The sequence below is a fragment of the Pseudomonas azerbaijanoccidentalis genome (assembly GCF_019145495.1).
GTDB classification, from domain to species: domain Bacteria; phylum Pseudomonadota; class Gammaproteobacteria; order Pseudomonadales; family Pseudomonadaceae; genus Aquipseudomonas; species Aquipseudomonas azerbaijanoccidentalis.
Window position 1 is genome coordinate 972350 of the sequence record NZ_JAHSTU010000001.1, and the last position, 55578, is coordinate 1027927.

57 protein-coding genes and 2 pseudogenes (1 of these 59 running past the window's edge) are annotated in these 55578 nt (G+C 59.8%); 27 read left to right on the forward strand and 32 right to left on the reverse strand.

Annotated elements, in window-relative coordinates; genetic code table 11:
- Nucleotides 1-79: 79 nt before the first annotated feature.
- On the reverse strand, nt 80-961 hold the full coding sequence (gene cynR, locus KVG88_RS04015) for a transcriptional regulator CynR (protein ID WP_217870399.1): 882 nt from the start codon (nt 959-961) through the stop codon (nt 80-82).
- A gap of 123 nt (nt 962-1084) precedes the next feature.
- Here cynR and cynS point away from each other — a divergent pair, with 123 nt between their 5' ends.
- Nucleotides 1085-1552, forward strand: a complete 468-nt coding sequence (cynS, locus tag KVG88_RS04020; protein ID WP_150704580.1) for a cyanase — start codon at nt 1085-1087, stop codon at nt 1550-1552.
- A 143-nt stretch (nt 1553-1695) separates the two neighbouring features.
- On the forward strand, nt 1696-2355 hold the full coding sequence (locus KVG88_RS04025) for a carbonic anhydrase (RefSeq protein WP_150704579.1): 660 nt from the start codon (nt 1696-1698) through the stop codon (nt 2353-2355).
- A 19-nt stretch (nt 2356-2374) separates the two neighbouring features.
- On the opposite strand, the gene KVG88_RS04030 is transcribed toward KVG88_RS04025, so the two are convergent.
- Together KVG88_RS04030 and KVG88_RS04035 are read right to left on the reverse strand one after the other, a co-directional pair.
- Nucleotides 2375-2998 carry a DJ-1/PfpI family protein gene (locus KVG88_RS04030; RefSeq protein WP_217870400.1) on the reverse strand — a complete coding sequence of 208 codons (624 nt, stop codon included), beginning with the start codon at nt 2996-2998 and terminating at the stop codon, nt 2375-2377.
- A 155-nt stretch (nt 2999-3153) separates the two neighbouring features.
- Nucleotides 3154-4656, reverse strand: coding sequence for an aldehyde dehydrogenase family protein (locus KVG88_RS04035; protein ID WP_217870401.1), 1503 nt, complete (start codon nt 4654-4656; stop codon nt 3154-3156).
- Nucleotides 4657-5009: 353 nt separating this feature from the next.
- On the opposite strand from KVG88_RS04035, the gene KVG88_RS04040 reads away from it, so the two are divergent.
- Entirely contained in the window at nt 5010-5525 is a 516-nt protein-coding gene (locus tag KVG88_RS04040; RefSeq protein ID WP_217870402.1) for an HvfX family Cu-binding RiPP maturation protein, read from the forward strand.
- 69 nt (nt 5526-5594) lie between these two features.
- Here the strand turns inward: KVG88_RS04040 and KVG88_RS04045 are convergent, their stop codons facing one another.
- The 7 genes and pseudogenes from KVG88_RS04045 to KVG88_RS04075 all read right to left on the reverse strand — a co-directional run bounded on the left by KVG88_RS04045 (nt 5595) and on the right by KVG88_RS04075 (nt 12324).
- Nucleotides 5595-6674 carry a putative urea ABC transporter substrate-binding protein gene (locus tag KVG88_RS04045; protein WP_217870403.1) on the reverse strand — a complete coding sequence of 360 codons (1080 nt, stop codon included), beginning with the start codon at nt 6672-6674 and terminating at the stop codon, nt 5595-5597.
- Nucleotides 6675-6713: 39 nt separating this feature from the next.
- Nucleotides 6714-7661 carry a hypothetical protein gene (locus tag KVG88_RS04050; RefSeq protein ID WP_217870404.1) on the reverse strand — a complete coding sequence of 316 codons (948 nt, stop codon included), beginning with the start codon at nt 7659-7661 and terminating at the stop codon, nt 6714-6716.
- A gap of 1 nt (nt 7662) precedes the next feature.
- On the reverse strand, nt 7663-8712 hold the full coding sequence (locus tag KVG88_RS04055) for an isopenicillin N synthase family dioxygenase (RefSeq protein WP_437179928.1): 1050 nt from the start codon (nt 8710-8712) through the stop codon (nt 7663-7665).
- 259 nt (nt 8713-8971) lie between these two features.
- Complete coding sequence (locus tag KVG88_RS04060; protein ID WP_150704573.1) at nt 8972-10495, reverse strand: ArnT family glycosyltransferase; 1524 nt, start codon at nt 10493-10495, stop codon at nt 8972-8974.
- Between the two features lie 3 nt (nt 10496-10498).
- Nucleotides 10499-10777, reverse strand: a complete 279-nt coding sequence (locus tag KVG88_RS04065; RefSeq protein WP_217870405.1) for a lipid-A-disaccharide synthase N-terminal domain-containing protein — start codon at nt 10775-10777, stop codon at nt 10499-10501.
- Nucleotides 10774-11514: pseudogene (locus KVG88_RS04070) on the reverse strand (glycosyltransferase family 2 protein). Before KVG88_RS04070 ends, KVG88_RS04065 begins: the two are co-directional and overlap by 4 nt.
- A gap of 189 nt (nt 11515-11703) precedes the next feature.
- Complete coding sequence (locus KVG88_RS04075) at nt 11704-12324, reverse strand: cell wall hydrolase (RefSeq protein ID WP_150704570.1); 621 nt, start codon at nt 12322-12324, stop codon at nt 11704-11706.
- 142 nt (nt 12325-12466) lie between these two features.
- Between KVG88_RS04075 and KVG88_RS04080 the strand changes: the two genes are divergently transcribed.
- The 3 genes from KVG88_RS04080 (at nt 12467) to KVG88_RS04090 (ending at nt 15351) form a co-directional block, all read left to right on the forward strand.
- The gene (locus tag KVG88_RS04080) at nt 12467-13318 is read left to right on the forward strand and encodes a CAP domain-containing protein (RefSeq protein ID WP_150704569.1); all 852 of its coding nucleotides are present in this window, start codon (nt 12467-12469) and stop codon (nt 13316-13318) included.
- Nucleotides 13319-13447: 129 nt separating this feature from the next.
- On the forward strand, nt 13448-14446 hold the full coding sequence (gene moaA / locus KVG88_RS04085) for a GTP 3',8-cyclase MoaA (protein WP_217870406.1): 999 nt from the start codon (nt 13448-13450) through the stop codon (nt 14444-14446).
- A 5-nt stretch (nt 14447-14451) separates the two neighbouring features.
- The gene (locus KVG88_RS04090) at nt 14452-15351 is read left to right on the forward strand and encodes a bestrophin family protein (protein ID WP_217870407.1); all 900 of its coding nucleotides are present in this window, start codon (nt 14452-14454) and stop codon (nt 15349-15351) included.
- Between the two features lie 31 nt (nt 15352-15382).
- Here the strand turns inward: KVG88_RS04090 and KVG88_RS04095 are convergent, their stop codons facing one another.
- From KVG88_RS04095 to KVG88_RS04120, 6 genes are all read right to left on the reverse strand, one after another.
- Complete coding sequence (locus KVG88_RS04095; RefSeq protein ID WP_150704566.1) at nt 15383-15973, reverse strand: GGDEF domain-containing protein; 591 nt, start codon at nt 15971-15973, stop codon at nt 15383-15385.
- A 74-nt stretch (nt 15974-16047) separates the two neighbouring features.
- Complete coding sequence (locus KVG88_RS04100) at nt 16048-16629, reverse strand: hypothetical protein (protein WP_150704565.1); 582 nt, start codon at nt 16627-16629, stop codon at nt 16048-16050.
- A 1-nt stretch (nt 16630) separates the two neighbouring features.
- Nucleotides 16631-18799, reverse strand: coding sequence for a xanthine dehydrogenase family protein molybdopterin-binding subunit (locus KVG88_RS04105; protein WP_217870408.1), 2169 nt, complete (start codon nt 18797-18799; stop codon nt 16631-16633).
- A 7-nt stretch (nt 18800-18806) separates the two neighbouring features.
- Nucleotides 18807-19262 (reverse strand): (2Fe-2S)-binding protein, encoded by a 456-nt coding sequence (locus KVG88_RS04110; RefSeq protein WP_150704563.1) that lies wholly within the window; start codon nt 19260-19262, stop codon nt 18807-18809.
- A 392-nt stretch (nt 19263-19654) separates the two neighbouring features.
- Nucleotides 19655-20809, reverse strand: coding sequence for an NnrS family protein (locus KVG88_RS04115; protein ID WP_217870409.1), 1155 nt, complete (start codon nt 20807-20809; stop codon nt 19655-19657).
- A complete protein-coding gene (locus KVG88_RS04120; protein ID WP_150704561.1) occupies nt 20809-21057 on the reverse strand; it encodes a transmembrane sensor/regulator PpyR in 249 nt (82 codons plus the stop codon). Before KVG88_RS04120 ends, KVG88_RS04115 begins: the two co-directional genes overlap by 1 nt.
- 265 nt (nt 21058-21322) lie before the next feature.
- Here KVG88_RS04120 and KVG88_RS04125 point away from each other — a divergent pair, with 265 nt between their 5' ends.
- Together KVG88_RS04125 and KVG88_RS04130 are read left to right on the forward strand one after the other, a co-directional pair.
- Complete coding sequence (locus KVG88_RS04125) at nt 21323-21826, forward strand: VOC family protein (protein WP_150704560.1); 504 nt, start codon at nt 21323-21325, stop codon at nt 21824-21826.
- Between the two features lie 33 nt (nt 21827-21859).
- Nucleotides 21860-22693 carry an AraC family transcriptional regulator gene (locus KVG88_RS04130; RefSeq protein ID WP_217870410.1) on the forward strand — a complete coding sequence of 278 codons (834 nt, stop codon included), beginning with the start codon at nt 21860-21862 and terminating at the stop codon, nt 22691-22693.
- Here the strand turns inward: KVG88_RS04130 and KVG88_RS04135 are convergent, their stop codons facing one another.
- Complete coding sequence (locus KVG88_RS04135; RefSeq protein WP_150704558.1) at nt 22694-23281, reverse strand: LysE family translocator; 588 nt, start codon at nt 23279-23281, stop codon at nt 22694-22696.
- Nucleotides 23282-23372: 91 nt separating this feature from the next.
- Nucleotides 23373-24704, reverse strand: coding sequence for an aminotransferase-like domain-containing protein (locus KVG88_RS04140; protein WP_217870411.1), 1332 nt, complete (start codon nt 24702-24704; stop codon nt 23373-23375).
- A gap of 89 nt (nt 24705-24793) precedes the next feature.
- Here KVG88_RS04140 and KVG88_RS04145 point away from each other — a divergent pair, with 89 nt between their 5' ends.
- Entirely contained in the window at nt 24794-25690 is an 897-nt protein-coding gene (locus KVG88_RS04145; protein WP_217870412.1) for a DMT family transporter, read from the forward strand.
- 3 nt (nt 25691-25693) lie between these two features.
- Here the strand turns inward: KVG88_RS04145 and KVG88_RS04150 are convergent, their stop codons facing one another.
- Complete coding sequence (locus tag KVG88_RS04150; RefSeq protein WP_217870413.1) at nt 25694-26329, reverse strand: DUF502 domain-containing protein; 636 nt, start codon at nt 26327-26329, stop codon at nt 25694-25696.
- A 187-nt stretch (nt 26330-26516) separates the two neighbouring features.
- Here KVG88_RS04150 and KVG88_RS04155 point away from each other — a divergent pair, with 187 nt between their 5' ends.
- The 8 genes from KVG88_RS04155 to KVG88_RS04190 all read left to right on the forward strand — a co-directional run bounded on the left by KVG88_RS04155 (nt 26517) and on the right by KVG88_RS04190 (nt 34819).
- A complete protein-coding gene (locus KVG88_RS04155) occupies nt 26517-27137 on the forward strand; it encodes a LysE family translocator (RefSeq protein WP_217870414.1) in 621 nt (206 codons plus the stop codon).
- Between the two features lie 101 nt (nt 27138-27238).
- A complete protein-coding gene (locus tag KVG88_RS04160) occupies nt 27239-27733 on the forward strand; it encodes an arsenate reductase ArsC (RefSeq protein ID WP_225933845.1) in 495 nt (164 codons plus the stop codon).
- Entirely contained in the window at nt 27730-28419 is a 690-nt protein-coding gene (gene arsH / locus KVG88_RS04165) for an arsenical resistance protein ArsH (RefSeq protein WP_217870415.1), read from the forward strand. Before KVG88_RS04160 ends, arsH begins: the two co-directional genes overlap by 4 nt.
- Nucleotides 28420-28494: 75 nt before the next feature.
- Nucleotides 28495-29577 (forward strand): bifunctional transcriptional activator/DNA repair enzyme AdaA, encoded by a 1083-nt coding sequence (locus KVG88_RS04170; protein WP_217870416.1) that lies wholly within the window; start codon nt 28495-28497, stop codon nt 29575-29577.
- Between the two features lie 36 nt (nt 29578-29613).
- A complete protein-coding gene (locus KVG88_RS04175) occupies nt 29614-30231 on the forward strand; it encodes a DNA-3-methyladenine glycosylase family protein (protein WP_150704550.1) in 618 nt (205 codons plus the stop codon).
- A 111-nt stretch (nt 30232-30342) separates the two neighbouring features.
- On the forward strand, nt 30343-31689 hold the full coding sequence (chrA, locus tag KVG88_RS04180; RefSeq protein ID WP_225933846.1) for a chromate efflux transporter: 1347 nt from the start codon (nt 30343-30345) through the stop codon (nt 31687-31689).
- A gap of 320 nt (nt 31690-32009) precedes the next feature.
- On the forward strand, nt 32010-33374 hold the full coding sequence (locus KVG88_RS04185; RefSeq protein WP_217870417.1) for a glutamine synthetase family protein: 1365 nt from the start codon (nt 32010-32012) through the stop codon (nt 33372-33374).
- A gap of 158 nt (nt 33375-33532) precedes the next feature.
- On the forward strand, nt 33533-34819 hold the full coding sequence (locus tag KVG88_RS04190) for an NAD(P)/FAD-dependent oxidoreductase (protein ID WP_217870418.1): 1287 nt from the start codon (nt 33533-33535) through the stop codon (nt 34817-34819).
- Between the two features lie 23 nt (nt 34820-34842).
- On the opposite strand, the pseudogene KVG88_RS31255 reads toward KVG88_RS04190, so the two are convergent.
- Together KVG88_RS31255 and KVG88_RS31260 are read right to left on the reverse strand one after the other, a co-directional pair.
- Nucleotides 34843-34944: pseudogene (locus KVG88_RS31255) on the reverse strand (DeoR/GlpR family DNA-binding transcription regulator); the annotation flags it as partial.
- Nucleotides 34945-34999: 55 nt separating this feature from the next.
- Nucleotides 35000-35188 (reverse strand): hypothetical protein, encoded by a 189-nt coding sequence (locus KVG88_RS31260; RefSeq protein ID WP_367616827.1) that lies wholly within the window; start codon nt 35186-35188, stop codon nt 35000-35002.
- On the opposite strand from KVG88_RS31260, the gene KVG88_RS04200 reads away from it, so the two are divergent.
- Both KVG88_RS04200 and speF read left to right on the forward strand, forming a co-directional pair.
- Complete coding sequence (locus KVG88_RS04200; protein WP_217870420.1) at nt 35187-36074, forward strand: serine hydrolase domain-containing protein; 888 nt, start codon at nt 35187-35189, stop codon at nt 36072-36074. The genes KVG88_RS31260 and KVG88_RS04200 overlap by 2 nt on opposite strands.
- 135 nt (nt 36075-36209) lie before the next feature.
- The gene (speF, locus tag KVG88_RS04205; protein ID WP_150705516.1) at nt 36210-38393 is read left to right on the forward strand and encodes an ornithine decarboxylase SpeF; all 2184 of its coding nucleotides are present in this window, start codon (nt 36210-36212) and stop codon (nt 38391-38393) included.
- A 51-nt stretch (nt 38394-38444) separates the two neighbouring features.
- Here speF and KVG88_RS04210 read toward each other — a convergent pair whose 3' ends face one another.
- Entirely contained in the window at nt 38445-39113 is a 669-nt protein-coding gene (locus KVG88_RS04210) for an ATPase (protein WP_217870421.1), read from the reverse strand.
- 194 nt (nt 39114-39307) lie between these two features.
- Here KVG88_RS04210 and KVG88_RS31025 point away from each other — a divergent pair, with 194 nt between their 5' ends.
- Entirely contained in the window at nt 39308-40087 is a 780-nt protein-coding gene (locus tag KVG88_RS31025) for a hypothetical protein (RefSeq protein WP_225933847.1), read from the forward strand.
- 148 nt (nt 40088-40235) lie between these two features.
- Here KVG88_RS31025 and KVG88_RS31030 read toward each other — a convergent pair whose 3' ends face one another.
- Nucleotides 40236-40739, reverse strand: coding sequence for a hypothetical protein (locus tag KVG88_RS31030; RefSeq protein WP_225933848.1), 504 nt, complete (start codon nt 40737-40739; stop codon nt 40236-40238).
- A 119-nt stretch (nt 40740-40858) separates the two neighbouring features.
- Nucleotides 40859-41329: an anti-virulence regulator CigR family protein gene (locus KVG88_RS04225; RefSeq protein WP_217870423.1), complete on the reverse strand. Its 471-nt coding sequence runs from the start codon at nt 41327-41329 to the stop codon at nt 40859-40861.
- 129 nt (nt 41330-41458) lie between these two features.
- Here KVG88_RS04225 and KVG88_RS04230 point away from each other — a divergent pair, with 129 nt between their 5' ends.
- Nucleotides 41459-42367, forward strand: a complete 909-nt coding sequence (locus KVG88_RS04230; RefSeq protein ID WP_217870424.1) for an alpha/beta fold hydrolase — start codon at nt 41459-41461, stop codon at nt 42365-42367.
- Nucleotides 42368-42371: 4 nt separating this feature from the next.
- On the opposite strand, the gene KVG88_RS04235 is transcribed toward KVG88_RS04230, so the two are convergent.
- The 6 genes from KVG88_RS04235 to KVG88_RS04260 all read right to left on the reverse strand — a co-directional run bounded on the left by KVG88_RS04235 (nt 42372) and on the right by KVG88_RS04260 (nt 48741).
- Nucleotides 42372-43112, reverse strand: a complete 741-nt coding sequence (locus tag KVG88_RS04235; protein ID WP_217870425.1) for an ATPase — start codon at nt 43110-43112, stop codon at nt 42372-42374.
- Entirely contained in the window at nt 43109-43393 is a 285-nt protein-coding gene (locus KVG88_RS04240; RefSeq protein WP_217870426.1) for a hypothetical protein, read from the reverse strand. Before KVG88_RS04240 ends, KVG88_RS04235 begins: the two co-directional genes overlap by 4 nt.
- Nucleotides 43394-43504: 111 nt before the next feature.
- Entirely contained in the window at nt 43505-44053 is a 549-nt protein-coding gene (locus KVG88_RS04245) for a cupin domain-containing protein (RefSeq protein WP_150702563.1), read from the reverse strand.
- 273 nt (nt 44054-44326) lie between these two features.
- Complete coding sequence (locus KVG88_RS04250) at nt 44327-45625, reverse strand: NAD(P)/FAD-dependent oxidoreductase (protein ID WP_150702562.1); 1299 nt, start codon at nt 45623-45625, stop codon at nt 44327-44329.
- Nucleotides 45626-45677: 52 nt separating this feature from the next.
- Complete coding sequence (locus KVG88_RS04255) at nt 45678-47168, reverse strand: aldehyde dehydrogenase (RefSeq protein WP_217870427.1); 1491 nt, start codon at nt 47166-47168, stop codon at nt 45678-45680.
- Nucleotides 47169-47364: 196 nt separating this feature from the next.
- Nucleotides 47365-48741, reverse strand: coding sequence for a glutamine synthetase family protein (locus tag KVG88_RS04260; RefSeq protein WP_095058501.1), 1377 nt, complete (start codon nt 48739-48741; stop codon nt 47365-47367).
- Between the two features lie 283 nt (nt 48742-49024).
- Between KVG88_RS04260 and KVG88_RS04265 the strand changes: the two genes are divergently transcribed.
- From KVG88_RS04265 to KVG88_RS04285, 5 genes are all read left to right on the forward strand, one after another.
- Nucleotides 49025-49786: a gamma-glutamyl-gamma-aminobutyrate hydrolase family protein gene (locus KVG88_RS04265; RefSeq protein ID WP_217870428.1), complete on the forward strand. Its 762-nt coding sequence runs from the start codon at nt 49025-49027 to the stop codon at nt 49784-49786.
- Nucleotides 49787-50114: 328 nt separating this feature from the next.
- A complete protein-coding gene (gene potA / locus KVG88_RS04270) occupies nt 50115-51257 on the forward strand; it encodes a polyamine ABC transporter ATP-binding protein (RefSeq protein WP_034148930.1) in 1143 nt (380 codons plus the stop codon).
- Between the two features lie 29 nt (nt 51258-51286).
- The gene (locus KVG88_RS04275) at nt 51287-52168 is read left to right on the forward strand and encodes an ABC transporter permease subunit (RefSeq protein ID WP_437176921.1); all 882 of its coding nucleotides are present in this window, start codon (nt 51287-51289) and stop codon (nt 52166-52168) included.
- A complete protein-coding gene (locus tag KVG88_RS04280) occupies nt 52165-53049 on the forward strand; it encodes an ABC transporter permease subunit (protein ID WP_150702558.1) in 885 nt (294 codons plus the stop codon). Before KVG88_RS04275 ends, KVG88_RS04280 begins: the two co-directional genes overlap by 4 nt.
- Nucleotides 53050-53192: 143 nt before the next feature.
- The gene (locus KVG88_RS04285) at nt 53193-54290 is read left to right on the forward strand and encodes a polyamine ABC transporter substrate-binding protein (RefSeq protein ID WP_217870429.1); all 1098 of its coding nucleotides are present in this window, start codon (nt 53193-53195) and stop codon (nt 54288-54290) included.
- Nucleotides 54291-54509: 219 nt separating this feature from the next.
- Here KVG88_RS04285 and thpR read toward each other — a convergent pair whose 3' ends face one another.
- Nucleotides 54510-55049, reverse strand: coding sequence for an RNA 2',3'-cyclic phosphodiesterase (thpR, locus tag KVG88_RS04290; protein ID WP_217870430.1), 540 nt, complete (start codon nt 55047-55049; stop codon nt 54510-54512).
- A 110-nt stretch (nt 55050-55159) separates the two neighbouring features.
- Here thpR and KVG88_RS04295 point away from each other — a divergent pair, with 110 nt between their 5' ends.
- Nucleotides 55160-55354 (forward strand): hypothetical protein, encoded by a 195-nt coding sequence (locus KVG88_RS04295; protein WP_217870431.1) that lies wholly within the window; start codon nt 55160-55162, stop codon nt 55352-55354.
- A gap of 15 nt (nt 55355-55369) precedes the next feature.
- On the opposite strand, the gene KVG88_RS04300 is transcribed toward KVG88_RS04295, so the two are convergent.
- Nucleotides 55370-55578: the 3' portion of a DUF1428 domain-containing protein gene (locus tag KVG88_RS04300; RefSeq protein WP_150702554.1), read on the reverse strand. 145 nt of this gene lie beyond the right edge of the window; 209 of the gene's 354 nt are visible here — the last part of the coding sequence; the start codon falls outside the window, past its right edge; the stop codon is at nt 55370-55372.

The following is a 55578-nucleotide window of genomic DNA, read 5'->3' on the forward strand; positions in this document are numbered from 1 at the left end:
AGGGCCTGCTCCCAATAAGAGCAGGCCCTTTTTTATGTCAGTTAGATAACCACTGCAGGGGTGAGTGGGTTTGTGGTGCTTATGAAAGACCGGTCCCTAACACCAGATCCATAAACGCCAACGACGCCGCACTGTGGTAGTTGTTCTTGCGCCGAAGCAGCGCGGCTGCGCGTTGCGGCACCTGCCCCGCCCACAGGACTTTACGCAATGCACGGTCACCGCTGGCGATCGGCTCCGGGAGGATCGTCGCTACGGCGGTGTGGCGGATGACCTCCAGCAACGTATTGACCGAGTTCACCTCGATGGCCACCTTCGGCGTGATCTGCACCTGAGTGAAATACGCGTCAATACAGGTGCGGGTGAAGAACTCCGGGGTCAAGAGAGCAAACTGCAGTTGCGCCACCTGTTCAATGGTCAATGTGTCCTGGCTTTCGTACAACGGATGGGCGCGGCCAACCATCAACCCCAAGGACTCTGAAAACGCCTGAACCGATTCGATGTCGGCGTTTCTCACCTGATCGAACGCGATCGCGATGTCCAGCGAATCATCCATCAACCCGGTTTCGATGTCGTCCATCGACAGCTCGAATACCTCCAGGTGGATGTTCGGATACCGCGCCACGTAATCGCGCACCAACGGCCCCACCAGATACGCCATGAACGTCGGGGTCATGGCCAGGCGCAAAGTGCCCCGGGACAAATCCTTCACGTCATGCAGCGCCCGCTTGCCCGCCTCCAGCTCCACCAGCACCCGCCGAGCGCATTCGATGTAGGCCTGGCCCGCGTCGGTCGGCTTGACCGTGCGCGACGTGCGATCGAACAGGCTGACCCCAAGGGTCTCTTCCAGTTGCCGGATTTGTTGCGAAAGCGTCGGCTGGGACACGTGCAAGGCTTCGGCCGCCCGGGTGAAACCGCCGTGATCGGCGACGGCCAGCAAATAACGCAAATGGCGCAGCAGCATGGAAAACACCTTCTATAGGCTGAGCTTATGCGAAGCATTGTATATCGGTCTTGGACGCTATGGATGGATCAACAGAAGATGGCTTCACACCCAAGCAATCATCCCTGTGACAGGAGAACCACCATGCAACAGTCCCACGCCTACAACGATCCAAGCCTGGCCCTGACCACCGAAATTCTTGACGCCAAGGCGCGCAAAAACCTGTCTTGGCAAGACCTGACTGACGGCACCGGCCTGGGCCTTGCCTACGTCACCGCCGCCCTGCTCGGCCAACACCCGCTGCCGCAAAATGCAGCCGAAGTGATCGGTGAAAAACTCGATCTGAACGCCGACGCTGTCGCTCGCCTGCAAATCATCCCGCTGCGTGGCAGCCTTTCGGGTATCCCGACGGACCCAACCATCTACCGCTTCTACGAGATGATTCAGATCTACGGCACCACCTTGAAAGCCCTGGTTCATGAGCAGTTCGGCGACGGCATCATCAGCGCGATCAACTTCAAACTCGACATGAAGAAAGTCGAAGACCCGGAAGGCGGCTCGCGCGCCGTGATCACCCTCGACGGCAAGTTCCTGCCCCTGCGCCCGTTCTAATTCGACGCTACGGGTAGCAGCTGCCGAGCCCGCGAGGCTACGTTCGAGGACGCAGTCCTCGCCAATCCTTGCGACTGCTTCGCAGCCGGACGCAGCCTCGCGGGCTCGGCAGCTGCTACAGACTCAACTATGAGGAAGTCTCCATGAAATCGCTCATCGAAGGTTTTTTGAAGTTCCAGAAAGAAGCCTTTCCGCAACGCACCGACCTGTTCAAACACCTGGCCACCACGCAGCACCCGGGCACCTTGTTCATCACCTGCTCCGACAGCCGTGTAGTGCCCGAACTACTGACGCAACAAGAACCCGGCGAACTGTTCGTGATCCGCAACGCCGGCAACATCGTCCCTTCCTACAGCCCCCATCCGGGTGGTGTGTCGGCCACCGTCGAGTACGCCGTTGCCGTGCTCGGCGTCACCGATATCGTAATCTGCGGCCATTCGGATTGCGGCGCCATGACCGCTGTCGCCAAGTGCACGTGCATGGATCACCTGCCCGCCGTCAGCGGCTGGTTGCAACACGCCGAGTCGGCGAAGGTCATCAACGAATCACGACACCACGCCAACGAAGCAGCGAAAGTCAGCTCAATGGTGCGTGAGAATGTGATCGCGCAGCTGGCGAATATTCAGACTCACCCGAGCGTGCGGCTGGCTCAGGAAAAAGGCCTGTTGAATTTGCACGGCTGGGTGTACGACATCGAAACCGGTTCGATCGATGCACTGGATGGCAGCAGCCGCAATTTCGTATCACTGGTCGAGCACCCGACCACTTGCGCCGTGTTTGGCCAAGCGGTCGATGCCGCGTAAAGAAGGCTGGAGCGGCGGATCAAGGCACCTGAGGCGTCTCGAACCATTCGCGGGACGGGGTCGGGAAGCGCATTTTCTGACGGACCTGTGCAGCGTTGCGGATGCCGGTCAATTGCTCCAGCAACACAAACGCGACTTCGGTCGCGGTGCCGGGTCCGCTGGACGTAATCAGGCGACCGTCGACCACCACGGGGCGATCGACAAAAAAAGCACCGGTTTCCAGCAACTGGGTTTTGCGTTTGCCGCCTTCCTGATGGTACGTCGTCGCGCGCTTGCCTTGCAGGACACCGGCCACACCCAGGCAAATCGAAGACACGCAGACACTGGCCAGCGGTTTATCGGCCTCGGCAAAGTGACGGATGGCCGCCAGGAACGGTTCACTCAAGGCTTCTTCGTAAAACCCTGACGGCTCAAAACCGCCGGGAATCGCCAGTGCATCGAAGCTGTCCAGATCGAGTTCCTCCAGCAGATGCGCAGGATTGAGCGACAGGCCGAAGGTCGTAGTGATCGTTGGCCGAAGACCCGCATGAATCAACTCCACAGGCTGGTCACCGATCAGGTTGGCCCAACCGAGTACGTCGGTAAAAGCCGCCATTTCCAACGGTTCAACGCCGTTGGCCAACAACATCAGGACACGTTTCATTGGGCACATCCTCCATCGCAAGCATGATTGATACAGTGCAACGCATGCTGGGCTTTGTTGGCGGGCAAAAGAAGGCTCAGAAAACGCAATCGACTGTTTCTTTTCCTGAAACAGTTCGGCGACCACCCGTCATGGGCGGCCGCGCAAAGAAGGTCTTAGCGTTTGACGCCCAGATCAATCTGGGTCATGCGGCTGCGAATGGTGAACACGCCGTCGCCCGAGAGAATCGCACTGCGCGCAAACAGGCGCCCGCTCTCCCAGTTCGACAAACCCAGTTCCGGCTTGTTGAGTGCGTACTGGCCATCGACCCAACGGGTGATGCCGTTGCCAACAAAAGGCGCGTTGACGGCGTTGTAGAAGCGCTCTTGCGTCGCGGCATCGTCGCTGATCAGCGACACAGTGAACTGCGGGCTGTAGCGATTGAACAAGGCAATCGCGCTGTCCAGGTCGTCGACAATTTTCAGGCTGACTTCCGGGGTTTCTTCCCACTCCCACTCGCGACCCAGTTGATCCTCGGGCAGCGGTTCGGCCAGTGCTTCGGTCTGGTAGCCTTCGGCGCGGTAGACTTCGACGGTCGCGTTCTGCCAATCGGCAGGCAGGAACGACTCGCTGCCTTCGACGATGTGCAATTTGCAGCCCTGACCACGTGCCTTGCCAGCCTGTTGCAAGGCATCGAGAAACAGCGGCACCAGTTCGCCGGCACGGTCACGTTGGATCAGGCAGACATTCAGGGTGTTACAGACTTTGCGGTCGAGGGAATTGCGCACCACGCGGGCGAAACGGGTGGCATCGGCGTCGGTATCCGCGATCAGCCAGGCGCCACCGGTGCCGTGCAGGCTGACGGCGGTGCCGGCCTGTTGCGCGATGCTGCCCAGCTGGCTGACGGCGCGACCCGAACCACGGGCCACGGCCAGCGATAGGCGCCGGTCGGCGAACATCGCCCAACCGGCGGCATGGTTGACGCTTTCCACCAGCGACACAGCGCCACTCGGCAACCCGGCATCGGCGAGCGCCGGATTCAGCGCATGGGTAACAATGGCCTGGGCAGTGCCCAACGCATCGCTGCCAATACGCAGTACCGCCGTATTACCGGTGCGCAACACACCCGCGGCATCCGCGAAAACATTCGGCCGGCCTTCGAACACAAACGCAACGATGCCCAGCGGCGACACCACTTGCTCGACCTTCCAGCCGTCGTGCTCGACGCAGCTGATCACTTTGCCACGCGTAGCCGAGGCATCGCGCCAGGCGCGCAGGCCGGCAATCATGTCGCGGCGCATGCGTTCATCGGCCAGCAAACGCGTGGTCGAACGACCACGGGCCTTGGCCCGCTCGATATCGGCCTGGTTGGCCGCTTCGATCAAGGCCCAGCAATCCGCAGTTTCCAGGCGTTGGGCGAACAGATCGAAGAAGTGGCTGATCGCCTGATCCGACACCGCCGACATCGCGCCAAACGCTGCTTCTGCACGCTCGATGGCCACGGCGGCCGCTTGCTGGTCAGCCACCGGGATCAGCAGCAGTTCACCGCTGACCTGCTCCACCAGCAGGTGGTCTCCGGGTTGAAAGCGTGCCGCCAGTTCGGGGCTGACCACAGTGACACGGTTACCGGCAAAAGGGATCGGCGTGCCAGCGACTAGACGTTCGAGCGCAAGAGACATGAAGCAGTTACACCATGCAATGGGCGGGCAGAAAATGTATAGCAAAAGTCCCCGAGCGTCATCCGCCACTCCCCCGCCCCCTGTAGGAGTGAGCCCGCTCGCGATGAGGCCAGATCAGTCAAATCAATATTGGCTGTCAGATCGCAATCGCGAGCAGGCTCGCTCCCACAGGGTTATGCCGCGTCTTCAGATTGCTACGTATCACAGTGTGTACAGCCCCGCCCCTGACACAACCGGCCTTCAATTCCGGGCGCACGAGACACATCGCAGATACACCCGCCTGATGAAATTCACTGGTCGCTAAACGGGCACACCGTCGCCCGATACCCCTGACTTGAAGGAGACCACAGTCCATGAGCACTTCGATTTCATCGGCCGTCAAAGGCCTGCACCTGAACCTTGACCGCGCCGGCAACTGGCTCGCGCCTCTGACGCTGCGGGTGTTCCTGGCCTGGGAGTTTTTCGAGTCAGGCCTGGAGAAATTCAACGGCGAAAACTGGTTTGCCGACATTCAGGACCGCTTCCTTTTCCCGTTCAACCACCTGCCGGCCACGCTGAATTGGGAGCTGTCGATGTGGGCTGAATTGATCTGCGCCCTCGCCTTGCTGGTCGGTTTGGCCACACGATTTTCGGCCATCAGCCTGATCGTGGTCACCATTGTCGCGACCGCCGCCGTGCACTGGCCGGCCGACTGGTCGAGCTTGAGCGAACTGGCCCAGGGTTACTCGATCACCAACAAAGGCTACGGTAACTTCAAACTGCCGCTGATTTATCTTGCCGCGCTGGTTCCACTGGTGTTCACGGGGCCTGGCAAGTTCAGCCTTGATACGTTGTTGGCGCGGTTCTTCTGGCGTCGTAGCCACAGTTAAGAATCACCTGATCGACAAAAGGGGACTTGCATGAAGTCCCCTTTTTTTACCTTCTTGGCCGATGCCCAGTCAGAGCTGTCCGGCCACCGCCATGTTCACAAATCGCGTATCGAATCGCAGCTTGATGTTGTTCGTGTCACCCAGGGTCGAACCATCGGCGAACTGCATGCCCACTGCGTCAGCACTGGTAGCTGCCTGACCGAGCAAGCCCTTGGCGAAAGAGAACGTGCGAACCTTGTCCATGGTCTGGCGAATAGCGTCGGAATTGGCAAACTCAAAGGCTGTGGCGGGCGTGTAGAAGAGCATGGTCTGCGTGAGTTGATCTTCGTAACCCTTCAGGTCAGTACCCGAGCGCTCGGCCATTGAAGTGCGCGCGGCGAGCGCCTTTTCGTTGTCGCCGGACATCAATTGCAAGGTCTCGAACCATGCGCCCACCAGCGCCTTGCCCAACTCAGGATTGGCCGCCAGCGTCTCGGTGTTGACCGCCATCATGTCGATGATTTCCCCCGGAATCTCTTTGGACGTGAAGACTTGAGTCGCCGTGGGTGACTGCTTCATCACCATGCTCAACTGTGGGTTCCACAGCGCGGCTGCGGTAACGCCAGTGGTGGAGAAAGAAGCCACCGCATCAGCGTCGGAGGTGTTCATGATCTTGATGTCGCGCTGGCTTAGACCATGAATATCCAGAGCCCTGGACATCAGGTAGTCGGACACCGACAGCTCCACCAGATTGACTTGCTGCCCTTTTATATCGGCGAAGGTCTTGCCGTGCTTGAGGATGATGGCATCGTTGCCGTTGGAGTAATCCCCAAGGATCAAGCCGGTGGTATCCACGCCGTTCGCGCTCGGAATGGTCAACGCATCCATGTTGGTCATACCGCAGGCATCGAATGCGCCCGCGGCGTACTGGTTGATCGACTCGATGTAGTCATTGAGCTGAACCAGTTCGATTTTGATCCCGTACTTTTTTGCCCACTTGTCGATGATCCCGTGTTCGCTGGCATAGCCCCACGGCATCCAGCCGGAATAGATCGACCAGGCAACCTTGAACTCCTGCTTTTTCTCAGCGGCCGACGCGCCGAAAGCCAGACAGGCCAATGCCAGCAACACAGCAGTGAAACGGTAAAAAACGCACGAGAATGCCTTCATGGAAACCTCACGGGTTATGAATGGGGTGACGCGTTGGGTTCAAACGACTGGCCGGGTGTAACGGCTCAATGTCGGGGCTTCGCGCTCATACCATTGCGCAGCATCACCGTTGAACCCGGTGGCTTGCGCAAAATGGACAAGGGGTTCCAACGTATCGATGGCGAATATCCGCTCGCGGTCAATGCCATCGATCCGCAGCCGTTGGCTGACGTGGACGCCATCTTCCAGACGATCGAAACCATCCAGTGGCAGCAGCGGCTGGCTGACGCGTGCAGCGCAGGTCGAAAGGGTTACCGGGTAGCCATCGGCCAAAGAGCCCCGGGCGACCGAGGTTTCAAAGTTGAATGCGCGGTTCAGCCATTGCGGATCATCCCCCAGGCGCGCGATCATATCCCGCAGCATCGCGCCCTTCGGCTCACTCTGCAGCGGCTGCGCCCGCCCAAGCACCATCGCGGCATAATCACCGCAGACAATCAGGCCACCACCGCGGTGGCGCACGATGCCGCTCTCCAACTCCCGGTCCTCCAGCAGACGCAAACCGATCAATGCACCCGGCGCAGACGACTGCAGCCGCCAGTCTTCGACGTATGCACCACTGGGCGCGAACTCGATCATGCAGTTGCCGATGCGCTTCAACACACCGGGCTCGGGCCAACGGTTATGCACCTGAAAGGATGTATCGGTATGCCAACTGAGGGTGTTGCCTTCCCAGGCACACAAGGCTTCCCAACCTTCGTAATTGGCCAGTTGCTGCAACTCTTCAACACTACAGGCAGCCAGCGGCTTGGCCGGCACTTGATGTTGTTCGAGCGGCAGACGCAAATCGAGGGTGAAGTTGCGGCTTTGGAACCAGCAGACGTGGGTCTGGGTATCGGTCAGACCGTCGGCGAAGCTGATCGCCTGGCGCTTGTAGAAACCCAGCATCCAGTCTGGAACGCCGTGGGCAGGCTGTTGCGCGAAGCGGGCGACAAGTTCTGAGAGGTGCATGTCAAACCTCCATCGCGTGGGCGGCGCGACCGAAAGAAGACAGGCCCTTGGCGCCGTCCGGCAAGCTCAGTTCACCACTGGCCAGCCGCTGCTTGAGGTAGCGGAATGTCTGCAAGGTTTGCGCGTAGAGATGGTCGCCACAAACGAGCGGACCATAACGGCCAGGCGTTGCCGCGTCGACCAGCTGAGCGATAGGTTCAATGATCGTGTCGTAATCACAGGCACAGAACATCGGGAACGAAAAACGCTCCTCGGCGACTTTACGAACCCGGTGGGAAGTCGCTACGTACCGGCCATTACTCAGTACTTCCAGCATGTCGCCAATGTTGATGACAAATGCTCCGTCCACCAACGGCACGTCGATCCACTGCCCTGCCCCGTTGAGGACTTCCAGGCCCGGAGCCGTCGGCAACAGAATCGTGAAGCACTCATAATCCGTGTGCGCACCAATGCCGGGACGATCTGTCGGTGCCTGCGGCGAGAAGGGATAGTGAATCAACCGCAGCTGGCTCGGTGGCTGTTTGACGTATTGGCTGATGGCATTTTCCGGCAACCCCAATGCCAATGCGAAACCGCGAAAAAGCGTGAGGCTGAGGTTGAACACCGCGTCGTAGTAAGCCTTGACGTCCTGTTTGAACCCCGGCAACGCCGGCCAGCGATTGGCGCCCAGCATCGGCCGACGTCCCTGGGACGACGGGTAATCGAAACCGACATCGAACGCTTCTTTGTGGTCGATGCTGCCCTCGACGAACTGCTCCTCGCCCTCGGGCACGTAACCGCTGTGATTGCTCGAATGCCCGATGTAGTCCTGCATTTTCTGTTCGAGCGGCTGCGCAAAGTACTCCGCCGCTCGCTGCTTGAGACCATTGATAACCTGCGGATCGATGCCGTGCCCGGTCACGTAAAGAAAGCCCGCTTGCGAGGCGGCATCTCCCAGGGCGGCAGCAGCTTCGGCCCGATCAGCCGGGGTCGTCGAAAACAGCCCGCGAATGTCCACGAGGGGCAGCGTCTTGAAGGCTGAATGCGGGGTGATTCGAGGCATGGGCACCATTAGTAACCTCCTGATGATTAGTCAAAATGTCACCTGGTCGTCCAGATCCCACAAAGCCGTGAGGCCTCCGGGTCGTCCCGGATCTATCGCACCCGAAAAGGTGCGGGAGGGACTGAGCAATGTGCGTGCCACGTCAGTTGTGGCACGCAGGCTTTGCGTTTATCTCGTTGATTCTGAATAGGTATATGCGCAGTTTGCGGAATCGGAAGCATTCCTGCCGATATACGCAAGGCACCAGAATGGAACCTTGAAGCCCTGATTAATGCACAGCAAAGGACGCCCCGTTGAATCGATAGACCGTGGACGCCGGCCCCGGATGACACTGCCCGTTATCCGCCTCCACTCCGACAATCGACCACAAGGCTCTGGAGTTCTCCCCCAGTTCCCGCGCAGCCTCAGGCTTGAAGCAGCGACTCAGCACCTCATCCGGCACCAATGCGTAATCCTTGGGATGCTCTCGCAGCCATTGCGCCGCTCGCTCCACCGTCGAATCGAGCATGCCGAAATGCACGATCGGCTGGCGGGCAAACAGCCAGTGCCCCTCGCTCCAGTTGACCAGTACCAGGTCGGCGCCATGGGTCAGGGTGTTGGCCTGCGCCATGATCGTCTCATTGGGGTTGGTACCGTCCCTGATCGGTTCGACAAAGCCCCGGGCGAACCACAGCACAAACCAGGTCGCAACCAGCGCCGGGAACACTTTTCGAAAACGCGGACGCTGGCGGAACCAGCGTTGCAGCAGCCACGGTACCAACGGCGCGGCCACCAACACCAGCGCGGGCAGCGCCGGGTAAATGTACAGTTTGCGTTTGCCGCTGCTGATACAGAAAAACAGCACGACCAATGTCACCCAACCCAGCAACACCAGCACCCGACCGTCGCGCTTTTGCAACTGACGACGCCACGCGGGCACCAGCCATGGCAGCACCAACACCAGCGGCAGCCAATATTGCGGAATGACGTTGGTGAAGAAATACCAGAATGGCTCACGGTGGTGCCACGCGGCGGCGTAGCGGCCTGCGGTCTGGCGCAGGAGGATTTCCCGCGCATAGGCAATTTCTTCAGTGCTGCCGTTGAGCACAATGGACACGGCCAAAGGCAGTAACCAGATGGCAATAGCGGCCAGCATCAGCACACATCCAAGCAGCCATTTGCGTGCCTCACCCGGCATCGCCACCACGCCAGGCCAGCCTTGGCGAACGGCATACGCGTAGGGAATCAGCATCAGCGCCGGCAGAAATCCCACGCCTTTGGTGATCACGCCGATGCCCATCGCCGCGCATCCCACATAGAACCAGCGCCAGGCCGGCCCGAGCAGCAGATGCCGCGCCAACCCGTACAGGCCGAGGGTGGTGAATAGAATCAGGAAGCTGTCGATCTGCCCGGTGCGCAGGATGCTGTAGGTCTGATAAGTCGCCAGGTACAGCAACGCGGCGATGCGCCCGATGCGTTGGCTCCACAAGCGACGGCCAAGGTCGTAGACCATTGCCGTCACCGTTACCGCCGAAAACAGCCCCGGAATATACAGCGCGATGTTCGGTTTGCCGGTCAGCCAGACGAAGAACGCCACCGTCCACATGAAGATCGGCGGTTTGTCACCGTAGATTTCCCCGGCCCGGTGAGGGATCAGCCACGAGCCGTTGTGCAACATTTCCAGCGCCACGCCGAGGAAACGTTCTTCATCCACGTTCTGCGCCTGACGCAGCCCCAGACCCGCGCCGATCAACAACAGGGCAAAGAGCATCAGGCCCAGGCACTCGACCCGGGGTGGCAGCGTTCTGCGCATGACTTATTCCTTGAGGTCTTTGCTTCTTTTGATCAATTGCAAATTGCGCAGGTAGACGATAGAGCCGAACGCTTGACCGACGATGAACACCGGGTCCTGGCGATAGATCGCATACGCGAACAACAACGTGCTGCCGACGATGCTCAGGTACCAGAAGCTAGTCGGGATCACGCTGCGTTTTTTGTATTCGCTGTACAGCCACTGCAAGACAAAGCGACCGGTGAAGGCAATTTGGCCGGCAAAACCGACCATCAGCCACAGGGCTTCACGGGTCAGCATCATCCTTCGATCTCCTGCGCATGGGTGTTGAGGCGCGTGCGCCGGATCAGCCACCACACCCCCACCAGATCGAGAATGCCAACCAGGGCACGGTCAAGGTTGCCGTACTTGGAAACGCCGGTAGTGCGCGGACGGTGGTTGACCGGGTGAACGATCATGCGTCCGTTGTGCCGCTGGATCAGGGCTGGAATGTAGCGGTGCATGTGGTCGAAATACGGCAGGCGCAGAAAGGCTGCGCGCTCGACCAGTTTCAAGCCGCAACCGGTGTCCGGCGTGGCGTCCTTGAGCAAACGGCTGCGCAGGCCATTGGCGAAACGCGACGCCCAGCGTTTGCTGGCGGTGTCGCGACGGTTGACCCGGTGCCCGGCGACCAATTGCACGTCGACCCTGCCCGGTTAGCCGCGTACCAGTGCCAGCATTCCAGGGATGTCCGCCGGGTCGTTCTGCCCGTCGCCATCGAGGGTGGCCAACCATTGACCGCGCGCTTCGCGGGCCGCGTGGTAGAGCGACGTGCTCTGCCCCAGCGAACGCTCATGGTGCAGGATGCGCAAGGCGTCCAAGCCGTTGTGCTTGATCTGCCGCAGTTCGTGCAGGGTGGCATCGGTACTGCCATCGTCGACGACGATGATCTCGTAGGCCTCGTTGGCCAGCGCCACGCGAATTTCCTCCAGCAATGGCTTGAGGTTGGTCGCTTCGTTTTTTGCTGGAATCAGCACGGATACAAAAATGTCCTGGCTCATGGAGTCCCACAGCCCCGTGCGGACGCACCGGTCGGTGCGGTGTTGCTGCTCGATAACCACGCCTGTTCCATGTTCTGTTCCACTCATGACGTTTCTAACGCGTTGTTTGGTCAGAACGCTTGTAGAACAGAAATGTTTCAGTTTCGGTGGTCCAGATGCATTGCGAACGGTGTTCCCCCTTGAAAGCGACTACTTCGCATCCCCGCCTTGAGGCTTGTAAAACTTGAACAAACCGATGTTCGCCGTGTTGGTGTACTCCTTCGCCCAATTCGGTTTAACCGTGCGGTCATGGAAATACAACGCGCCTTTGGTGCGATCCGGCAGTTGCTTGTTCAGCGCCTTGCGCGCGATTTCCTTGGCCAGCGCGTAAGGCACTTCCTCCTGAACCGAGTCGGCGCGCCCGTCACACCACCAGGAAAACTGGCAGCTTTTGGTTTCCGAACCCTGCTTGACCACACCGCATACCGTATCGGGAAAACCTCCATGACCGAGGCGGTTCATGACCACGTTGGCCACTGCTTCCATATCGGCAGCGTCCTTGCCTTTGGCCTCCCAGTAGATCGACCGGGCGAGACAGGTAATGGCGTCGTCCAGCGGCGCCTTGCCCGCCGGGTCCACGGCCTGCACTTCGGGCTGGGTGATAGCTTCAGACTTAGGGACCGGTGCCGGACTGCTGTTGTCGGCAGCCTTCTGCTCAAGTACCTCGGCCTTGTCTTCGGCGACTTTTTGGGTTTGCTGTTGATCGGCGGCGAGTGCCGGACCGGCGAGCACTATCAGGGCGAGGCAGGTTGCTATCCAGTGATGGCGCATGGTTGGGCACTACTCAGTTGGCAGTTCGCTTGAGTGTAGTAGTGAAATGATTGCACTTGTGCCACAACTTTCGGGAAAATCCGTTGCCTGTGACAAGGTAACTTCGCGCATCATGGGCGCAGTCAGCTCAAGGGAGATTTCCATGCGTTTGCTACCATCCGCTATGCGCTTTGCCGGTGTGTCATTGGGCCTGCTGTTGGCCGCCAGCGCCGTGGCGAGCGAAGAGTCGCAGTTGATCGAGTCGATCAACGTCTATCGCAGCCAGTTGCAACGTTGCGCCGGCCAGGTTTCATCGGAGCTGCCACCCTTGGCAGCCGATCCGCGTTTGGCGCTGTCTGGCGCCAGCATCGGCAACCTGCAACAAGCCATGGCCGGCGCCGGTTACCCCATGAAGAACGTGCAGGCGATCAGCCTCTCCGGGCCGCGCGACGCGGCATCGGCGATGAAAGCGATTCAGGAAAGTTTTTGCCAGATCGTGCTCGACCCGCAATTTGTCGATGTCGGGGTGAGCCGACAGGACCGTGAGTGGCGCATTGTCGTGGCACGGCCCCTGTTGAGCGCACGCCTGGGCGACTGGCAAGCCGAAGGCCAGAAACTGCTGACCGAGCTGAACGCCGCACGCACCAAGCCACGCCAGTGCGGCACTCAATCATTCAACGCCACCACGCCACTGGCCTGGAACGCCACGCTGGGCAGCGCCGCCGAAGCCCATTCGCGCTCGATGGCCAACAACAACTTCTTCGACCACAAGGACCGCGACGGTCGCACACCGGGTGACCGCGCCGAGCTGGCGGGCTATAACTTTCAGCAAATCGGCGAAAACATCGCTGCCGGGCAAGACACTGTGCGCAAGGTCGTCGATGGCTGGCTGGCCAGCCCAGGCCACTGCGCCAACCTGATGAACCCGCAATTCAATGAGCTGGGCGCGGCGTATGCCAATGATCCGAAGAGTGATGCGGGCATCTACTGGACGGCGATGTTTGGTGCGCAGTAGACCCCATCATAGATCCGCTCGATCAAGCGGTTACTGATACTGATTGGACGTCCCTGCCGGATGCTCTTAGTCTGCGCACAAAGCCGTTAATCGCGGAGTACGCCACACGAGACGCCACGCGAGGATGTCATGTCAGAACGAGTCTTGATCGATGGGTTCTCCCGCCGCGTGGACTACCTGCGGATGTCGGTCACCGACCGCTGCGATTTCCGTTGCGTGTATTGCATGGCCGAGGACATGCAGTTTCTGCCGCGCCAACGGGTGCTGACCCTGGAAGAAATTTATCAACTGGCCGAAAGCTTCGTCGCGCTGGGCACCCGCAAAATCCGCCTGACCGGGGGCGAGCCCCTTATTCGTCCGGGCGTGGTGCAACTGTGCGAAAAGATCGCTGCCCTGCCCGGCTTGCGCGAGCTGTGCATGACCACCAATGGTTCGCAGTTGGCCAAACTGGCACAGCCCTTGTTCGACGCCGGGGTCAACCGCCTCAACATCAGCCTCGACTGCCTCGACCCGCAGCGCTTTCGCGAACTGACCCGCACCGGTGACCTGGCGCAGGTGATCAAGGGCATCGACGCCGCCAACCAGGCCGGTTTTCGCAACACCAAACTCAACTGCGTGGTGATGAAGGGCCGCAATGATCACGAGATCAATGATCTGGTGAGCTTCGCCATTGACCGCAACCTCGACATTTCCTTCATTGAAGAGATGCCACTGGGCACCATCGATGAACACAGCCGCGCCGAATCGTTTTATTCCAGCGCCCAGGTCCGTGAAAAGATCGCCGAACGCTACACTCTGATTGACTCCGCCGAGTCGACCCAAGGGCCGTCGCGTTACTGGCGGCTGGCCGAAGCGCCGCAGATTCGCCTGGGGTTCATTTCGCCCCACAGCCATAACTTCTGCGGCACCTGCAATCGGGTGCGGTTGACGGTCGAAGGTCGATTGCTGCTGTGCCTGGGCAATGAAAATTCGGTTGACCTGAAGGCCGTATTGCGTAGCCATCCCGGGCAGCCAGAACGCCTGGAGAAAGCCATCATCGAGGCGATGAAACTCAAACCCTATCGACACAACTTCGAAGTGAACGATGATGTGCAGGTGGTTCGCTTCATGAACATGACTGGCGGCTGAACCTCATGATTGTGAGACCCAAGCCAAACCTGATCGGCGTGCTGACTTCGCTCAAGGGTTCCATCGCCAAACGCATCGCCCGGCGCAGCCTGATGGTGACGCTGCTCGCCTCGGCCATCGTGCTCATCGAAACCCTGCACCCCATGTATTTTTCCAAGGTCAGTGCCACGCCCTTCACCCTGTTGGGTTTGTCGTTGTCGATTTTCATGAGCTTTCGCAACAACGCCTGTTATGACCGCTGGTATGAAGCGCGCAAAGCGTGGGGCGATGTGATCGTGGCAACCCGCTCGATGATCCGCGAAACCCTGGTGATCAAAGACACGGCGCAGCGACACCCGATTTTGAGCAACCTCTGCGGCTTCGCCCATGCCCTCAACGCGCGCCTGCGCCAGGAAAACGAACTGGCCGCCAGTGGCGACTGGCTGCAACCGATGCCCAGGAACGACACCACGGACATCAGCGGACAGATACTGATGCAGGTCGGCCAACAGTGCTCGGCACTCAACGAATCCGGGGCGATCAACGACTGGCGCTACACGCTCATGGCCAATCATTTGACCAGCCTGACCCATGCCCAGGCCGTGTGTGAACGGATCAAGAACACCCCGCTGCCATTCCCCTACACCCTGCTGTTACACCGGACCATTTACCTGTTCTGCATCCTGCTGCCGTTCGCCATGGCCGAACCGCTGGGCTGGCTGACACCGATTTTCACGGCGATTGTCAGCTACACCTTTTTCGGCCTGGACGCGATTGCCGATGAACTGGAAGACCCGTTCGGCCGCGACGAAAACGACCTCCCCACCGACGCTATCGTGCGCAACATCGAACGCGATGTACTGGCTGCGATGGGCACGACAGAATTGCCGCCTCAACTGGAACCGGTGGAGTTCGTGCTGAGCTGATAGCCATCGTGCTGGCGATGGGGCAGTCAATTCAGCACACTCCGCGGCCCAAGACCTTTTCCGCCTCGGCCAAAAGCTCCTCGAACGAGCCATGCACCGTGGGATCGTATTCAATCTGCCCAATGCTGAACCTGATGTCATAGCCCCGGTGCAGCGTGGCATTGCGCTCATCGAGCATTTCTTCAAACCGCGCCTTGATCGCCGTGAGATCCACGCTGCCGGAACCTGTGAGCAAGGCCACAAAAGTCGCACCTTCCAGTCGCCCGATCACATCACTTTCGCGGAAGCCGATGCGCAGCACATCCGCGAAGGTTTTCAGGGCATCGTCGCCCTCGGCACGCCCGAACAGGTAGTTGATGCGTTTGAAATCATCGAGGTTGAAGAACAGCAGCGTCGCTGGCCGTTCCAGTTGCGCGCAGGCCTCCAGGGCCATTTGGGCCAACGCCAAGAAGCCGTGGCGATTGGACAACAACGTCAACTCATCCATGCTTGCCATCTGCACGCCCGTCAGCGCCTGCTCAGCCTGGCGGGCCAGGTCGCGCAACAGTTCGCGCTCCTGTGCGGGCGTGCGCAAAGGGTCTGCGCAGACGCTTTTCTTGTGCGGCTTGCCTGAAATCAGCATCACATACTCCATTGGTGGGTATGTTCTTTAGAGCCCTCCAAAGCGGGTTTGACTCCCTGTTTACGGGCCGTTGGTCAGCTTCCCGTTACCGGGCACGGCCCACCGGCATCCGCCCAGAGCTTGAATTGCGTGACAAAAACATCGTGCGCCACCGGTACCGGCGCGCGATTACCGCCCGGATTCCAGCCCCACAACACCAGTTTGTCTTCGCTGACGTGCTTGATCAGCGCGGCGAAATCACGGTCACCATTGCTCCCGCGGTCCTTGATCATGGCGCACAGTTTGTCGGGAGGCAGGCCGATCCAGGCCATTTTGTGTGCTGCCGGCGGCAGGCTCCAATGCGGCGCTCCCGGTGGAGCCTTGGGACCGTAACTGGCCGGCGGATTGGCTTCGGCGTGGCAACTGGCGCAGGGCAAACCGGCCGCCCCTTTGCCGTCCATCCCCCGCACCACGTTCATCGCGTGGGGTGTACCGGCATCGAATTGCAACGGCGAGTCACCGGGAATATGGCAATTCTGGCACCGGGGGCTCTGGAACACCTGTCGCACGGTGTCGAACGCCTTCAGGGCCTCCTTGTCTTCGGCAAACAGCTCCGTTGTGTAGATAAACAGGCAGAACAGGGTCAGCGAACCCAACACCCAATGATGACGTCTCATTTCACACCCCCGACAATTGCAACGGCAGCTCCCGCAGGCGCTGGCCGGTCAAGGCGAACACCGCGTTGGCCACCGCCGGGGCCGTGGGCGGTACACCGGCTTCGCCGATGCCACCGGGTTTATCGCTGCTGGGCACGATGTGCACTTCGACCACCGGCATCTCGTTGAGGCGCAGCACTTGATAGTCGTGATAGTTGGATTGCACCACCTGGCCGTCCTTGAACGTCAGGTGACTGTGCAAGGTAAAGCCCAACCCGAAGGCGATGCATGACTCCATTTGCGCGGCGATGCTCTGCGGGTTGACCGCGATCCCGCAATCCACCGCACACACCACGCGATGCACGCGAATCGCGAGGTTGTCCTGGGACACCTCCGCCACCTGCGCCACATAACTGCCGAATGATTCGTGCACCGCCACGCCCAAGGCATGGCCGTCCGCCAGTGGCGCTTTCCAGTTGGCTTTTTCCACGGCCAGGTTCAAGACGCCCAAGTGCCGCGGATGCTCTTTGAGCAGCGTTCGTCGGTACTCCACCGGGTCTTTCCCCGCTGCGCTGGCCAACTCGTCAATCAACGACTCCATGACGAACGCCGTGTGGCTGTGCCCCACTGAACGCAACCACAACACGCTGATGCCGGTTTGCGGCGAGTGCAGGTCAACTTGATGATTGGCCATTCCCTCCAGATAAGGACTGTCCGCCACACCTTCGACGGACGTTTTATCGATGCCGTCCTTGACCATGGTCGCTTCGAGCGACGTGCCGGCCATGATCGACTGCCCGACCATTACGTGTTTCCACGCCACCGGCAGGCCATCGGCGCCCAGACCAACCTGCGCCTGATGCAAGAACGCCGAGCGGTAATAACCGCCACGGATGTCATCCTCCCGCGCCCACACGGTTTTGACCGGTCCGCCCGCCGCTTTGGCGACGTACACCGCTTCGGCAACAAAGTCCGATGTCGGGTTGGCCCGCCGACCGAAACCGCCACCGAGGAATTCGGTATGGATTTCCACCTGCTCGGGCTTGAGCCCGGTGATTTTCCCGGCAATCAACTGGTCCAGGGTCTGGAACTGCGTGCCGGTCCAGATCTCGCATTTGTCCTGGGTGATGTTCACGGTGCAGTTGAGCGGCTCCATCGGCGCATGGGCCAGGTAAGGCACGCTGTACTCGACATCGAGTTTCTTCACAGCCTTGGCCAATGCGGCACTGGTGTCCCCTGCCTTGCTGGCCGGCAGGCCCGGGGTGGCGGCGAGTTTGCGGAAACTCTCCAGCAGTTTCTGACTGTCGAGCCCGGCGTTGGGCCCCAGGTCCCACTCGACGTGCAGCGCATCACGGCCCAGTTTCGCCGCCCAGTAATGATCAGCGATCACTGCCACACCGGTTGGCACCTGCAGCACTTTGTGCACACCGGGGATGGCCAGCGCCTCAGCACCTTCGAAGGATTTGACCTTACCGCCGAAGACCGGCGAACGGGCGACCATGGCGGTCATCAAACCGTCGAACTGCACGTCCATGCCGAACTTCGCCCGACCGGTGATCTTCTCCGGTGTGTCCAGGCGCTTGGTGGGCTTGCCGATGATCGTCCAGTCCTTGGCTTCCTTGAGTTTGATTGACGCAGGGTCCGGCACCGGCAGCTTGCCGGCGTCATCGGCCAACTCGCCGTACGTGGCGCGCTGGGCACCGGCAATTACCACGCCGGACTCGGTACGAACCTGCGAAGGCGCCACGTTAAAACGTTTGGCTGCTGCCTCTATCAACATCAACCGCGCCGCCGCGCCGGCCTGGCGATAGCGGTCGAACTCCATCCAGGTCGAGGTCGAACCACCGGTGATCTGCATCCCGCCAAACCCGGCCATGCCGTAATCGGCGGCCGAGGCCGGTGAATGCTCGACTTTGATTTTCGACCAGTCGGCATCCAGCTCTTCGGCGATCAACATGGTCAGGCCGGTCCAGATGCCCTGGCCCATTTCCGAATGACCGAGCAACACTGTGACGGTGTTGTCATTGCCAATACGCAGGAACGCATTGGGCGCGAACACGTTGCCCTGATTCTCCGCTGCCGCGGCAAACCGATGGGCACCGGGGATGACAAACGCCACCACCAACCCACCGCCCAACACGGCAGTGCCTTTGAGGAAACCGCGACGCGATAACGGATTGAGACTGTTCATGACCACCTCAACCCAACTCGGCGGCGCGTTTGACCGCGGCGCGAATTCTCGGATAGGTGCCGCAGCGGCAGATATTGCCCGACAGCGCTTGATCAATGTCGGTATCCGTCGGCTTCGGGATCTTCGCCAGCAACGCCGCGGCCGACATGATCTGTCCGGACTGGCAGTAACCGCACTGCACCACATCAAGTTCGGCCCAGGCTTGTTGCACCGGGTGCGAACCGTCGAGGGACAGGCCCTCGATGGTCAGGATTTTTTGCCCGTGGGCCACGGCCGTGGCCGGGGTAATGCACGAACGCAGCGGCGCGCCATCGACGTGCACCGTGCAGGCACCGCACTGGGCCATGCCACAACCAAACTTGGTCCCAGTCAGGTGCGCAACATCACGCAAGACCCAGAGCAGCGGCATGTCCGCGGGGACATCCAGCTCCTGATCCTTGCCGTTTATATTCAGGGTCAGCATTGCGAAGATCCTCAGACTCACGGTGTTCTGAAGGGGCGTCGCTGTGGTGATCTGCAACCTACGCGCGCCTCGGGGTATCCATACAGCTAAGCGCAAATTGCTCGCAGGGCCGGGGTGTATCGACCACCGGTCATCGGTGGAGGGTTTACACAGCTGGCTCGTAGCCATTTACCTGTAGCCGCTGTGGAGCGAAGCGAGGGTGCGAGTTTTTGAGCGGGGACATCCGCGGAATCAGGTTGGCTGCTGGGGCGCCATCGCCAGCAGGCTGGCTCCCACAGAAGAGCAAAGCGGCGTACACCTGAGCTCTTCACCCCGAGCCTAAGCGAGGGGCCGTACGTAAGGGCGAAACCATAAGCAGCCGTTACCGCAGCAACGGATATGTCCTCAACAGCTCAAACCCTCGACCGAAACAAAACCCCGGTATACCGCAACAAAAACACCCCAAACCCCAAACACCAAAGCACCGCCGAAAGCCCCAGCCCCAACCCCGAAAACGGCACCAGCGCCACACGCAACAGACCCGCGAACAACACCAGAACAAACCCCGCAACAATCACTTTCGAAGGCATCAAAGCGCGCCCGGTATGCCCCAGACTCACCCGCGCAATCATCGCCAGAATCAACCCACCCACACCACCCACCGCCAACGAATGAGTGGCCAGACTCTGCAGCGGCATCCAGCCCAAATGCCACAACGCCATGGCAAAAACCGCCACCACCAGCCAGACATACGCCAGATACAGCGACCACAACAACGGCACATGCCACAGCCCCCGATCATGCCAGCGCCACAAGCGAAACAGCTGTAAAACACCCATCAACCCAAACACCGCCGCCAGCCAAAAACTCGGCACCTCCTGCCAGCCAAGGGCAAAAGTCAGCGCGACAAACAAACCACCCACCAGCAAAACCCGGGTCGGCCACGGATTGGCAGCCGGTGTAGCCGGCCGATTCAAACCCCGCTGAATAAAGAACGGAATCACTCGCCCGCCAATCAAACTCATCAGCCCACCGACCAGCCACAACGCCGCCAACACACCGCGTCGTTGCAGACCCACATCGTCGGTCCACAGCCCCCAAAGCGTCATCACCTGACACCCGGCCAGTAACGAGACCATCAACAACACCGGATAATTGTCGCGCTTGCCGGCAGCCACCAGATCACGTCCCAGCACCCATGCCAGCAACGGCAAAAATGGCAATTGCAAAAGCAGCAACACAACAGGCGAAACCGGCAGCGCCCAGGCAAGACGTGCGAAAAACCACACCAGCACCAGCCCGATCAAAGGCCAACCGTTGAGCCCCGGGCGCCCCGTCCAGTTCGGCACCGCCGTGAGCAGGAACCCGGCGATGATCGCCACGGCGAACCCGAACGGCATTTCATGGCGATGCCAGGCCAGCATGCCGCCCACCGGTTGCGCACCCGGTAATCGGCCGTATAACCACAAGGCCCAGATCGCCACCGCCAGCGCTGCGAACGCCGCACCGGCGAGAAAGAATGGGCGAAAGCCAAGGCTGAAAACCGGTGCAGCCGCCAGGTTGCGCATCAGGCCAGTGCCCGCGCCACAGGCTTGTGCAAGCGGTGCTGGGACAGCAGGCGCATGACGTAGCCGATTTTCAGCAAGGTTGGCCCGACAATGGTCATGGCGTGCAGCGACACCAGCGCCAGAATCGACAGATGACCTTCGTAGAGATAGGCGCCGTAGATGCCGGCCAGCAGCATCGCCAGGCCCACGCCGAGTACACGGCTGGAGAGGTGCAGAACGTTCTGAGGATTGCTGAAGAAATGGAACATTTTCCGTACTCCTGTAGCAGTTCAGTTGTACGTAAGGTGTATCAAGTCCCGTGCCAGTTTCTCAGCCCTTGTAAATCAGTGCCTTGAAGCCCATCAGGTCAAATCGACATCAACCAAAAATAGTCTTTATGACAAATATGGATGTCTTACTGACTACTTCATGCTGATTTCTCCAGCGCACCGGGCGATCTACGGCACAGCCAGGCAAGCCGAGGCTGGCTACGCTGATAGTCCAGCCTGCAAAAAACTGCCAAGGAGACCCGCCATGCTTCACGTTCAAAAAATCACGCCGTGCCTGTGGTTCGATGGGCAGGCGGAAGAAGCAGCGAAGTTCTATTGTGCGATCTTCGATCACGCGAAAATCACCGCCATCACTCACTACGGCAAGGCCGGGCAAGAGATCCACGGTCATGCGGAAGGCTCGGTGCTGACGGTCAGTTTCGAACTCGATGGACAGACGTTCACCGGCCTCAACGGTGGCCCGAACTTCAAGTTCAACGAAGCGATCTCGTTTCAGGTCAATTGCCAGACGCAAGAGGAAGTCGACCATTTCTGGGGACGGCTGTCCGCTGGTGGGCCGGTCGAGGCCCAGCAATGCGGCTGGTTGAAGGACAAATACGGTGTGTCATGGCAGATCGTGCCGGTGGCGATGATGGAGATGCTCAAAGACCCGGACACGAGCAAATCCCAACGCGCCATGGCGGCCATGATGCAGATGAAAAAACTCGATATCGCCGCGTTGCAACGAGCCTTTAACGGCGAGAGCTAATACACTCCGAGGCTGATCTGCCGAGGATTGACCATGAAGCTCAGCAAGCCCAAGGACACCGACAAGGCCCCGCGTTTCTGGCGCGATGATGCCCTGCCCTTCATCGAAGCCCGCGCTATCGCGGATGGGCGCGAGGTCTGCTACACCCGGCATTCCCACGAGCACTTTTCCATCGGTGCGATCACTGCCGGGCGCAGCACCTATGTCCATGAGCAATCGCAGTTCGAGGTCAGTGCCGGAACGGTGGTGCTGATGAATCCCGGTGATGTCCACGCCTGCAACCCGATCGACGACCAGCCCTGGTCGTACCTGATGCTGTATGTCGAGACCGCGTGGCTGGCCGACTTGCAGCATCAGCTCGGGTTCAGCGATGACCTGGCGTTTCGTCGCTTTGCGATCACCCATACCGCTGACACCGAGCTGTTTGCGGGTTTGGCGCAGTTGTATGAAGTACTGGTCGATCCGCTACAGGACGTACTGCGCAAACAGAGCGCCGCGGTGGAGTTTTTCACCGAGGTGCAGCTGCGGCTCAACCCTGCCGCACAGCCCCTGCGCGAACCCAATTCCAAACTGGAACGCGCCGCCGAATTCATCCGCGAACACTGCACGCAAATGCTCAAGCTCGAAGACATTTGCGAAGCGGCGCAGTTGTCACCGTCTTATCTGATTCGCGCGTTCAAGCAGCATTACGGCATGACGCCCCACGCCTTTCTGGTCAACCGGCGCATCCAGTTTGCCCGCGACCAATTGCGCAACGGCAAGCTGATTGCCGATGTCGCACTGGAGGCGGGGTTTGCCGATCAGGCGCATTTTCAACGCGCGTTCAAACAGCATCTGGCCGCGACGCCGGGGCAGTATCGCGGTTGATCACGGCAACAGCAGATACACCGCACTCACCGCCAGCAACAACGCCATGCCCCGGTTGAACCAACGCATGCCCGCCGGGTTGTTCAGGTACCCGCGCAGGAACGTCCCGGCGTAGGCCCAGCAGCCGACCGACACATAGCAGATCACCAGATAAACCGCCGCAAACTGCCACACCAGGCGCGCCTCGCCATCGGCGACAAACGCGCCCATGCCGGCCACGCAGGCCAGCCAGGCCTTGGGGTTGAGCCATTGCATGACGGCGCCGTACAGCATCGACGGTGCGCGCGCTGAATCCTTCGCCTCCAGTTGCCCGTTGTCAGCGGCCAGTTTAAAGGCCATGTACAACAGGAACGCCACGCCGGCCCACTGCACCACCTGAGTCATGGCGGGCCACAGCTGCAACAACTCGTGCAGCCCCAAGCCCATCAACACCAGCAACAACACGAACCCCAGAGTCGCCCCTGCCACATGGCGCTGGCTGGCCTTGAAGCCGAACCGCGCCCCGGAACTCAAGGCCACGATATTCACCGGCCCCGGGGTGATCGAAGCGGCCAGCGCAAACGCGGCCATGGACATGATCAAACTCATCGCACACCTACTCTCAGTCAATTGAACCAGGCCCCAAGGTAAAGAGCCCGACGGTGCACGTATTGAAGAAAACTGCCCCCGTGAGCGTCCGCTAGGCGTAATAGCCCACTACCCGCTTCACCTTCACCAAGGCTTGGCGCAGGGACTCCATGTCCACTGAGCCCAATGCCAGGCGAATGGCGTGGGGCACGTGTGTGGTGATCGCGAAGGGCTCGGCGGGCGATACCGAGACCTGTTCACGCATCAACGCCATGGCGATCTGATCGGCGCGGGCGTCTTCCGCCAAGGGCAGCCAAATGAAATATGAAGATGGATGACTGACGGTCTTCAGCCCCGCCAGCACCTCGCGCGCCAAGGCTTGCCGGGCCTGCGCATCCGCACGCTTTTGTGCTTCGAGTGTGTAAACGGTGCCGTCGTCGAGCCAGTTCGTGGCGATCGCCGTCATCACGCCCGGGGTGTTCCAGGTTGTCGCCATGACGGTGCGTTCAAAACCGGCGATCCAGTGGGCCGGTGCCGCGATGAAACCGACCCGCAGCCCGGTGGCGATGTTCTTCGACAAACCGCTCACGTACACCGTTCTTTCCGGTGCCATCTCAGCCACAGGGGGCGGTGCGTTGTCGGCCAGAAACGCGTAGGCCGCGTCTTCGATGATCGTCAGATCATGTTGCCGGGCGATGGCCACCAAGCGCTCGCGTTGATCGGCATCCATCACCCAACCCAGCGGGTTATGCAACGTCGGCATCGCGTACACCGCACGCACCGGACGACTGCGGCACAGTTTGTCCAAGGCAGACAAATCAGGCCCTTTGTCGGTGACAGGAATAGGCAAGACTTCCAGGTGCAGGGTTTCGGCGAGCGTCTTGAACCCCGGATAGGTCAACGCGTCAGCTGCGATCACGTCGCCGGGCTTGAGCAGCGTCATCATCACCACGGCCAGCCCGTGTTGGGCACCGCTGACGATCAATACTTGCTCCGCTGGCACATTCAGGCCGCGCTCGCCCAGGTGGCGCGCAACCGAGGCCCGCTCATGCAGGCGCCCGGCGTGGGGCTGGTAGCGCAACAGCGATTCCAGGTCACCGGACAACGCCAGTTGCCGCAGCGCTGTGCGCAACAGGTCGGCCTGGCCGGGCAGCGACGGATAGTTGAAGTTCAGGTCGATCATCCCCGCCGCCACCACCGACTGCGAAATGCCCTGACCCGGTGGCAGCGACGTTTCCCGGACAAAAGTCCCGCGCCCGGTTTCACCGCTGACCAGACCCATGCCCTCAAGCTCGGCGTACACCCGGCTCGCCGTGACCAGCGCCAGGCCTTGCTCAGTGGCGAGCTGTCGGTGGGTGGGCAGCCGCGTACCCGGCGGCAAACGCCCCGAGCGAATGTCGGCGGCAAAGGTATCAACCAAGGTTTTATAGCGGGATCGAGGCATGTCGCGATGTATCCATGACAATTTTTTGATTGTATCGATGAGCAACCCTACCATGAATTTCGTGCAATCAAACAATGAGCGTGAGCCACATGGAACGGACCTCAAACCTGCAAAACCGCACGCTGGAAAACAGTGCCAGCGGCTGGATCAATGGCTTGATCGGCGTTGTGATTTTCAGCGGCTCGCTACCTGCGACACGGGTGGCGGTGCTGGAGTTCGATCCGGTGTTTCTCACGGTGGCCCGGGCCACACTCGCCGCGATTCTGGCGCTGTGCCTGTTGCTGTTATTCAAGGAAAAACGCCCGGCACGCCATCAACTCGTGCCACTGATCATCGTGGCGTTGGGCGTGGTGGTGGGTTTTCCGCTACTGACTGCGCTGGCATTGCAATACGTGACATCGGCGCATTCCATCGTATTTGTCGGCCTGCTACCGCTGGCCACCGCGGTGTTCGGCGTGCTGCGCGGCGGTGAACGCCCGCGCCCGGTGTTCTGGTTTTTCTCGGTACTGGGCAGCCTGCTGGTGGTCGGCTTTGCCGCATCGCAGGGCCTGAGCGCCTCGCCACAAGGCGACATTTTGATGCTGTTGGCGATCCTGGCGTGCGGTCTCGGTTATGCCGAAGGGGCAAAGTTGTCGCGCACGCTGGGCGGTTGGCAGGTGATTTCGTGGGCGCTGGTGCTGGCACTGCCGGTCATGGCAGCACTGAGCTGGTGGCGGTTGCCGGCGTCGTTCAGCGGGATCAGCACGCCGGCCTGGTTCAGCCTGGCTTACGTGTCGCTGTTCAGCATGCTGATCGGTTTCGTTTTCTGGTATCGCGGGCTCGCCCAGGGCGGCATTGCCGCTGTAGGCCAACTGCAACTGTTGCAACCGTTCTTTGGCCTGGCACTGGCGGCCACCCTGCTGCACGAGCACGTCAGCATCGGCATGCTCGGCGTCACGGTCGCGGTGATCCTGTGTGTCGCCGGGGCGAAAAAATTCGCCAAGTGACGCTCAAGGTATGGAGTCGACCTTGTGCGTCGTCACGGCCGGATCGAGTCGGGGCTTAGCGTTCTCCATCGCCGCCACCAGGTCCTTGGCACCGGAGCCCCATTTCGAGATCACTTTGAAAGCGTCGGTGAAAGACACATCCAGCGGATGCACGCGGCTCGCTTCGAGGATGTACACCGCACCGGCCAACGGCGTCGGCACCGAGGGCACGAAAATGGTGTAGCGACCGTCTTCGAACACCTCAATGATGAAGGCCGGAACCAGCGCATCTTCGATCTCGACCAGTGCCGGCTTCCAAACCGTTTGCCGGCTGTCTCCTGCCACTTGTTGTGTCAGGCTGCGGAACAGACCGTAACCGGGAATCCTCTCGAACAGGCCCTTCTCGACGCGCTCGCGGGCCGATTGCCCCAACCGCGTGCGCAGAGCCGCGCCGATCACAAAGCAGATCAACAGCACCAGGATCAGCGATAACAGCTGCTCGGCAGGCAGCCAGTCAGGAAGGATGTTGGTGAAGGGCCGCACCAGTTGTCCGAGGGACTTCATGCCCTTGAGCAACACCAGGATGGCCAGGTAGATCGGGATGATGACCAGCAGTCCAGCGATCACCCGTTTGGTGAAGTACCCAAGTAACTGTTTCATGTGCACTACCCTTGTCTGAGGACTGGGCCGCGCGGACTAACGTCGGCTGATTGACGATAGTACGAGACCGCCGGGCTCACAAGGACAGTACCGGGCACCATGTACGGTGATTTCTCCCGCTGACTGTATGGGTCTGGCGCTGTGGCAGCCGTGATAAAAATACGGTTCTCGTCACAGGAGTCTGCCCATGGACCTCGCCACCCTCACCCTCTTTCTGCCGGCCTGCTTTGCCCTGAACATGGCGCCTGGCCCGAACAACCTGCTGTCGGTCAGCAACTCGACCCGTTATGGCTACCGCACCGCGTGCCTGGCCGGGGTCGGCCGCTTGCTGGCTTTCGCCGCAATGATCGCCCTTGCCTCGGCGGGCCTGGCGGTGGTGTTGCAGACCTCGGAGCTGTTGTTCTATGGCATCAAGATCCTCGGCGCGGCGTACCTGTTCTACCTCGCCTGGCAACTGTGGCGAGCAGACCCAGGTGTAGACAACGTAGTGACCGGTGCCCCCGTAGGCATGCTGGCACTGGCCCGGCAGGAATTTCTGGTGGCGGCCGGTAATCCGAAAGCCATCCTGATCTTCACCGCGTTCCTGCCACAGTTTGTCGACGCCACTCGCGCCATCACGCCGCAATTCGCTGTACTGGGTGCGTTGTTCCTGATGCTCGAATGGATCGCCATCGCGGCCTACGCCTACATGGGTCTGCACATGCGCCGCTGGTTCGCCAAGCCGTCGGGCAAGCGGATGTTCAATCGCTGCTGCGCGGGCCTGTTGTCGAGCGCCGCTGCGGTGCTGCTGATGGCGCGGCGCGCGTAAGGAGCGCCTGAGGGAGAGAGCAGACAGACAGCCTTGGCTTTTTTCGCCAGCATACGTATATTCGGATATCCATATATCTTGATAGCAATGATGAGCTAAAGATGAGCCCTCTCCCCGCCCCGAAAAAAATCCTCTTCATGTGCACGGCCAACAGCTGTCGCAGCGTATTGAGCGAAGCGCTGTTCAATCACCTGGCCCCGGCCGGGTTTGAAGCGGTCAGTTCCGGCAGTTTCCCCAGCGGCCGGCTCAACGCCCAGGCCGTACGGACGCTGCACGACCTCGGCATTCCGACCGAAGGTTTGTACAGCAAGGACTCGTCTGCCTTCGCCGATACCCCGCCCGACATCGTGATCACGGTTTGCGATAAAGCCGCTGGTGAGACCTGCCCGGTCTATTTCGGTCCGGCACTCAAAAGCCACTGGGGGCTGGGCGACCCGTCGGACGTCCAGGGCACCGATGAAGAAATCAAGGCTGCTTTCGCCGAGACGGTCGAGATCATCAAGCGGCGCTTTGCTGCGTTCTTCGCCCTTGACCTCAACAGCCTGTCGGACGCCGACCTCAAAGCGGCCCTTGACCGCATTGGAGCCCTGTCATGAACGAAGACTTGCCGAACCTCGACCTCGAACTCCTGCCGCCCAACGACGAAGACGGCCACAAGCCGCGCATTCTGCTGCTGTACGGCTCCACCCGCGAACGCTCTTTCAGCCGGCTGCTGACCGAAGAAGCGGCTCGGATTTTGCGCTTGCTGGGCGCCGAAACGATGATCTTCGAACCATCCGGTTTGCCGCTGCCCGATGATGCGCCTGGCGATCACCCAAAGGTCCGGGAACTGCTTGATCTGGTGCTCTGGTCGGAAGGCCAGGTCTGGTGCTCGCCGGAACGTCACGGCTCGATGTCGGCGGTGTTCAAGTCGCAGATCGACTGGATTCCCCTGACCCTGGGTGCGGTGCGCCCGACCCAGGGCAAGACGCTGGCCGTGATGCAAGTCTGCGGCGGCTCGCAATCGTTCAACACCGTCAACCAACTGCGTGTGCTCGGGCGCTGGATGCGCATGCTGACCATCCCCAATCAATCCTCGGTCCCCAAAGCCTTCATGGAATTCGATGAGGCCGGTCGGATGAAACCGTCTTCGTACTACGACCGCGTTGTCGATGTGATGGAAGAATTGGTCAAGTTCACCCGGCTGGTGCGCGGCCGCGAGGCGTTTTTGGTGGACCGTTATTCCGAGCGCAAAGAGAGCGCCGAAGAGTTGTCGAAGCGGGTCAATCAACGCTCGATCTGAAACAGTGACGTATGTGCGGAATTCTCTGTCGATTTTCCGGTGGAGACCTTCCGCCCCGCGCCTTAAGCTCAACCCATGAACCTACAAAGCACGCTACTTCCGCCCCACGCCGAGATGGTCCGCGCCATGCTCGAACGCGACACCGCCTACGAGGGGGTGTTCTTTACTGCGGTCAAGACCACCGGGATTTTCTGTCGCCCCAGTTGCACGGCGCGCAAGCCGAAACCGCAGAACGTCGAATTCTTTGCCCACGCCGATGAATGCCTGTCGGCGGGCTACCGCGCCTGCCTGCGGTGTAAGCCGCTGGACGCCGCCGCCATCGCCCCGGACTGGGTGCAGACGTTGCTCAAGTCCGTAGAGGCCGATCCCGAGCAGCGTTGGACCGACGCTCAATTGTTGGCCGAAGGCATCGAACCGCTGAAACTGCGCCGATGGTTCAAACAGCACTTCGGCATGACCTTTCATGCCTGGTTGCGCACTCGGCGACTGGGCATGGCGCTGGGCGGGATCAAACAAGGCGACTCCATCGACAATGCGGCGTTCGATTCGGGTTACGAATCCCTGAGCGGCTTTCGCGATGCTTTTCAAAAGTCGTTTCACATCACCCCGGGCCGCGCCGCCAACAGCGAGCCCTTGCTGTTCACACGCCTGACCACTCCGCTGGGGCCGATGATCGCCATGGCCGAACGGCGAGGCCTGGTGCTGCTGGAGTTTCTCGACCGCCCGGCACTGACCCGGGAAGTTGAAGAACTGCAAAACCATTATGGCTACGCCGTGGCGCCTGGACACAATGGGCATCTGCAGCAAATCGAACAGGAACTGGCGCAATATTTCGCCGGGCAGCTGACGCAATTCAACGTTGCACTGCACCTGCCGGGCAGCGAATTCACCCGGTTAGTCTGGGCAGAACTGGCGGCCATCCCCTACGGCGAAACCACCACGTACGGTGCGATTGCGGCGAAGCTGGGCAAGCCCGGTGCCAGTCGCGCAGTGGGCCTGGCCAACGGGCACAATCGACTGTCGATTGTCGTGCCTTGCCATCGGGTGATCGGTGCGGACGGCTCGCTGACGGGCTATGGTGGAGGACAACCGCGCAAGGCGTTCCTGCTCAGGCTGGAAAACGCCGCCGCGCAGATCACCCGGCCATTGGCTTTCTGAACGCTCGCTGTTTTCGTCAGCGCCCAAGGATGTTTGATGCCCGATCCCTACTTGCCTGCTACCCGGTTCCTCGCCGCCATTGATGACGACTGGCAACGCCATGTCAGCGCCGTCGGCCCGTGTCTGCATCAAGCGCACGCTGCGCGCGATCCTTACGAGTCGCTGGTGCGGGCGATTGCTTATCAACAACTGCACGCCAAGGCCGGTGATGCGATTGTCGGGCGCTTGCTGGCGTTGTTTCCCGGCCAGGCATTTCCTCGGCCGGAACAATTGGTCGCCACTGATTTTGAACGGATGCGCAGTTGCGGCTTTTCCGCCAGCAAGATCGCGACCATCCAAGGCATCGCCCAAGCCACACTGGACGGCGTGGTGCCGGATTACGCCACGGCCCTGGCCATGGACGATGAGGCGTTGATCGAGCGCTTGATCACCCTGCGCGGCGTGGGTCGCTGGACCGTTGAAATGCTGTTGATCTACAGCCTGGAACGCCCAGACATCCTGCCGGCCGATGACTTTGGCGTACGTGAGGGTTATCGAAAGCTCAAGGGGCTGGAGGTGCAACCAACGCGCAAACAGATGATTGAAATCGGCTTGGCGTGGAGCCCTTATCGGACGGTGGCGGCGTGGTATTTGTGGCGGGTGGCGGGCAAGTAGACTGCGTTATCGTTTATCGCTCGCAGGGAAACACCGCGCGCCAGCTATTCAAATCGCTTAAGGATGGCTACTGTCATCGGCTCAATGCGCATCGGCACAAGGAGCACAGGCTTGAGCGTTTCACCCGAACCGGAACACCGCCCGCCCGAGCCGATCAGCCTGCGCGAGGCTTTGCGCTTTTGGCTCAAGCTCGGCTTCATCAGTTTCGGCGGGCCAGCGGGACAGATTTCGATCATGCACCAGGAGTTGGTGGAGCGCCGACGCTGGATCTCCGAACGACGCTTCCTGCACGCGCTGAACTACTGCATGTTGCTGCCCGGTCCCGAGGCTCAGCAACTGGCGACCTACATCGGCTGGTTGATGCACCGCACCTGGGGTGGCGTGATTGCCGGTGTGCTGTTTGTGCTGCCTTCGCTGTTCATCCTGATTGCGTTGTCGTGGGTGTACATCGCCTTTGGTGAAGTGCCGGTGGTAGCCGGCCTGTTTTACGGCATCAAGCCCGCGGTGACGGCGATCGTGGTGCAAGCTGCCCACCGCATCGGCTCGCGGGCGTTGAAGAACGGCTGGCTGTGGGGCATCGCCGCCGCTTCATTCGTGGCGATTTTTGTGTTGAACCTGCCGTTTCCACTGATCGTGCTGGGCGCTGCGGTGATCGGCTATTTTGGCGGGCGGCTGGCCCCGGAAAAATTCAGGACCGGTGGCCACAGCGCTGCGCAAAAATCCTTCGGTCCGGCCGTGATCGACGATGACACGCCGCCGCCTGATCACGCTCGTTTCAACGCCCTGAAGCTGCTGCGGCTGGCGGTGATCGGTGCGATTTTGTGGACCCTGCCGATGGCCACGCTGACCGTGTTGTTCGGCTGGGACGGCACGCTCACGCAGATGAGCTGGTTCTTCACCAAAGCGGCGCTGCTGACTTTCGGCGGCGCCTACGCCGTATTGCCGTATGTGTATCAGGGCGTGGTCGGTCATTACGGATGGTTGACGCCGACTCAGATGATCGACGGCCTGGCACTGGGTGAAACCACGCCCGGCCCGCTGATCATGGTGGTGGCGTTCGTCGGGTTCATCGGCGGCTACGTGCTTCAGGTATTTGGTCCGGATCAGGCATTTGTCGCCGGTGCCGTCGCTGCAACGCTGGTGACCTGGTTTACGTTTCTGCCTTCGTTTTTGTTCATCCTCGCCGGCGGGCCGCTGGTGGAGTCGACGCATAACGAACTGAAATTCACCGCGCCGTTGACCGCGATCACGGCGGCGGTAGTTGGGGTGATTCTCAATCTGGCGTGCTTTTTTGCCTACCACGTACTCTGGCCGAACGGCTTCAGTGGCCACCTCGATTGGCCTTCGGCGCTGATCGCGATGGCAGCGGCCATCGCGTTGCTGCGATTCAAGCGCGGCGTGATCGAAGTCTTGATCGGCTGCGGGGTGATCGGACTGGGTGTGCATCTGCTGCGATGAATCAGACGTTTACAGGCGCCACTTTCCCCCCTAGTATCCAGACACGCCCGATGGCAGGTCACGCCTGCCACCGACGATTTCCAATGCTGGAAACATCCGTTATGAACCGCATTGTCAACCTGCCCATGGCCCTGAGCCGTTCCAAACTCCGTCACTCCGCACGTCCGCCGGATAGCACCCTGCTCGTCTAAGCGCGTCCCCCACGCGTCGAGCCCTCTCCCTCGCCAATCCTTTGCCTGCATGCCCCGGGTCTTTGTATCCGTCGTCGTGCCGAGGCCTGAATCCGTGCGTCCGCAGGACGCCAACGTGAGTGACGAACCATGAAATTCGCAGCCCTTGAAGACGCCCAGACTTTTCTGACGAACAACCCCGATATCGACATGATCGAGCTGTTCATTCTCGATGCCAACGGCGTGCCGCGTGGCAAACTGTTGCACCGCGAAGAACTGCTGGCGGTGTATGAAAGCGGTCGTCCACTGCCCAGCACCATCCTCGGCCTGACCTTGCAGGGCGATGATGTCGAGAACTCCGGGCTGGTCTGGGACGTGGGCGATATCGACTGCCGCGCCTACCCGCTCGAAGGCAGCCTGGTGCGCTTGCCATGGCGGCAGATTCCAACGGCGGCGGTTCAAGTCAGCATGCACCCGCAAGAAGGCATGCCCGCCAGCATCGCCGACCCGCGTCACCTGCTGATCAGCGTGATTGACCGTCTGAAGGCTGAGGGTTATCACCCGGTAATGGCCTGCGAGCTGGAGTTCTATTTGCTCGATGCCAAGCGCGATCACCAGGGCCGCCCGCAACCGGCGCTGGACGCTGACGGTGGTCGACCGCGACACACACAAGTGTATGGCTTGCGCGAGCTGGAACAGATTGAACCGTTCCTCGCCGACCTGTACGCCGCGTGCAAACTCCACGGCATTCCGGCGCGCACGGCGATCTCCGAATACGCGCCGGGCCAAGTGGAAATTACCCTGGAACACGGCGATGCCTTACAGGCGATGGATCAGGCGGTGCGCTACAAACGCCTGGTCAAAGCCGTGGCCCACAAGCACGGTATGCAGGCAACGTTCATGGCCAAGCCGTTCGATCATCTGGCGGGCACCGGCATGCACATGCACGTCAGCATCGCCGATGCCGAGGGCCGCAACCTGTTTGCCTCCGAAGACCCGGCCGGCACGCCATTGTTGCGCACAGCCATCGGCGGCATGCTCGCCTCGTTGCTCGATTCATTGCTGCTGTTTTGCCCCAACGCCAACTCCTACCGGCGTTTCCAGGCCAACAGCTATGCGCCGCTGGCCCCGACCTGGGGCGTCGACAACCGTACCGTAAGCCTGCGCGTTCCGGGCGGCCCGGCCAACAGCCGGCACATCGAGCACCGCATCTGTGGCGCCGACGCCAACCCGTATCTGGCGGCAGCGGCGATCCTCGCGGGCATTCATCGCGGCATCAGCGAAAACCTCGATCCGGGCGAGCCTGTGGAAGGCAACGGCTACGCACAAGCCACACAATTGCTGCCCACCGACTGGCTGACCTCGCTGACGGCACTGGAAAACTCGGTGTGGGCGCGAGATGCATTGGGGCAGGAATTTCTGGGGGTGTACCTGGCGGTCAAGCGTGCCGAGTATCGGCAGTTCATGGCGGAAGTGGGTGAACAGGACTGGCGTTGGTATTTGACTGAGGCGTAACCCTTTCAGTCGATTACCTGCAGTTCCTGTGGGAGCGGGCTTGCCCGCGATAGCGATGTGTCATTCACCTCTAATGTTGACTGACATGGCCTCATCGCGGGCAAGCCCGCTCCCACAGGGACCATGCGTTTCACTATCCTTTTTGCCCGGACACTGACATGACCCAACAACGCTGCAATTCCTACTACACCGCCACCCTCAACCAGGACACCGATTACCCGACACTGCAAGGCCAGCACCGCGTCGACGTGGTGATCATCGGTGGCGGCTTTACCGGCGTCGCCACCGCCGTCGAGCTGGCGGAAAAAGGCCTGAAAGTCGCCATCGTCGAAAGCCACAAGATCGGCTGGGGCGCGACCGGGCGTAACGGTGGCCAGGTCACCGGCAGCCTGTCGGGCGATGAAGCGATGCGCAAACAGATGCGCCGTACGATTGGCGAAGACGTCGACGATTTCATCTGGCACCTGCGCTGGCGCGGGCACCAGATCATCCAGCAGCGGGTCGAGAAGTACGGCATCGCCTGCGACCTCAAGCACGGGCATTTGCATGCCGCGTACAAGCCGAGCCACATGGACGGTTTGCGCAAGGATTACGACGAAGCGGTGCGTCGCGGCATGGGCGACGAAGTCAGCCTGCTCGACCGAAGCCAGGTGCGCGACTTGCTGCAAAGCGACCTCTATCACGGTGCGATCAAGAACACCCGCAACATGCATTTGCACCCGCTGAACCTGTGTATCGGTGAGGCGCGGGCAGCAGAAAGCCTGGGGGCACTGATCTTCGAAAACAGCGAAGTGCTGGAAATCATCCATGGCGACACGCCCGGGGTGCGCACGGCCCACGGCCGTATCGACGCCAATCAGGTGCTGTTGGCCGGCGACGTCTATCACAAACTGGAACCGGGCAAGCTCAAGGGCAAGATTTTCCCGGCCATGGGCGGCATCGTCACCACCGCGCCGCTGGGGGATCTGGCCAAACAGATCAACCCTGAGGACCTGGCCGTGTATGACTGCCGTTTCGTGCTCGACTACTACCGCCTGACGGCCGACGGTCGCTTGCTGTTCGGCGGAGGCGCTAACTATAGCGGCAAGGATTCCCGCGACATCGCCGCCGAACTGCGCCCGTGCATCGAGCAGACATTCCCGGCGCTAAAAGGCGTGGCCATCGATTACCAGTGGAGCTGCGCGATGGGCATCGTGATCAACCGTATCCCGCAGCTGGGCAAGCTGTCGGACAACGTCTGGTATTGCCAGGGCTACTCGGGTCACGGCATCGCGACCACGCACATCATGGGCGAAATCATGGGCCGCGCTATTACCGGGCAGCTTGAGCATTTCGACACCTTCGCCGCCTGCCAGCACATTCGTGTGCCGATGGGTGATTTGCTGGGCAACCCGATGCTTGCGGCGGGCATGTGGTACTACCAGATGCTGGAGCGATTACGCTGATGCATTGATGTTGTTTGGACTGGCATCATCGCTCGGTTGAGCTGACCGCCCGCCAGAATCACCTTGATGCCTTTGAATTCAGACAGCGTGATCGCCGTCATGGGCGATGCGGTGATCGCTGTTAGCCAAGCCAGACAACAAACACAAACCAGCAAGTCAGGTATCAATTGTTTCGATCTTTCAAATCATGAAGCCGAATTTTTTATTTATCGGCGCCCTGTTCAAAATGGCGCCGATCTCTCCCGTTTCGGATGAACACTTCATGAACCTGAATTTTGCTTTCGCCTGCATGATCGTGGTCTCGTTTACCATTGCACTGGTACACACCTGATCAACGACAGGCCCGCCCACGCACCAGAGTCGACGCATGCTTTTTTCCCTAGTATCCAATGGCACCCTGCTCACCCCCCAAGATCCGCAGCCGCCGGTGCCCTGGTGGAGCTTCACGAAAACCGTGCTGGCGGCGACCGCGCTGTCACTGGTGCGAGACGGGCTGATTCGTCTCGATGACGTATTAGCCGAAGGCCCGTTCACGCTGCGCCAACTGCTGCGGCACGAGGCCGGGTTGGCGGACTACTCCGAACTCGCCGATTACCACGCCGCCGTCGCCCGCAATGAAGCGCCCTGGTCGGCTGATGAAATGCTCCAGCGCCTGGACGCCAACCGCCTGCGCTACGCACCGGGTGAAGGCTGGCGTTATTCCAACGTTGGCTACTTGCAGGTCGCGCGCCTGATTGAGCGCCTCACAGGCCTGTCGCTTGAACAGGCACTGGCACAGCGGGTGTTCGACCCGCTCGATTTGCCCCATGTACGCCTGGCCAAAAACCGCGCCGATTTGCACGGCGTGAGCATGGGCGCCGCCGTCAGTTATGACCCCGGCTGGGTCTATCACGGCTTGCTGGTCGGCCCACTCGATCACGCAGCCCTGTGCCTGGACCGACTATTGAGCGGCGCGTTTTTGCCCCAGCCACTGTTGCAGGACATGCAAACGGCTCACGTCCTTGGCGGACCGATTGCAGGGCGCCCATGGACCTCGCCCGGCTATGCGCTGGGGCTGATGCAAGGTGGCGTGGCGAGCGGTTTGCTGCTCAGCGGGCATACTGGCGCCGGCCCCGGCAGCGTGATCGCAGTCTATCGCAGTGTTCACGCTGGCAATGCCGCCAGTTGCGCGGTGTTTCTTGAAGGCAGCGACGAAGGCGCAGTTGAATCCGAAGCAATGAAGCATCTGTTGGCACAGATCAATGCAAACCGGTAAAAACCCCGACAATGGTCGAAGATGATCTATAAACAGTGTTCGCCTGTTTTGAATCTGGGCGCTTGAAGGCGCCTCAAAACAGTGGGTCTCTTGCAAAGCGGTGGACAAATGGATGTCCACCTGGAGATTTTCCGCATGAAAGCACTGAAGATAGCCGCCAGCGAAGGCGTACTGGAGTGTTTCCAGACGTCCCGTGAAGTGATCCCGTTCAAACTGACCGACTATACCGACGTCGCCGTTGCGGTGTTCTCGGTCGAGGATGTGATGGCCGGCGCCCTGGCAGCCCTGCAACGCACCGGTTTCGATATCCCGATTTTCCTGGTGACCGCCCCCGGCACCGGCACCCGCGCCCGTGATGTCTACAAGCATCTGGAAGATGTGCTGCTGCAGGTCAACGGCATTTTTGACCCTTCCAGTAATAACGCCCAATACCATGGTCATCAATTGGAAACAGCGGCCAAGGCCTATGAAGAAACCCTGCTGCCGCCGTTCTTCGACTCACTCAAGCACTACACCGAATCAGCCAACGCCACTTTCGCCTGCCCCGGTCACCAGGGCGGTCAGTTTTTCCGCAAGCATCCGGCGGGCCGACAGTTTTTCGACTTCTTCGGCGAGACCCTGTTTCGCGCCGACATGTGCAACGCCGACGTCAAACTCGGCGACCTGCTGATCCACGAAGGCCCGGCCCTACTGGCGCAAAAACACGCGGCCAAGGTGTTCAACGCCGACAAGACTTACTTCGTGCTCAACGGCACCTCGGCCTCGAACAAAGTCGTGACCAACGCCCTGCTCACCCCCGGCGACCTGGTGTTGTTCGACCGCAACAACCATAAATCCAACCACCAGGGCGCGTTGATCCAGGCCGGTGCCACGCCGGTTTACCTGGAAACCGCGCGTAACCCTTACGGGTTCATCGGCGGCATCGACGCCCATTGCTTCGAAGAAGACTACCTGCGTGAGTTAATCAGCGAAGTCGCGCCCGACAAGGCGCAACTGCCACGGCCATTCCGACTGGCGATCATTCAACTGGGTACCTATGACGGCACCGTCTACAACGCCCGGCAAGTGGTCGATCGCATCGGCAAACTGTGCGACTACATCCTGTTCGACTCGGCTTGGGTGGGTTACGAGCAGTTCATCCCGATGATGAAAGACTGCTCGCCGCTGCTGCTGGACCTCAACGAAAACGACCCGGGCATCTTCGTCACCCAATCGGTGCACAAGCAGCAGGCCGGTTTTTCCCAAGCCTCGCAGGTCCACAAGAAAGATCGCCACATCAAGGGCCAGGCCCGTTACTGCAACCATCACCGACTGAACAACGCGTTCATGGCCCAGGCCTCGACCAGCCCGTTTTACCCGCTGTTCGCTTCGCTGGACGTGAACGCGCGCATCCACTCCGGGCGCAGCGGCCTGCGCCTGTGGGAAGACTGCGTGAAGTTCGGCATCGATGCGCGCAAGTTGATCCTGGAAGCCTGCACCATGGTCCGCCCCTTCGTGCCGGATACCGTCGACGGGCGCCAGTGGGAGGATTACCCCACCGAAGACATTGCCGCCGACGTGCGCTTCTTCGAATTCCACCCCAAGGACCGCTGGCACGCCTTCAGCGGCTACGCCGACAAGCAATACTTCATCGACCCGTGCAAGTTGCTGTTCACCACGCCGGGCATTGATCCGGTGGATGGCAGCTACACCGACTTTGGCATTCACGCCGGCATCCTCGCGAACTTCCTGCGCGAGAACGGCATCGTGCCGGAGAAGTGCGACCTCAACTCGATCCTGTTCCTGCTCACCCCCGCCGAAGACTGGGCGAAAATGACCCACCTCGCCTCGCAGATCGCCCGCTTCGAACGCTTCATCAGCGATGACGCGCCGATGAGCCGGGTGTTGCCGGCCATCTATGCGCAGCATCAGGAACGGTATCGCAACTACACCATTCGCCAGCTCTGCCAGGAAATGCACGACCTCTACCGCAGCCACAACGTCCAGCAATTGCAGAAGGCGATGTTCCGCAAAGAGCACTTCCCGAAAAAAGCCATGAACCCGCAGCAGGCGCAGTTCGAATACATCCGCGGCAACGTCGAACTGGTGGCCCTGGCCGACGCCGATGGTCGCATCGCCGCCGAAGGTGCGCTGCCCTATCCTCCGGGAGTGCTTTGCGTGGTGCCTGGCGAAATCTGGGGTGGCGCGGTGTTGAAGTACTTCCTCGCGCTGGAAGAAGGCATTAACGCCCTGCCCGGATTCACTCCGGAGCTGCAAGGCGTGTACCTGAAGGAAGACGCCGGGCGCATTCGCGCTTACGGCTATGTGATCAAGGCCTGAAACCGTTAGGCACCGTATGGGCGCTGCCGCAGGTTGCGCCCCATGCGTGCATCAATTGCTGGCGACATGCCCCGCACTACCCGCCGTTACCAGCGCTTTCAAGGACGTATCGAACTGCTTCAGCGCATTTACCTGCAACTCGGTCTGCTTGTCGATCTGTGCTGCAATCTGCGGCGCGGCCTTGCCATGCACCCACACCGACGGCATCTGCTGGACCCGAGAGCCTTTAGCCTGGCCGATGTACTGCAGGTTCGCATCGTAGAATTTGGCCATGAACCGCGCTTCAACCTGGCTGTTGCGCTTGGAAACCAGACGGCTGTAAGTGTCGAGCATCACCACCACATCCGGATGCGCCTGCACCGCTGCATCAAGGGTGTCGTAGACCGTCACCGACGCGAACTCTTTCTGCAACGACGCCATCAACCAGTTGATGGCCCGCTGCGGATCGGAGCTGTCGACGAACGCCTGGCTGATTCGTGAATCCAGCTGGGGATTTTTCGCCCCGTTCACCGCCACGGCGTGGTAACGCTCAAGGTATTCCTGGGTATTGAGGGTGTTTTCGCTGTACAGCACCGCCACGGTTTTCGCCTGCTGCAAACTGGCAGCGCTGTCACCCATCGGCAGGAAGTGGCAGGAGGGATCAGCCGCAACGGCCGGAACGGAAACAGCAACGCTGCCGCTGAACACGGCAACAAAAGCCAGCAAGGTCGAAATTCTCATCGCACTGATTCCTTCAAAGGCGAGATCGGTATAACGCTATCCTCCTCTGATGACAGAAAAACAGAACTTGCATTCTTTAATGATGATTATCGACCAAATGAATGGTAGCTATGAGCGCGCACTCAAGCATCGCGTCAGGATAAATCCGCTAACGTTAACGCGAGCAACGCAACCCCCTTCAAGGAGAGTGCAATTTGAGTCTGTTCGAGAATTATCGGCACCTGATGGCCGACGCGACGTTTAACCTGGCGGGCGCGCCGCTGCATGAAGACCTGCTTTTATCCCGTGAAGGCAACCTGCAGACTTTTTACGCCCCTTTCGACCACATCAATGAGCAGGCGCGCATTGTCATCTGCGGCATCACCCCCGGCTTGCAGCAGGCCATGAATGCACTCAAGGAAGCCCGCCGACAGTTGCTGAACGGCGCGTCGGTGGCAACCGCCAAACAGGCCGCCAAGGAAACCGCGAGTTTCTCGGGGCCTATGCGGCCCAACCTGATCGCCATGCTCGATCATATTGGTGTGCAGACTTATCTGGGTATCGACAGCTGCGAGCAACTGTTCGATTCACATCGACACTGGGTGCATTACACCTCGGCGCTGCGCTATCCCGTGTTTCTCAACGGCGACAACTACAGCGGCAACCCTGGACTGTTGAGCCGGGACAGTCTGCGTCATCAGATCGAAAACCACCTGAGCGAAGAGATTCGCCTGCTGCCCTCGCTCTGCGTTTATGTACCGCTTGGCCCTAAAGTCGGCGAGGTGTTCGAGTATCTGGTTGGGCGTGGTTTACTGCGTCCGGAACAGGTACTGAGCGGTTTACCGCACCCCTCCGGCGCCAATGCCGAGCGGATCAGTTACTTTCTCGGCCGCAAGGACAAGACGGCATTGTCCATCAAAACCAATGCCGAGACGCTGGATGCGGCCCGCACTCAGCTGGCGCAGAAAGTTCGACAATTGCGAGCCGCCGATTGATTTTTGATCTGTAAAGAGTGAAGGAAATTTCCCTTTGTTGCGAGGGAGCTTGGGTTGCCCAAAGCCCATTAACCAAACACCAGACGAAAAAAACCCGCATTTCTGCGGGTTTTCGCTGCGGTTGAAACGGCTCGCTTCAACAGCTTGCTTAATGCGCTTTTTTCACGCCCGAAGGCCCGGCGTTGCTCAGCCCTTTGGTGTTGTGGTCGCCCGGCGTCGAAGCCGAAATCGCTCGTGCCTTGCTGATGCCGCGAGTGTCTTTGGAATGGGCAATGCCGGAGGTCGTGGTGCCATGACCATTGTCGTCATTGCGCTCACTGCCGTAGCGGTTGCCGCTGATCCCGTGATTGCGAGTCGCTTTGCCGGCGTGATCGCTGGCCAAGCCCTTGCCGTGGCCGCTGCTGCTGGCGTTGCCGGCGTGATCAGACCCGCTGCGACCGCCGCCATTACCACCAGCGTGGCCGCCACCATTGCCACCGCCATTGCCACCGCCGTGACCACCACCACCACCACCACCACCACCACCACCACCACCACCTTCTTTCGCGGCAGCTGAGTTGATGAGGGACAGGTCAGCAGGAAGTAAAGGGGCCGCTGCCAACATCAAGGCGCAGGACATGACAGCTACGAGACTCTTGTTTTTTAAAAGCATGATTGCTTCCGTGGGGGGTTGATATCGCTTGCTGTATGACGCGATTACCCCCTTTCAGTTCAACGTGGCTCGACGGACGGATTGACTATCACCCATACCGTCGAGCCCACATGCGAACGTCAATCAAATGCACCATCAAGAATCTCGTAAATGAGCCCGGTGGCCAGTGCAACGAGGATCAAATCGGTGCCGACTTGCTGCCACTCGTATCCATCGTAATGGGGCAATCGGCCAGCCAGTCGACCATCAAGTTTCTTGGCGATGCCTGGCGGCAGCGGCTTGCCGCGGGCAAGGTTTTTTTGGATGCCCGGTGGCAATGCGGGGCCGGGGCTCCAGTAATCGCGATAGCCATCAACAATGCCAATGACGCTTGAGCGATTGATGCTCGGGCCATTGTCCCAATCGCTGCCGCCAGACTTTTTACCTTTGTTGCCTTGTCCACCTTGGTTGCCATGGTCCTGGACGTTTTGCGAGTTGCCCTTGCCGTTGCCCTGCCCTTTGCCGTTACCAGGGTCGGCCAGCGCCGTCATCGAACCGCAAACCATCGCCACGCTTGTCACTGCTGCAATCAACGATCGAGACCTGATCATGTGTCGTTCCTTCGTGCTGGGAGTATTCCCTGAAATTTAGACGTTCTTGAGGAAGTTGGTTCCATTCCTTCAACCGCCGCAAAAACGGCTACGCTCAGCTCTTCCAAGACTCTGTCCGGAAACAGCGCAATGATCCGCACCCTGCTCACCACACTTACGCTGCTCGCTCTGAACCTGCCGGTAAATGCCGCCGTCATGCCATTCCCCGAAGCCTTCCGCCTTCAGGACATCCCCGTCGATGGCGTAACGATGCACGTGCGGGTCGGTGGCAAAGGCCCGGCGGTGGTGCTGTTGCATGGCTTCGGTGATACCGGCGATATGTGGGCGCCGCTGGCGGCGGACCTGGCGCGCGATCACACCGTAGTGGTGCCGGACTTGCGCGGCATGGGGTTGTCGTCGATTCCCGAGGGTGGCTACGACAAGAAAACCCAGGCTGGTGATATTCGTGGGGTTTTGGCTGCGTTGGGCATCGAACATTCGGTGGTGGTCGGTCACGACATCGGCACCATGGTCGCTTTCGCCTACGCCTCGCGTTATCCGCAATTGACCGATCGCCTGGTGGTGATGGACGCACCGGTGCCGGGCATCACGCCGTGGAATGACATCGTTCGCTCGCCCATGCTCTGGCACTTCGACTTCGGCGGGCCGGACATGGAACGGCTGGTGGCCGGACGCGAGCGCATCTACCTGGACCGCTTCTGGAACGAATTCGCCGGCAATCCCGCCAAGGTCGATGAAGAGACCCGCCAGCACTACGCCAAACTCTACGCTCGCCCCGGCAACATGCACGCCGCCTTCGCCCAGTTCCGCAGCATCCGTCAGGACGCCAAGGACAACGAGCCAACCATGAGCAAAAAACTGAGCATGCCGGTGCTGGCAATCGGCGGGGAAAAGTCCTTTGGTGCCAATGAAGCGATTGTGATGCGCAATGCAGCGGACAACGTGAAGGAAGTTGTGATTCCGGGGGCTGGACACTGGTTGATGGAGGAGGCGCCAACACAGACGATTGAGGCGATTCGGGGTTTTCTTACGCAGTAATGAATCAGGTGAGCTTTTCGAGTACGTAATGCATGAACCATGCAGGCTGGGTATCAGACACGATAGCAATGTCTTCTCCCTCGGTTATCTCGGCAATTTGAGCGAAGCTGGAGTCGCCGTCTTGAGAGTTATCAAAGATATAAGCGCGGTTCGATACCAATATTGCATCTGACAAATTCTCCAACGATCGCTTGTAGCGCGATCGAATTTTGTCTGAAGGCACATCGTGCCCACCTATCGAGGCTCGATAGGCAACCCGCGCTACATTGATTTCGGCATCGGCAGTAGCCACGTAATACACATACACCCGATATCCTGCCATCCGTGCTTGCCGTAGTAAGTCGACTTTGCTGACATCTGACATAACGGTTTCGAACGTAAAACTGGCAAGTTCTTTGATAAGTGAGACGCGGATGAAATCTGATAGTACCGATGCTATGTACGAATCAATCTGCCGTGATGGGAATAACAGGAAGTCGCCTTCGATGCTCAGATCATCGATTTTGGCCAAGGACTCAGGGAATTTGGAAAGGAACGCACTGGCACGCAAAAATGTTATTACAAGCCCCACATGCGCCTGAAGCTTGAATAGTGAAAAATCGAAGCTCCCTGTTTCGCGAATACCTGACTCGATCAAATCAGGATTGATGTAATTGACGAGTAAATGAGCGGGAACTTTAGAGTTAAATGTGCTCTTTCCACTGCCATTTGGCCCGGCGAAAATCCTGACCCTTGGTGTACTCAAGCTTGTACCTGAGGAATGAGTTCGGCTTTCAGCGTTTTCTTGACCTTTATTCGAGTACCGGACTTGATGCTCCCGTACTCTTCTACTGAGCGCAGAACGACAGACTCGGTATTTGAGACTTTCACCAACTGGCCAGCGCGAACCACAAGCACGGACTCGCCCTTCGAAAGCGCAACGTTGTAGGCATCGCGAAAAGCCTTCGCTGCAATCGAAGGAATCATCGATTCCTGAGCGACTATTTGCGCCTCAGTCTTTGGCTGCTTCTCTCTTCTACGAGACATGTCTGGCTCCGACCTGCTGCTGTTACGTACGACCAATAATTAACATACATCCCAAAGGGCGTCGAGCGATGCCCTTACCCGGATTGTTTCTAGATCAGTAGGATAATTTGATCAGAAGTTCGCCGGCGTGTTGGCACTGATGATTTCCGCCTCATCCGCGCCGATATTGCGGAAGCGATGCGGCAGCGTCGTCGGGAAGTAGTAACCGTCCCCGGCATTCAACACGCTGATCTGCCCATCGACGGTCAATTCAACGGTGCCGCGCGTCACCAGCCCGCACTCCTCGCCTTCGGAATGCACGATCGGTTCTTCGCCGGAACTGGCGCCCGGCGCGTATTGCTCGCGCAGCAGGCGCATTTGCCGGCTTGGGACGGAAGCGCCGATCAGCAGCAAGCGCAGGCCGTGGCGGCCCAGGTCGGGTTGTTCGCTGGCGCGGAAGACGTATTGGTGTTCGCGGGGCGGCTGGTCGAAGGTGAAGAAGTCGGCCAGGGACATGGGGATGCCTTCGAGCAGCTTTTTCAGGGAGCTGACGGAAGGACTGACCCGATTCTGTTCGATCAGGGAAATGGTGGCATTGGTGACGCCGCTACGCCGGGCCAGCTCGCGCTGGGACAGTTTGTAGCTTTCGCGTACTAATTTGAGTCGTGAGCCCGTGTCCATGACAGCCTTATGTGCTTGGTACTTAAGGGTAATGGGGGTGGAGAGCAGGCGCGGATCACGCCGTTTTCCGATCCCGGAAACGTGAAAGGCGGCTATTAAATCACGTTTGTGGGTGTTGCTGTAGGAGCTGCCGAAGGCTGCGATCTTTTGATCTTGATCTAAAAAAACAAGTTCAAAAGATCGCAGCCTTCGGCAGCTCCTACAAGCGGAACGTGGTGATTCAGGTAAAAAACCGGCGGCACCTGTTGGGGGTGGCCGCCGGAGAGGTAACGCTTAGATGCCGAAACGGTCGCGCAGCGAGTAGTACACGGCGCCGAGGGCGGTCAACGGTGCCGAAAAGGTGCGCCCACCGATCATCGGCATGTGTGGCAACGAGGCGAACGCGTCGAAACGCTCGGCATCGCCGCGGATCATTTCCGAGATCAGTTTGCCGGCCAGGTGCGAGCAGGTGACGCCGTGGCCACTGTAGCCCTGCATGTAATAGGCGTTTTTCTCGATACGGCCGAATTGCGGCATGCGCGACATGGTCAGCAGGAAATTGCCGGTCCAGCGGTAGTCGATCTTCACGTCCTTGAGTTGCGGGAAGGTCTTGAGGATTTTCGGGCGGATCAGTTGCTCGATGTCGTCCGGTTCACGCGCACCGTAGACCACGCCGCCACCGTACAGCAGGCGGTTGTCGGCGGTCAGGCGGTAGTAGTCGAGCAGGTAGTTGCAGTCTTCGACGCAGTAGTTGTTTTTGATCAGGCTGCGCGCTTGCTGCTCCGACAACGGCTCGGTAACGACGATCTGTGAACCGCACGGCATGCTCTTGCTGGTCACGCGGTTGTCGAGGCCTTGCGGCAGGTAGGCGTTGCCGGCGATCAGCAGGTACTTGGCTTTCACCAGGCCTTTGGCCGTGCGCACGGTGATCGGCTCGCCGTAAGTAATTTCCACCGCCGCCGATTGCTCGTAGATCTTGCCGCCCAGGCCGATGATCGCCGAAGCCTCACCGAGGGCCAGGTTCAGCGGATGAATGTGGCCGCCTTGCATGTCCAGCAGGCCGCCGACATAGGCATCGGAACCGACTTCGCGCTTGATGTCGGCTTCGCCGAGCATTCTCAGATTCTTGTTGCCGTAGCGTTCCCAGCTCTTCTTCTGCTCGGCCAGGCCTTTGAGCTGCTTTTTGTTCATCGCGGCAAAGATGCCACCCGGGCGATAGTCGCACTGGATGTCGTAGTGCTGTATGCGCTGACGGATGATGTCGGCGCCTTCGAAAATCATGCTGCCGAGGACTTCGGCGGTCTTGTCGCCATAGCGCTCTTCGATCACGTCGACGTCGCGGCTGTAGGAGTTGACCAATTGGCCACCGTTGCGCCCGCTCGCACCGAAACCGACTTTGGCCGCTTCGAGCACGGTGACGCTGTAGCCCGCTTCGGCAAGGAACAGCGCCGACGACAGGCCGGTGTAACCGGCGCCGATCACGCAGACATCACAATCCACCGCGCCTTCCAGTACCGGGAAATCACCGGTGAAGTTGCGGGTGGCGGCGTAGTAGCTGTTTACATGCTGTTGGGTTGAAGAATTCTGTTTCATACGTTTCTCCGATGGCCGCCGCAGAGTGCAGGCGACCGTCGCTTTATTGTTGTTAGAGCTTGATCCAGGTCGCTTTGAGTTCGGTGTACTTGTCGAACGCGTGCAGCGATTTGTCCCGACCGTTACCCGACTGCTTGAACCCGCCAAACGGTGCGGTCATGTCGCCACCGTCGTACTGGTTGACCCAGATGCTGCCCGCGCGCAGGCCACGGGCGAAGGTGTGCGCCTTGCTCAAGTTGCTGGTCCACACGCCGGCGGCCAGGCCATAGATGCTGTCGTTGGCGATTTGCAGCGCTTCTTGCTCGCTGTCGAAGGTGATGACCGACAGCACCGGGCCGAAGATTTCTTCCTGGGCGATGGTCATGGCATTGGTCACGCCGTCGAAAATCGTCGGCTCCACGTACTGGCCACCGGTGTCTTCGAGGGTACGACTGCCACCGGCGATCAACTGAGCGCCCTGCTCTTTACCGATGCCGATGTAACGCAGCACGTTGTCCAGTTGCCGCTGGTCGACGACCGCACCGACCGTGGTCGCCGGATCGAGCGCATGCCCTGGCTTCCACGCTTGCAGGGCTTCTACCAACAACGGAATGAATTGCTCGCGAATCGAGCGTTCCACCAGCAAACGCGAGCCGGCAGTGCAGACTTCGCCCTGGTTGAAGGCAATGGCACCGGCCGCGGCTTGCGCGGCGGCGCGCAGGTCCGGCGCATCGGCGAACACCACGTTGGCGCTCTTGCCACCGGCTTCAGCCCAGACGCGTTTCATGTTGCTTTGCCCGGCGTAGATCATCAGTTGCTTGGCAATCGCCGTAGAACCGGTGAAGGCCAACACGTCGACGTCCATGTGCAACGCCAGCGCCTTGCCGACGGTGTGGCCGTAGCCCGGCAGCACGTTGAACACGCCTTTGGGGATGCCGGCATCCAGCGCCAGTTGCGCGATGCGGATCGCGGTCAGCGGCGATTTTTCCGACGGTTTGAGAATGAACGAATTACCCATGGCAAGGGCCGGGGCGAATTTCCAGCTGGCCATGATCAACGGAAAGTTCCACGGCACGATGGCGGCCACGACACCGGCCGCTTCGCGCGTCACCAGGCCAAGCTGATCGTCGGGCGTGGCGGCGACTTCGTCGTAGATCTTGTCGATGGCTTCGGCGGTCCAGCGGATCGCATTGGCGGTCGCCGGAATGTCGATGCCCATGGAGTCGCTGATCGGCTTGCCCATGTCGAGGGTTTCAAGCAGCGCCAGTTCTTCCTGGTTGGCCAGGATCAGGTCGGCGAAACGGATCAGGATGCGCTTGCGCTCGGCCGGGGCCTTGTTGGCCCACACGCCGGATTCGAAGGCGCGGCGCGCGACGGCGACTGCCGCGTTGGCGTCGGCTGCGTCGGTGCTGGCGACGTTCGCCAGGAAGCGACCGTCAACCGGGCTCAGGCATTCGAACGTCGCGCCATCGGCGGCGGCGCAGTATTGGCCGTCGATGAACGCGCGACCTTCGATGGTTAGGGACTGGAAGCGTTGCTCCCAATCGCTGCGAGTGTTTGTCATGGTTGTGACTCGACGCAGGGGAATAGGTGATCGTCGGGCTGAATGCCCTCAATCAAAAACTTGAAACCCGATCCCTGTAGGAGCTGCCGAAGGCTGCGATCTTTTGACTTTTGCTTTCAAGATCAAAAGATCGCAGCCTTCGGCAGCTCCTACAGGGTAGTCACCCGCCATCAAGGGTGTGGCGGGTAGCTGCCCATCAAACGGTGTGCAAGTACCAGTTGTACTCAAGGTCAGAGATGGAGTTCTCGAACTCGGCCAACTCGCTTTCCTTGCACGCCACGAACACGTCGATGTACATCGGGTCGATGTATTTGGCCATGACTTCGCTGTCGTCCAGCTCGCGCAGTGCATCGCGCAGGTTGTTCGGCAGGCTCTGCTCGTTCTGCTCGTAGCTGTTGCCTTCGACCGGAGCGCCCGGCTCGATCTTGTTGGTCAGGCCGTGGTGCACACCGGCCAGAACCGACGCCATCAACAGGTACGGGTTGGCATCGGCGCCCGCTACGCGGTGTTCGATGCGCACCGAATCTGGCGAGCCGGTGGGTACACGAACGGCCACGGTGCGGTTGTCGATGCCCCAGCTCGGCGAGTTCGGTACGTAGAACTGCGCGCCGAAACGACGGTACGAGTTGACGTTCGGGCAGAGGAAAGCCATCTGCGCCGGCAGGGTCTCGAGCACACCGCCGATCGCGTGTCGCAGCGCGGCGTTCTGCTCGGGATCCTCGCTGGCAAAGATGTTGTTGCCTTCTTTGTCGAGAATCGAAATGTGCACGTGCAGACCGTTGCCCGCCTGGCCCGGATACGGCTTGGCCATGAAGGTGGTGTCCATCTCGTGGTCGTAGGCGATGTTCTTCACCAGACGCTTGAGCAGGACGGCGTAGTCGCACGCCTTTATAGGGTCGGCCACGTGGTGCAGGTTGACTTCGAATTGCGCCGGAGCACTTTCCTTGACGATGGCGTCAGCCGGGATGCCTTGCTCTTTCGCGCCTTCAAGGATGTCTTGCAGGCAGTCGACGTATTCGTCGAGGTCGTCGATCAGGTACACCTGGGTCGACATCGGACGCTTGCCGGACACTGGCGAGCGTGGCGACTGCGGACGGCCGTTCACGTTGTCCTGATCGATCAGGTAGAACTCGAGTTCGAACGCGGCGCAGATGGTCAGGCCCAGGTCATCGAACTTGCGCACGATGTTGGCCAAAACTTCACGCGGGTCGGCGAAGAACGGCTGGCCTTCGATTTCGTGCATGGTCATCAGCAGTTGCGCGGTTGGGCGTTTCTGCCAAGGCTCGATGCTCAGGGTGCCGGGGATCGGGTAGCAGATCCGGTCGGCATCGCCGATGTCCAGACCCAGGCCGGTGCTTTCCACCGTGGAACCATTGATGTCCAGAGCAAACAGGGACGCCGGCAGGTTGATGCCTTTCTCGTAAACCTTATGAAGACTGGTGCGTTCGATGCGCTTACCGCGCACCACACCGTTCATATCCGCAATCAGAAGGTCGACGTACAAAACCTCAGGATATTTCTTAAGGAATGCGTTTGCTTCGTTGAGTTGAACGGTACGCAGAGGGACCGACATGATGCACCTATTTTTTACTGTTAATTATTATGTTCACCGCCCTTTCACGAGCTCAGTCAATCCGAAAGGCAAAGTGAAGTCAATAGCGAACACTCAGCCTTTCAACGTTTATTTTCGGGCCTCTCAGCGGCACGAGTGTGCCAAACCAACCCCGAAACACCGGTAAATCCTGAAGATCGGACATACGGCGTTTAGAATTTTTTACATGGGAGTTGTTAATTAAAATCAACAAGGCTAAGCTCCGGAAAAGCTCGTTCAAGTGTCAAACTTCGAGGTGATAAAAATGGCATTCAAGCCATTGATCGGCGTTACTGCGTGCGTCAAACAGATTGGCCTGCACCCCTACCATGTCAGCGGCGACAAGTATTTGCGCGCTGTCAGCGTTGCGGCGCTGGGGCTGCCCGTCGTTATTCCTTCTTTAGCCGAACTGACCGAAATCGAGGACCTGCTGCCGCAGCTCGACGGTCTGTTGCTGACCGGCTCGCCATCGAATGTGGAACCCTTCCACTATCAGGGCCCGGCCAGCGCCCCCGGCACGGATCACGATCCGGCGCGGGACGCCACCACCCTTCCCCTGATTCGTGCTGCTATTGCAGCGGGCGTTCCAGTGCTCGGTATCTGCCGCGGCTTTCAAGAGATGAACGTGGCGTTCGGTGGCAGCCTGCATCAAAAGGTGCATGAGCTTCCTGGCATGCTCGATCATCGCGAAGCCAACCATCCGGACCTGGCCGTGCAATACGCACCGGCCCATGCGGTGAACGTGCAGCCCGGTGGCGTGTTCGAAGCGCTGGATCTGCCTGCGGTGTTCCAGGTCAACTCGATTCACAGCCAAGGCATCGACCGACTGGCTCCCGGCCTGCGCGCCGAGGCCCTCGCGCCCGATGGCTTGATCGAAGCAGTCTCGGTCGAACACAGCCAGGCGTTCGCCCTCGGTGTGCAATGGCACCCGGAATGGCAGGTATTGGATAACCCTCCTTACTTGAGAATTTTCCAGGCGTTTGGCGAGGCGTGCCGGCAACGGGCGGCGCTGCGTAATTTGCGCTGACCCAAACCACAAACACCCGATTTACTGCCCCCGTGAGCCAGACGGGTGTGCTTTTGCGCGCCCGTCTTTCACGACAACAACACACTGCGATAACAACAAGTACGACCAGGCAGCCAGGATGGCGGCGCCGAATAAACCCGATCGGTATGGGGTATTCCCTGTAGGAGCTGCCGAAGGCTGCGATCTCTTGATTTTGCTCTTCAACATCAAGATCAAAAGATCGCAGCCTTCGGCAGCTCCTACAAGGGACCGCAACCGACAGGGTTTGCAATCAACTATTAAGTCAGGCCGCGTTGGCCCGACGACTGAAACCTGTTGGGAGTTTCACATGGCAAACGCCTCCAGCATCTACAGGAAGGCTCTTGAAGGTCACCAGGCACCGAAAAAGGTGTTGGTGAAAGTCGACCGCGTCACCAAGAAGTTCGACGAAACCACCGCTGTGGACGATGTGTCCCTGGAAATCCATCAGGGCGAGATCTTTGCCCTGCTCGGTGGTTCCGGTTCCGGTAAATCGACGCTGCTGCGCATGCTCGCCGGCTTCGAACGCCCGACTGAAGGCCGGATCCTGCTCGACGGTGTCGACATCACCGACATGCCGCCCTACGAGCGGCCCATCAACATGATGTTCCAGTCGTACGCCCTGTTCCCGCACATGACCGTGGCACAGAACATCGCCTTCGGCCTCAAGCAGGACCGTTTGCCTGCCGCTGAAATCGACGCCCGCGTGGAAGAAATGCTACGACTGGTGCACATGACCCAGTACGCCAAGCGCAAGCCGCACCAGTTGTCCGGCGGTCAGCGTCAGCGCGTCGCTTTGGCCCGCTCCCTGGCCAAGCGTCCGAAGCTATTGTTACTCGACGAACCGATGGGCGCACTGGACAAGAAACTGCGCTCGCAGATGCAACTGGAGCTGGTGGAAATCATCGAGCGCGTGGGTGTGACCTGCGTGATGGTGACCCACGACCAGGAAGAGGCCATGACCATGGCCCAGCGCATCGCGATCATGCACCTGGGCTGGATCGCCCAGATCGGCAGCCCGGTCGACATTTATGAAGCACCGGTCAGCCGCATGGTCTGCGAATTCATTGGCAACGTGAACGCCTTCGACGGCACCGTGGTAGAAGACCTGGAAGGCCACGCAATCATTCACAGCCCGGATCTGGAGCAGAAAATCTACGTCGGTCATGGCGTCAGCACGTCGGTGCAGGACAAGTCGATCACCTACGCCATCCGCCCGGAAAAACTGCTGGTCAGCACCACCAAGCCCGACGCCCGCTACAACTGGTCCAGCGGCAAGGTGCATGACATCGCTTACCTCGGCGGCCATTCGGTGTTCTACGTCGAGTTGCCTGGCGGCAAAGTCGTGCAGTCGTTCATGGCCAACGCCGAACGCCGTGGCGCGCGTCCGACCTGGGACGATCAGGTCTACGTGTGGTGGGAAGACGACAGCGGCGTGGTACTGCGCGCATGAGAACCTTCAATCAGCAATTCCTGCGCCTGGTGCCCAGTGGGCGAAAACTGGTCATCGGCATTCCGTTCGTGTGGCTGTGCCTGTTCTTCATGTTGCCGTTTTTCCTGGTGATGAAGATCAGCTTCTCGGAAGCCGCGCTGGCCATTCCGCCCTACTCGGAGATCTACACCTACGCCGAGCAGAAGTTCGAACTGATGCTCAACATCGGCAACTACACCTTGCTGGGTGAAGACGAGTTGTACCTCTCGGCTTACCTCGGTTCGTTGAAGGTTGCGCTGTTCAGCACGCTGGCCTGCCTGGTGATCGGCTTCCCGATGGCCTACGCCATTACCAAGGCGAGCAAGGAAGCGCAAAACGTCCTGATGCTGTTGATCATGATGCCGACCTGGACCGCGATCCTGATCCGCGTCTACGCGTGGATGGGCATCCTCAGCAACAACGGTTTGCTCAACGGTTTCCTGATGTGGACCGGCCTGACCTCGCACCCGATCGAAATCCTCAATACCAATACCGCCGTGTATATCGGGGTGGTGTATGCGTATCTGCCGTTCATGATTCTGCCGCTGTACGCCAACCTGGTGAAGCACGATCAGAGCCTGCTGGAAGCCGCATCGGACCTGGGTTCGAGCACCTTCAACAGCTTCTGGAAAATCACCGTGCCACTGGCCAAGAACGGCATCATCGCCGGTTGCATGCTGGTGTTCATTCCGGTGGTCGGCGAGTTCGTGATTCCGGAGCTGCTGGGCGGCCCGGAGACCCTGATGATCGGTCGCGTGCTGTGGCAAGAATTTTTCAATAACCGTGACTGGCCGGTGGCATCTGCTCTGGCGGTGGTCATGCTGTTGATCCTGATTGTGCCGATTCTGCTGTTCAACCGCAGTCAGGCCAAAGAGATGGAGGCACGGGGATGAAGCGTTTCGGGTTCTCAAAATTGATGCTGGTGCTCGGCCTGTCGTTTATCTACCTGCCGATGCTGATTCTGGTGATCTACTCGTTCAACGCCTCCAAACTGGTGACGGTGTGGGGTGGCTGGTCGTTCAAGTGGTACGCCGGCCTGCTCGACAACTCGCAACTGATGGGCTCGGTGGTGCGCTCGCTGGAAATCGCCTGCTACACCGCGATTGCCGCCGTGGCACTGGGTACGTTGGCCGCATTCGTGCTGACCCGCGTGACCCGCTTCAAGGGGCGCACGCTGTTCGGCGGCCTGGTGACCGCGCCGCTGGTGATGCCTGAAGTGATCACCGGTCTGTCGTTGTTGCTGCTGTTCGTCGCCATGGCGCAGATGATCGGTTGGCCGATGGAGCGTGGCATCGTCACGATCTGGATCGCCCACACCACGTTTTGTGCCGCGTATGTAGCGGTGGTAGTCTCCGCCCGCCTTCGCGAGCTGGACCTGTCCATCGAAGAAGCGGCCATGGACCTCGGTGCCAAACCGTTCAAGGTGTTTTTCCTGATCACCATTCCGATGATCGCGCCGTCACTGGCAGCGGGCGGCATGATGTCGTTCGCCCTGTCGCTGGATGACCTGGTGTTGGCGAGCTTCGTGTCCGGCCCGGGCTCCACGACCCTGCCGATGGAAGTGTTCTCGGCGGTACGTCTGGGCGTGAAACCCGAGATCAACGCCGTGGCCAGCCTGATCCTGTTGGCCGTGTCGATCGTGACCTTCATGGTTTGGTACTTCAGCCGCCGCGCCGAAGCCAGCCGTAAACGCGCGATCCAGGAGGCGATGGACCAGACCGCCAGCGAATCGTGGCAACAACCTAAAAAGCAAATGCTGGAAGCCACCGCTTAAATGCAGGAGCTGCCGCAGGCTGCGATCTTTTGATCTTGCTTCCAAAAATCAAAAGATCGCAGCCTCGTTTCACTCGACAGCTCCTACAGGTTGATTGAAATTTTTTTTTGCGTATTTGAATAAAAAAGAATGGAGTTGTACCGATGAAAATGTTTGGCAGGACTCTGCTGACACTGTCCTTATTGGGCGCGATCGCCTCGGGCGCCCAGGCCAATGACAAGGTTCTGCGCGTCTACAACTGGTCGGATTACATTGCCCCGGACACCGTCAAGAAGTTCGAAGACGAGACCGGCATCCGCGTGACCTACGATGTCTTTGACAGCAACGAAACCCTTGAAGCACGCCTGCTGGCGGGCAAGTCCGGCTACGACATCGTCGTGCCGTCCAACAGTTTCCTGGCCAAGCAAGTCAAGGCCGGCGTCTATCAGGAGCTGGACAAGTCGAAGCTGCCGAACTGGAAGAATCTCAATCCGGTGCTGCTGAAAAACGCCTCTGCCAGTGACCCGGATAACGCCCACGCTTTCCCGTACATGTGGGGCTCGATCGGCATCGGTTTCAACCCGGCCAAGGTCAGGGAAGTGCTCGGCGCCAATGCACCGACCAATTCCTGGGACTTGCTGTTCAAACCGGAAAACGCGGAAAAACTCAAAGCCTGCGGTATCAGTTTCCTCGATTCGCCGACCGAAATGATCCCGGCCGCCCTGCACTACCTGGGCTACCCGGTGAACGATCAGGACAAGGCGCATATCGCCGAGGCCGAAGCGCTGTTCATGAAGATTCGCCCGTCGGTGTCGTACTTCCATTCGTCGAAGTACATCTCCGACCTGGCCAACGGCAACATCTGCGTGGCCGTCGGTTACTCCGGCGACGTACTGCAAGCCAAGGCCCGCGCCGAGGAAGCCGGCGACACGGTGAAGATCGACTACAGCATCCCGAAAGAAGGCGCCGGCAGCTTCTACGACATGGTCGCCATCCCGCGTGATGCGGCGAACGTCGAGGAGGCCTATCTGTTCATGAACTTCCTGATGCGCCCTGACATCATCGCCGAGATCACCAACAGCATCGGCTACAGCAACGCCAACGCCGCAGCGACGCCGCTGGTGGACGAAGCGATCCGCAACGACCCGGGTTCGTACCCGCCAGCAGCGGTGATGGCCACGCTGTATGCGATTCCTGACCAGCCGATTGCCGTGCAACGGATCATGACCCGGGGCTGGACCAAGGTGAAGCTCGGTAAGTAACTGATTACACACAACGCCGCATTTGTAGGAGCTGCCGCAGGCTGCGATCTTTTGACTTTATTCTTCAAAATCAAGATCAAAGATCGCAGCCTTCGGCAGCTCCTACAGGAGAACTTAAAAATTTTTCATTCATGCAGCGCCTTACCACCGCTGCATCACTCACCTGGCTCCTCGGTTAAGGTGAAGTTTGGCGCCCTCGGGCGCCTTTTTTGTTGGTGCTTACTCACCGCCCAGCGGCCAATCGGCCAGCGCCCGATAGCGGCCCTTGTGCGATTCGAACAGGATGAAACGATCGGCGCGCAGGAAGAATTCCGGCGGCGTGGCGGATTCCGGGACCGGCGCGTGATAGTCCCGGGCCAGGGTCAGGTGTGGGCGAAATTCCCGCGGTGCATCCTCCAGCGCAAACGGCAGCACGGCCTGTTCCAGGTCATACACCAACCGCAACAACGCCGGCGGTGCCTGTTCCGGCGCCAACACCAAGGCCCCTGCCCTGCGCCACACATCCAGCCGATCCAGCACCACGGTCAACCGCTCGCCCGACGTGCGCACAGACCCAGCCGCATCACAGATATCAGCAATCTGCGCTATGGCGACCGAGCCCAGGAACTTCAGGGTCAGATGAAAATTCTCCGCCGGCACCGGGCGTCCGCTCCTCAGCTGCAAAGCGCTGCGCCATTGGGCAATGGCCTTGCGTTGCGCCGGTGCGCAGTCCAGGGCAAAGAACAGCCGTTTGAACGGTTCACGGGATTCGTCAGTCATGCCGTCGCTCTCTTACGGGAATCGTTTGAGTGTACAACCGGCACGCCCGTTTCTGGCGCCTGGCGACAGGCACGTTATAGTTCAAGCAAGCGAATCAACCGGAGGCTGCCATGCGACAGATCCTCAGCAAAGAACCCTGGTGGGCCATGCCACCCAAGCCCGGGCAGGACGAATTCGAGCTGGAATGGGGCTGGCTGGTGCATTACAGCGAGGGCGAACCGCGTTTCGAGTTCATCCGCGAGCGGCCGACGGACAACGAAATCCGCAATCGCAAGAGTTGCAGGATCACCCCGGCGGCGGAATGATCCTGCACTTTCGATTCAGGCTTTCACGATCATTTCAAAACCGCCGAAAATCATCCTTTGACCATCGAACGGCATTGGGTTGACGTCTGGCTGGACCCTCGGATCGGTCATCAGCTTCGCCATCCCGGCATCGCGGGTAGGCTTGTCCGGCCAGACAATCCAGGAAAACACCACGGTTTCGTCCTCTTTGAGTTTCACCGCCATGGGCAGCGAGGTCACCTTGC

Excerpts from the sequence above, each read along its gene's own strand:
- KVG88_RS04045 (WP_217870403.1), bottom strand. The coding sequence starts at position 6,674 with ATGAAGGCATTCTCGTGCGTTTTTTACCGTTTCACTGCTGTGTTGCTG.
- KVG88_RS04120 (WP_150704561.1), bottom strand. The coding sequence starts at position 21,057 with ATGTTCCATTTCTTCAGCAATCCTCAGAACGTTCTGCACCTCTCCAGC.
- KVG88_RS04125 (WP_150704560.1), top strand. The coding sequence starts at position 21,323 with ATGCTTCACGTTCAAAAAATCACGCCGTGCCTGTGGTTCGATGGGCAG.
- KVG88_RS04280 (WP_150702558.1), top strand. The coding sequence starts at position 52,165 with ATGAAGCGTTTCGGGTTCTCAAAATTGATGCTGGTGCTCGGCCTGTCG.
- KVG88_RS04200 (WP_217870420.1), top strand. The coding sequence starts at position 35,187 with ATGCTTTTTTCCCTAGTATCCAATGGCACCCTGCTCACCCCCCAAGAT.
- KVG88_RS04135 (WP_150704558.1), bottom strand. The coding sequence starts at position 23,281 with ATGAGTTTGATCATGTCCATGGCCGCGTTTGCGCTGGCCGCTTCGATC.
- KVG88_RS04170 (WP_217870416.1), top strand. The coding sequence starts at position 28,495 with ATGAACCTACAAAGCACGCTACTTCCGCCCCACGCCGAGATGGTCCGC.
- KVG88_RS04230 (WP_217870424.1), top strand. The coding sequence starts at position 41,459 with ATGATCCGCACCCTGCTCACCACACTTACGCTGCTCGCTCTGAACCTG.
- arsH (WP_217870415.1), top strand. The coding sequence starts at position 27,730 with ATGAACGAAGACTTGCCGAACCTCGACCTCGAACTCCTGCCGCCCAAC.
- KVG88_RS04295 (WP_217870431.1), top strand. The coding sequence starts at position 55,160 with ATGCGACAGATCCTCAGCAAAGAACCCTGGTGGGCCATGCCACCCAAG.
- KVG88_RS04050 (WP_217870404.1), bottom strand. The coding sequence starts at position 7,661 with ATGCACCTCTCAGAACTTGTCGCCCGCTTCGCGCAACAGCCTGCCCAC.
- KVG88_RS04225 (WP_217870423.1), bottom strand. The coding sequence starts at position 41,329 with ATGATCAGGTCTCGATCGTTGATTGCAGCAGTGACAAGCGTGGCGATG.
- KVG88_RS04245 (WP_150702563.1), bottom strand. The coding sequence starts at position 44,053 with ATGGACACGGGCTCACGACTCAAATTAGTACGCGAAAGCTACAAACTG.
- KVG88_RS04260 (WP_095058501.1), bottom strand. The coding sequence starts at position 48,741 with ATGTCGGTCCCTCTGCGTACCGTTCAACTCAACGAAGCAAACGCATTC.
- KVG88_RS04105 (WP_217870408.1), bottom strand. The coding sequence starts at position 18,799 with ATGAACAGTCTCAATCCGTTATCGCGTCGCGGTTTCCTCAAAGGCACT.
- KVG88_RS04080 (WP_150704569.1), top strand. The coding sequence starts at position 12,467 with ATGCGTTTGCTACCATCCGCTATGCGCTTTGCCGGTGTGTCATTGGGC.
- KVG88_RS04130 (WP_217870410.1), top strand. The coding sequence starts at position 21,860 with ATGAAGCTCAGCAAGCCCAAGGACACCGACAAGGCCCCGCGTTTCTGG.
- KVG88_RS04095 (WP_150704566.1), bottom strand. The coding sequence starts at position 15,973 with ATGCTGATTTCAGGCAAGCCGCACAAGAAAAGCGTCTGCGCAGACCCT.
- KVG88_RS04285 (WP_217870429.1), top strand. The coding sequence starts at position 53,193 with ATGAAAATGTTTGGCAGGACTCTGCTGACACTGTCCTTATTGGGCGCG.
- KVG88_RS04090 (WP_217870407.1), top strand. The coding sequence starts at position 14,452 with ATGATTGTGAGACCCAAGCCAAACCTGATCGGCGTGCTGACTTCGCTC.
- KVG88_RS04100 (WP_150704565.1), bottom strand. The coding sequence starts at position 16,629 with ATGAGACGTCATCATTGGGTGTTGGGTTCGCTGACCCTGTTCTGCCTG.
- KVG88_RS04150 (WP_217870413.1), bottom strand. The coding sequence starts at position 26,329 with ATGAAACAGTTACTTGGGTACTTCACCAAACGGGTGATCGCTGGACTG.
- KVG88_RS04040 (WP_217870402.1), top strand. The coding sequence starts at position 5,010 with ATGAGCACTTCGATTTCATCGGCCGTCAAAGGCCTGCACCTGAACCTT.
- thpR (WP_217870430.1), bottom strand. The coding sequence starts at position 55,049 with ATGACTGACGAATCCCGTGAACCGTTCAAACGGCTGTTCTTTGCCCTG.
- KVG88_RS04185 (WP_217870417.1), top strand. The coding sequence starts at position 32,010 with ATGAAATTCGCAGCCCTTGAAGACGCCCAGACTTTTCTGACGAACAAC.
- KVG88_RS31260 (WP_367616827.1), bottom strand. The coding sequence starts at position 35,188 with ATGCGTCGACTCTGGTGCGTGGGCGGGCCTGTCGTTGATCAGGTGTGT.
- KVG88_RS04055 (WP_437179928.1), bottom strand. The coding sequence starts at position 8,712 with ATGGTGCCCATGCCTCGAATCACCCCGCATTCAGCCTTCAAGACGCTG.
- KVG88_RS04060 (WP_150704573.1), bottom strand. The coding sequence starts at position 10,495 with ATGCGCAGAACGCTGCCACCCCGGGTCGAGTGCCTGGGCCTGATGCTC.
- KVG88_RS04210 (WP_217870421.1), bottom strand. The coding sequence starts at position 39,113 with ATGAGAATTTCGACCTTGCTGGCTTTTGTTGCCGTGTTCAGCGGCAGC.
- speF (WP_150705516.1), top strand. The coding sequence starts at position 36,210 with ATGAAAGCACTGAAGATAGCCGCCAGCGAAGGCGTACTGGAGTGTTTC.
- KVG88_RS04025 (WP_150704579.1), top strand. The coding sequence starts at position 1,696 with ATGAAATCGCTCATCGAAGGTTTTTTGAAGTTCCAGAAAGAAGCCTTT.
- KVG88_RS04145 (WP_217870412.1), top strand. The coding sequence starts at position 24,794 with ATGGAACGGACCTCAAACCTGCAAAACCGCACGCTGGAAAACAGTGCC.
- cynR (WP_217870399.1), bottom strand. The coding sequence starts at position 961 with ATGCTGCTGCGCCATTTGCGTTATTTGCTGGCCGTCGCCGATCACGGC.
- KVG88_RS04115 (WP_217870409.1), bottom strand. The coding sequence starts at position 20,809 with ATGCGCAACCTGGCGGCTGCACCGGTTTTCAGCCTTGGCTTTCGCCCA.
- KVG88_RS04110 (WP_150704563.1), bottom strand. The coding sequence starts at position 19,262 with ATGCTGACCCTGAATATAAACGGCAAGGATCAGGAGCTGGATGTCCCC.
- KVG88_RS04065 (WP_217870405.1), bottom strand. The coding sequence starts at position 10,777 with ATGATGCTGACCCGTGAAGCCCTGTGGCTGATGGTCGGTTTTGCCGGC.
- KVG88_RS04160 (WP_225933845.1), top strand. The coding sequence starts at position 27,239 with ATGAGCCCTCTCCCCGCCCCGAAAAAAATCCTCTTCATGTGCACGGCC.
- KVG88_RS04265 (WP_217870428.1), top strand. The coding sequence starts at position 49,025 with ATGGCATTCAAGCCATTGATCGGCGTTACTGCGTGCGTCAAACAGATT.
- KVG88_RS04190 (WP_217870418.1), top strand. The coding sequence starts at position 33,533 with ATGACCCAACAACGCTGCAATTCCTACTACACCGCCACCCTCAACCAG.
- cynS (WP_150704580.1), top strand. The coding sequence starts at position 1,085 with ATGCAACAGTCCCACGCCTACAACGATCCAAGCCTGGCCCTGACCACC.
- KVG88_RS04255 (WP_217870427.1), bottom strand. The coding sequence starts at position 47,168 with ATGACAAACACTCGCAGCGATTGGGAGCAACGCTTCCAGTCCCTAACC.
- KVG88_RS04075 (WP_150704570.1), bottom strand. The coding sequence starts at position 12,324 with ATGCGCCATCACTGGATAGCAACCTGCCTCGCCCTGATAGTGCTCGCC.
- KVG88_RS04240 (WP_217870426.1), bottom strand. The coding sequence starts at position 43,393 with ATGTCTCGTAGAAGAGAGAAGCAGCCAAAGACTGAGGCGCAAATAGTC.
- KVG88_RS04035 (WP_217870401.1), bottom strand. The coding sequence starts at position 4,656 with ATGTCTCTTGCGCTCGAACGTCTAGTCGCTGGCACGCCGATCCCTTTT.
- KVG88_RS04250 (WP_150702562.1), bottom strand. The coding sequence starts at position 45,625 with ATGAAACAGAATTCTTCAACCCAACAGCATGTAAACAGCTACTACGCC.
- KVG88_RS31030 (WP_225933848.1), bottom strand. The coding sequence starts at position 40,739 with ATGCTTTTAAAAAACAAGAGTCTCGTAGCTGTCATGTCCTGCGCCTTG.
- moaA (WP_217870406.1), top strand. The coding sequence starts at position 13,448 with ATGTCAGAACGAGTCTTGATCGATGGGTTCTCCCGCCGCGTGGACTAC.
- KVG88_RS04155 (WP_217870414.1), top strand. The coding sequence starts at position 26,517 with ATGGACCTCGCCACCCTCACCCTCTTTCTGCCGGCCTGCTTTGCCCTG.
- KVG88_RS04030 (WP_217870400.1), bottom strand. The coding sequence starts at position 2,998 with ATGAAACGTGTCCTGATGTTGTTGGCCAACGGCGTTGAACCGTTGGAA.
- KVG88_RS04175 (WP_150704550.1), top strand. The coding sequence starts at position 29,614 with ATGCCCGATCCCTACTTGCCTGCTACCCGGTTCCTCGCCGCCATTGAT.
- KVG88_RS04140 (WP_217870411.1), bottom strand. The coding sequence starts at position 24,704 with ATGCCTCGATCCCGCTATAAAACCTTGGTTGATACCTTTGCCGCCGAC.
- potA (WP_034148930.1), top strand. The coding sequence starts at position 50,115 with ATGGCAAACGCCTCCAGCATCTACAGGAAGGCTCTTGAAGGTCACCAG.